This window comes from Roseomonas sp. 18066 (genome assembly GCF_902706185.1).
Taxonomy (GTDB): Bacteria; Pseudomonadota; Alphaproteobacteria; order Acetobacterales; family Acetobacteraceae; genus Pseudoroseomonas.
The window spans coordinates 1-42,883 of the sequence record NZ_CACSJM010000036.1 but is presented as its reverse complement, the minus strand read 5'-3'; the positions used below and the strand labels follow the sequence as shown (position 1 = coordinate 42,883).

Annotated in this window: 36 protein-coding genes; 17 read left to right on the top strand and 19 right to left on the bottom strand. The window is 71.1% G+C overall.

The genetic code is table 11. The features are described 5' to 3' along the window. Positions 1 to 790 (top strand): 5-deoxy-glucuronate isomerase (gene iolB, locus GVN67_RS09905; RefSeq protein WP_255430383.1); only part of this gene is annotated, 790 nt, incomplete at its 5' end. A 166-nt stretch (positions 791 to 956) separates the two neighbouring features. Continuing rightward, on the top strand, positions 957 to 1,841 hold the full coding sequence (locus GVN67_RS09895; RefSeq protein ID WP_159995325.1) for a hypothetical protein: 885 nt from the start codon (positions 957 to 959) through the stop codon (positions 1,839 to 1,841). A gap of 53 nt (positions 1,842 to 1,894) precedes the next feature. Here GVN67_RS09895 and GVN67_RS09890 read toward each other — a convergent pair whose 3' ends face one another. From GVN67_RS09890 to GVN67_RS09880, 3 genes are all read right to left on the bottom strand, one after another. Then, the gene (locus GVN67_RS09890) at positions 1,895 to 2,668 is read right to left on the bottom strand and encodes a hypothetical protein (protein WP_159995323.1); all 774 of its coding nucleotides are present in this window, start codon (positions 2,666 to 2,668) and stop codon (positions 1,895 to 1,897) included. A 132-nt stretch (positions 2,669 to 2,800) separates the two neighbouring features. Continuing rightward, positions 2,801 to 4,147 carry an LLM class flavin-dependent oxidoreductase gene (locus tag GVN67_RS09885; RefSeq protein ID WP_235035218.1) on the bottom strand — a complete coding sequence of 449 codons (1,347 nt, stop codon included), beginning with the start codon at positions 4,145 to 4,147 and terminating at the stop codon, positions 2,801 to 2,803. A gap of 76 nt (positions 4,148 to 4,223) precedes the next feature. Next, positions 4,224 to 5,153 carry a LysR substrate-binding domain-containing protein gene (locus GVN67_RS09880; RefSeq protein ID WP_159995321.1) on the bottom strand — a complete coding sequence of 310 codons (930 nt, stop codon included), beginning with the start codon at positions 5,151 to 5,153 and terminating at the stop codon, positions 4,224 to 4,226. Positions 5,154 to 5,251: 98 nt separating this feature from the next. Between GVN67_RS09880 and GVN67_RS09875 the strand changes: the two genes are divergently transcribed. After that, positions 5,252 to 8,803 carry an ABC transporter ATP-binding protein gene (locus GVN67_RS09875; RefSeq protein WP_159995319.1) on the top strand — a complete coding sequence of 1,184 codons (3,552 nt, stop codon included), beginning with the start codon at positions 5,252 to 5,254 and terminating at the stop codon, positions 8,801 to 8,803. Here GVN67_RS09875 and GVN67_RS09870 read toward each other — a convergent pair. From GVN67_RS09870 to GVN67_RS09860, 3 genes are read right to left on the bottom strand one after another with little or no spacing between them, the layout of a single operon-like run. Then, positions 8,800 to 10,032 carry a Zn-dependent hydrolase gene (locus tag GVN67_RS09870; protein ID WP_159995317.1) on the bottom strand — a complete coding sequence of 411 codons (1,233 nt, stop codon included), beginning with the start codon at positions 10,030 to 10,032 and terminating at the stop codon, positions 8,800 to 8,802. The genes GVN67_RS09875 and GVN67_RS09870 overlap by 4 nt on opposite strands. Next, positions 10,029 to 11,195, bottom strand: coding sequence for an amidohydrolase (locus tag GVN67_RS09865; protein WP_159995315.1), 1,167 nt, complete (start codon positions 11,193 to 11,195; stop codon positions 10,029 to 10,031). The genes GVN67_RS09870 and GVN67_RS09865 overlap by 4 nt, the downstream gene beginning before the upstream one ends. Then, positions 11,192 to 12,229, bottom strand: a complete 1,038-nt coding sequence (locus GVN67_RS09860) for a pyridoxal-phosphate dependent enzyme (protein ID WP_159995313.1) — start codon at positions 12,227 to 12,229, stop codon at positions 11,192 to 11,194. The genes GVN67_RS09865 and GVN67_RS09860 overlap by 4 nt, the downstream gene beginning before the upstream one ends. A gap of 88 nt (positions 12,230 to 12,317) precedes the next feature. Between GVN67_RS09860 and GVN67_RS09855 the strand changes: the two genes are divergently transcribed. Then, complete coding sequence (locus tag GVN67_RS09855; RefSeq protein ID WP_159995333.1) at positions 12,318 to 12,785, top strand: Lrp/AsnC family transcriptional regulator; 468 nt, start codon at positions 12,318 to 12,320, stop codon at positions 12,783 to 12,785. On the opposite strand, the gene GVN67_RS09850 is transcribed toward GVN67_RS09855, so the two are convergent. Next, positions 12,786 to 13,685 (bottom strand): GntR family transcriptional regulator, encoded by a 900-nt coding sequence (locus tag GVN67_RS09850; protein WP_159995311.1) that lies wholly within the window; start codon positions 13,683 to 13,685, stop codon positions 12,786 to 12,788. A gap of 248 nt (positions 13,686 to 13,933) precedes the next feature. Here GVN67_RS09850 and GVN67_RS09845 point away from each other — a divergent pair, with 248 nt between their 5' ends. The 7 genes from GVN67_RS09845 (at position 13,934) to GVN67_RS09815 (ending at position 20,573) form a co-directional block, all read left to right on the top strand. After that, entirely contained in the window at positions 13,934 to 15,073 is a 1,140-nt protein-coding gene (locus GVN67_RS09845; protein ID WP_159995309.1) for a mannitol dehydrogenase family protein, read from the top strand. Next, positions 15,070 to 15,753: an amino acid ABC transporter permease gene (locus GVN67_RS09840; protein WP_159995307.1), complete on the top strand. Its 684-nt coding sequence runs from the start codon at positions 15,070 to 15,072 to the stop codon at positions 15,751 to 15,753. The genes GVN67_RS09845 and GVN67_RS09840 overlap by 4 nt, the downstream gene beginning before the upstream one ends. Positions 15,754 to 15,768: 15 nt before the next feature. Further along, positions 15,769 to 16,422 carry an amino acid ABC transporter permease gene (locus tag GVN67_RS09835; RefSeq protein WP_159995305.1) on the top strand — a complete coding sequence of 218 codons (654 nt, stop codon included), beginning with the start codon at positions 15,769 to 15,771 and terminating at the stop codon, positions 16,420 to 16,422. Beyond that, entirely contained in the window at positions 16,406 to 17,134 is a 729-nt protein-coding gene (locus GVN67_RS09830; RefSeq protein WP_159995304.1) for an amino acid ABC transporter ATP-binding protein, read from the top strand. The genes GVN67_RS09835 and GVN67_RS09830 overlap by 17 nt, the downstream gene beginning before the upstream one ends. 31 nt (positions 17,135 to 17,165) lie before the next feature. Further along, the gene (locus GVN67_RS09825) at positions 17,166 to 17,963 is read left to right on the top strand and encodes a transporter substrate-binding domain-containing protein (protein WP_159995302.1); all 798 of its coding nucleotides are present in this window, start codon (positions 17,166 to 17,168) and stop codon (positions 17,961 to 17,963) included. Positions 17,964 to 18,033: 70 nt separating this feature from the next. After that, a complete protein-coding gene (locus tag GVN67_RS09820; RefSeq protein WP_159995300.1) occupies positions 18,034 to 19,044 on the top strand; it encodes a zinc-binding alcohol dehydrogenase family protein in 1,011 nt (336 codons plus the stop codon). Between the two features lie 5 nt (positions 19,045 to 19,049). Beyond that, positions 19,050 to 20,573 carry a UxaA family hydrolase gene (locus GVN67_RS09815; protein WP_159995298.1) on the top strand — a complete coding sequence of 508 codons (1,524 nt, stop codon included), beginning with the start codon at positions 19,050 to 19,052 and terminating at the stop codon, positions 20,571 to 20,573. Between the two features lie 17 nt (positions 20,574 to 20,590). Here the strand turns inward: GVN67_RS09815 and GVN67_RS09810 are convergent, their stop codons facing one another. From GVN67_RS09810 to GVN67_RS09775, 8 genes are all read right to left on the bottom strand, one after another. Continuing rightward, positions 20,591 to 21,949: a hypothetical protein gene (locus GVN67_RS09810; protein ID WP_159995296.1), complete on the bottom strand. Its 1,359-nt coding sequence runs from the start codon at positions 21,947 to 21,949 to the stop codon at positions 20,591 to 20,593. A gap of 67 nt (positions 21,950 to 22,016) precedes the next feature. Continuing rightward, complete coding sequence (gene glpD, locus GVN67_RS09805; RefSeq protein WP_159995294.1) at positions 22,017 to 23,510, bottom strand: glycerol-3-phosphate dehydrogenase; 1,494 nt, start codon at positions 23,508 to 23,510, stop codon at positions 22,017 to 22,019. Next, positions 23,510 to 24,340 carry a phosphonate ABC transporter, permease protein PhnE gene (gene phnE, locus GVN67_RS09800; protein WP_159995292.1) on the bottom strand — a complete coding sequence of 277 codons (831 nt, stop codon included), beginning with the start codon at positions 24,338 to 24,340 and terminating at the stop codon, positions 23,510 to 23,512. Before phnE (GVN67_RS09800) ends, glpD begins: the two co-directional genes overlap by 1 nt. After that, complete coding sequence (gene phnE / locus GVN67_RS09795) at positions 24,337 to 25,134, bottom strand: phosphonate ABC transporter, permease protein PhnE (protein WP_159995281.1); 798 nt, start codon at positions 25,132 to 25,134, stop codon at positions 24,337 to 24,339. Before phnE (GVN67_RS09795) ends, phnE (GVN67_RS09800) begins: the two co-directional genes overlap by 4 nt. Then, a complete protein-coding gene (gene phnC, locus GVN67_RS09790) occupies positions 25,131 to 25,913 on the bottom strand; it encodes a phosphonate ABC transporter ATP-binding protein (protein WP_408906350.1) in 783 nt (260 codons plus the stop codon). Before phnC ends, phnE (GVN67_RS09795) begins: the two co-directional genes overlap by 4 nt. A 25-nt stretch (positions 25,914 to 25,938) precedes the next feature. Next, positions 25,939 to 27,027 (bottom strand): phosphate/phosphite/phosphonate ABC transporter substrate-binding protein, encoded by a 1,089-nt coding sequence (gene phnD, locus GVN67_RS09785; RefSeq protein WP_159995277.1) that lies wholly within the window; start codon positions 27,025 to 27,027, stop codon positions 25,939 to 25,941. Beyond that, the gene (locus GVN67_RS09780) at positions 27,024 to 27,863 is read right to left on the bottom strand and encodes an HAD family hydrolase (RefSeq protein WP_235035217.1); all 840 of its coding nucleotides are present in this window, start codon (positions 27,861 to 27,863) and stop codon (positions 27,024 to 27,026) included. Before GVN67_RS09780 ends, phnD begins: the two co-directional genes overlap by 4 nt. Positions 27,864 to 27,912: 49 nt before the next feature. Next, positions 27,913 to 28,704 carry a DeoR/GlpR family DNA-binding transcription regulator gene (locus GVN67_RS09775; RefSeq protein WP_159995273.1) on the bottom strand — a complete coding sequence of 264 codons (792 nt, stop codon included), beginning with the start codon at positions 28,702 to 28,704 and terminating at the stop codon, positions 27,913 to 27,915. Between the two features lie 144 nt (positions 28,705 to 28,848). Here GVN67_RS09775 and GVN67_RS09770 point away from each other — a divergent pair, with 144 nt between their 5' ends. Then, entirely contained in the window at positions 28,849 to 29,871 is a 1,023-nt protein-coding gene (locus GVN67_RS09770) for an NAD(P)-dependent oxidoreductase (protein ID WP_235035216.1), read from the top strand. Here the strand turns inward: GVN67_RS09770 and GVN67_RS09765 are convergent. From GVN67_RS09765 to GVN67_RS09750, 4 genes are all read right to left on the bottom strand, one after another. After that, positions 29,868 to 31,946, bottom strand: coding sequence for an HWE histidine kinase domain-containing protein (locus GVN67_RS09765; RefSeq protein ID WP_159995271.1), 2,079 nt, complete (start codon positions 31,944 to 31,946; stop codon positions 29,868 to 29,870). The two genes, GVN67_RS09770 and GVN67_RS09765, sit on opposite strands and share 4 nt — an antisense overlap. Positions 31,947 to 32,121: 175 nt before the next feature. Then, positions 32,122 to 32,850: a pyridoxine 5'-phosphate synthase gene (locus GVN67_RS09760; RefSeq protein ID WP_159995329.1), complete on the bottom strand. Its 729-nt coding sequence runs from the start codon at positions 32,848 to 32,850 to the stop codon at positions 32,122 to 32,124. Between the two features lie 5 nt (positions 32,851 to 32,855). Next, positions 32,856 to 33,845 (bottom strand): 4-hydroxythreonine-4-phosphate dehydrogenase PdxA, encoded by a 990-nt coding sequence (gene pdxA / locus GVN67_RS09755; RefSeq protein ID WP_159995269.1) that lies wholly within the window; start codon positions 33,843 to 33,845, stop codon positions 32,856 to 32,858. Positions 33,846 to 33,926: 81 nt separating this feature from the next. Beyond that, on the bottom strand, positions 33,927 to 34,784 hold the full coding sequence (locus GVN67_RS09750; protein ID WP_159995267.1) for a neutral zinc metallopeptidase: 858 nt from the start codon (positions 34,782 to 34,784) through the stop codon (positions 33,927 to 33,929). A 276-nt stretch (positions 34,785 to 35,060) separates the two neighbouring features. Here GVN67_RS09750 and GVN67_RS09745 point away from each other — a divergent pair, with 276 nt between their 5' ends. From GVN67_RS09745 to GVN67_RS09725, 5 genes are all read left to right on the top strand, one after another. Further along, positions 35,061 to 35,840 carry an IclR family transcriptional regulator gene (locus GVN67_RS09745; RefSeq protein ID WP_159995265.1) on the top strand — a complete coding sequence of 260 codons (780 nt, stop codon included), beginning with the start codon at positions 35,061 to 35,063 and terminating at the stop codon, positions 35,838 to 35,840. A gap of 21 nt (positions 35,841 to 35,861) precedes the next feature. After that, a complete protein-coding gene (locus GVN67_RS09740; RefSeq protein WP_159995263.1) occupies positions 35,862 to 39,707 on the top strand; it encodes a hydantoinase B/oxoprolinase family protein in 3,846 nt (1,281 codons plus the stop codon). Between the two features lie 26 nt (positions 39,708 to 39,733). Next, complete coding sequence (locus tag GVN67_RS09735) at positions 39,734 to 41,293, top strand: ABC transporter substrate-binding protein (protein WP_159995261.1); 1,560 nt, start codon at positions 39,734 to 39,736, stop codon at positions 41,291 to 41,293. A gap of 16 nt (positions 41,294 to 41,309) precedes the next feature. After that, complete coding sequence (locus tag GVN67_RS09730) at positions 41,310 to 42,317, top strand: ABC transporter permease (RefSeq protein WP_159995259.1); 1,008 nt, start codon at positions 41,310 to 41,312, stop codon at positions 42,315 to 42,317. Continuing rightward, positions 42,314 to 42,883 (top strand): ABC transporter permease (locus GVN67_RS09725; protein WP_159995257.1); only part of this gene is annotated, 570 nt, incomplete at its 3' end. The genes GVN67_RS09730 and GVN67_RS09725, both read left to right, overlap by 4 nt.

Here is a 42,883-nt window from a genome sequence, read left to right as displayed (position 1 = left end):
CCTTCTGCGCCACCCCACCGCCCCCGATGCCGAGGGCCGGCTGCACCACATCACGCCGCACAATGCCGGCTGGACCTATGTCGGCTTCGACGTGCACCGCCTGGCGCCGGGGGCCTCGGTCACCCGGCTGGAGACGGCGCGCGAGACCTGCATCGTCGTCCTGACCGGCGTCGTCACCATCACCGTCGGCGACCAGCTTTTCGACAAGATCGGCGGCCGGGCCTCGGTGTTCGAAGGAAACCCCTGGTCGGTCTATGCGCCGCCGCGCCAGAGGCTGGTGGTGACCAGCGCGGCGGGGGCGGAGGTCGCCTTCTGCACCGCGCCCGCCATCGGCCGGCTGCCGGCGCGGCTGATCCCGCCCGATGCGGTGGGCCAGGAGCTGCGCGGCAAGGGCACCAATGTCCGCCACGTCCGCAATATCCTGCCCGATACCGCTGAGGCGGAGAGCCTGCTGGTGGTCGAGGTGGTGACGCCCGGCGGCAACTGGTCGAGCTACCCGCCGCACAAGCACGATGCCGACGACTTCCCCAACGAGACGGCATTGGAAGAAACCTATTACCACCGGCTGGCGCGGCCGGGCGGCTTCGCGGTGCAGCGCGTCTATACCGACGACCGCAGCCTGGACGAGACCATGGCCGTCGGCGACGGCGATGTCGTGCTGGTGCCGCGCGGTTACCACCCGGTGGGCGCGCCGCATGGCTTCGACCTTTGGTACCTCAACGTCATGGCCGGGCCGCGGCGCGCCTGGAAGTTCACCATGGCGCCGGAGCATGCCTGGCTCGGCTGGTGACGGCGGCGGGCAACCCGGCCCGCGCAGGCGGCGTTGCAGCTTCGGACAATCAAGGCCGGAGGAGCCATACCATGGGTCGCGGAATTCTGCTCTGGTTGCTGGGTATCCCCATCCCGGTGATCATCATCCTGATGCTGCTGTTCCGCTAAGGCCGGGAGCACCCGCCATGGCCAGCTCTCCCTCCAGCGGCAGCGCGCTCGGCGCCCGGCTCAGCCTCGGCGAGACCGAGCTGCCGTCTTCCTACCAATCCTCGGTCTCGGCCATTTCCTGGGGCGCGATCTTCGGCGGCGCGGCCGGCGCGGCGGCGGTGTCGCTGATCCTGCTGCTGCTGGGCGTCGGCTTCGGCCTGGCGGTGGCCTCGCCCTGGTCGGGGCCGACGGCCACCACCATCGGCGTCACCGCGGCGGTCTGGCTGATCGTGACGCAGTGGCTCTCGGCCGGCGTCGGCGGCTATATCGCCGGTCGGCTGCGCGCCCATTGGGCCTCGGTGCATGCCGATGAGGTCTTCTTCCGCGACACCGCGCATGGCTTCCTGGCCTGGGCGGTCGCGACGCTGGTGACCGTCGGCCTGCTGGCCTCGGCCACCACCGGTGTGATCGGCGGCGGCGCGCGGGCCCTGGCCTCGGCTGGCGGCGGCGTGGTGCAGGCGGCGGCGAGCACCGCCGGCCCGGCGCTGGCGCGCAGCTATGACCTGGACACCCTGTTCCGCCGCGCGCAGCCGGCGATGCAGGGCGACAATGCCCAGGCGGCGGCCGAGGCCGGGCGCATCATCGCCAGCGGCGTGGCCAATGGCGAGGTGCCGGAAGCCGACCGTGCCTATCTGGCGCAGCAGGTCGCGGCCCGGGCCGAAATCCCGCCGGCCGAGGCGCGCAGCCGCGTCGATGCCGCGGTGACCCGTGCCCAGCAGGCGGCCGAGACCGCCAAGCAGGCTGCGGAGACGGCGCGGAAGTCGGCGGCGACGGCGGCGCTGTTCACCGGCCTGTCGATGCTGATCGGTGCCTTCATCGCGGCCACCGCCGCGGCGCTGGGCGGCCGCTCGCGCGACCTCTGATCTTTAAGGAGGCGTGGTGACCAGGGCCCGGGGGCATTGCCCCCGGGCCTTTTTCAATGGGCGGCGCCGCGGCCCATCGGCGGCGCCATCGGGGCATGCAGCGGCGCCAGGCCGACGAAGCGCTCGCCGCGGGCGGCGATCGGCGCCAGGCGATGTGCCTCGCTGGCCGTGGCGCTGGCCAGGGCCGGCAGGCTGATATTGCGCGACGCCGCGGCCTGCAGCGGCGCCAGGTCGACATGCCGCGCCACCCCGGCGGCCAGCGGCAGCGGCGCCAGGTCAATGAAGCGCGGCACGGCGGGGGCGGCGGCCAGCGGCGCCAGGTCGACATGGCGGGCCGCGGCCGTGGCCGGCAAAGCGAGCGGCGCCAGGTCGAGGAAGCGCGGCTCGGCGGCCGGGCTGGCCAGCGGGGCCAGGGCCAGGCTTTCCGCGCCGGCGGCGCCGGTCACCGGGGCAAGGTCGTCGAAGCGCTCGGCCGGGGCCGCGGGCAGCGGCGCCAGGCCGAGGAAACGGCTGAGGCTGGAGGGCACGCCGACCAGCGGTGCCAGGCCCAGGAAGCGGCGCAGCCCGGTCTGCGGCATGGCCTCGGGCCGGGCGTGGTCGGCCTCCGGCGTCGGTTGCAGGCTGGTGGTGGCCGGCCGGTCGGGGCGCAGCCGGCTGCGAATTTCGTCGGTGGTCAGCGGGGCGGTGGGCTCGCCCGGCTCCTGGCCCAGGCCGAGGAAGCGGCGCAGCCCGTCGCGGGCATGGACCAGGCGGGAGAGGCCGAGGAAGCCGCGCGCGCTGCGCTGGCCGTCCTGCTCGCGCTCGAGCTCGATAGGGCGAAGATGCATGAGAGGCCTCCCGCAGGGGGGTGGGGCGGAGGGAAGCCCCTCCTAGGCCGCCCTTGTTCCGTGCTGGGACAGGTTTTCCCAGGTGCGGGTTGAGATTCGGTAAATGCGCGGCGCCGCGTCAGTCCCCGGCGGTCACTCTCCGGCCGCGCGGTGGTGGTGATGCGCCGGCCGCGCCAGGCCGAGGTTCTCCCGCAGGGTCGTGCCGCGATACTCGGTCTGGAACAGGCCGCGGCGCTGCAGCGCGGGGATCAGCCCGTGGAAGACATCCTCCACCGGGCCGGGATAGAAGGGCGGCAGGATGTTGAAGCCGTCGCAGCCGCGATGCTCGAACCAGTCCTGCATCTCGTCGGCGACCTCCGCCGCGGTGCCGACGATCAGGTGGTGGCCGGAGGCGGCGCGGGCCTGGAACAGCTGGCGGATCGTCAGGCTGCGCCCGTCCAGAAACTTTTGTAATTTGGCATGCTCGCTTTTCAGGGCGTTGCTCTCGGCCAGCAGCGGCGGCAGCGGCCCGTCGACATCATGCCCGCTCAGGTCGCCGAAGCTGGTCGACAGCGCCGCCAGGCCGAGCTCGGGATGGATCAGCGATTGCAGCTGCTCGAACAGGTCGCGCGCCTCCTGCCGGGTGCGGCCGATGATCGGCATCATCCCCGGCATCACCAGCGCGGATTCCGGCGCCCGGCCGAACTGGGCGAACTGGCTTTTGACACGGGCGTAGAAGGCGGCCGCCTCGTCGCGGCTGCGCTGCATGGTGTAGATCACCTCGGCCGTGCGCGCCGCCAGCGCCTGGCCGGGGCCGGAGGCGCCGGCCTGAGCGATCACCGGGTAACCCTGGATCGGCCGCGCCACGTTCAGCGGCCCGCGCACCCGGAAATGTTCTCCGCGATGATGCGGGGTGTGCAGTCGTGCCGGATCGAAATACTGGCCGCTTTCCTTGTCGCGGATGAAGGCGCCGTCGTCGAAGCTGTCCCAGAGGGAGAAAACCAGGTCGACATATTCCTCGGCGCGGCGGTAGCGCGAGCCGTGCTCCATATGGCTGTCGCGGCCGAAATTCAGCGCCTCCTGCTCGCTCCAGGAGGTGACGACATTCCAGCCCACCCGCCCCTCGGTGATATGGTCGAGCGAGGCGAGCTTGCGCGCCATGTTGTAGGGCTCGTTGTAGGTGGTGCTGGCGGTCGCGATGAAGCCCAGCCTCTCGGTCACCGCCGACAGCGCCGCCAGCAGGGTCAGCGGCTCGAAGACATCGATGCGGCTGTCATAGCTGAGCTGCTGCTCGTCGCGGGCATTGCTGCGCACGGCGATGCCATCGGCCCAGAACATGAAGTGGAAGCGGGCGGCCTCGGCGTCGCGGGCCATCTGCTTCCAGAAGCGGATGTCGATGGCGGCATCGGCCTTGGCCTGCGGCATGCGCCAGCCGCCGCCATGCGCGCCGGCCCCCACCAGGTTCAGCCCCAAGACCATCTGCTGCCCGTCATCGCGCATGCCGCCGCTCTCCATCCAGCCGGCGCCTATCGAAGACCCGAAGCCGCCGGCCGCCAAGAGGCCATTTCTGCTGTTTTCAGGCGGGTTCGGAGGATGGCGCGCGCAGGAAATCGCGCAGCTGGCGGACATGCGGGTCGCTGCCCGCCGCCGGGCCCAGCCGCAGGGTGAAGACCCAGCTGCCGGCCAGCGACTCCGGCGCGAACAGCCGCACCAGCCGGCCGGCGGCGAGCTCCGCCGCCAGCAGCGGCGAGCGGCCCAGCGCGATGCCGGCCCCCGCCAGCGCCGCGCCGATCGCCTGGTTGAAGCCGCTGAAGCGGATGATGCGCGGCGCCGGCACCGGCTCCCCCAGATGCTTCAGCCAGTGCCGCCAGTCCTTGTCCGGGCTGTCGGCGCTGTGCTCCTCCTCCAGCAGGCTGAGCCGGGCCAGCGCCGCGCTGCGCCCCAGCCGCGCCACCTCCGCCGCCACGGCCGGGCTGGCCACGGGGAAGATCTTTTCCTCGAACAGCAGGGAATCACCCGGCGGGACCTGGCCGGCGCGGGCGCGCAGGATGGCCAGGTCGATGCCCTCCGAGGCCAGGTCGGGCGACCCGGCCTCGACCGCCCGCATATGCCAGTCGACCGAAGGATGCCGCCCGGCGAATTCGGCCAGAAGCGGCGCCAGCCACAGCGAGGCGACCGAGCCATTGGCGCAGACCACCAGCCGCGCGCGCGGCCGCCCGGCCTCGGCGCGGAGCTCAGCGCAGCTCTCGGCGAGGGTGGTCAGCGCCGCCTCCACCGCCGCCAGCAGTTTTTGACCCGCGGCGGTGGGCGCGGTCTGGCTGTGGCCGGCGCCGTTGCGGGCGCGGGTCAGCAGCGGCGTGCCCAGCTGCGCCTCCAGCCCGCGGATCTGGTGGCTGACGGCGCTGGTGCTGACATGCAGCTGGTCGGCGGCACGGGCGAAGCTGCCGGCCCGCGCCACGGCGGCGAAGGCACGCAGCGCGGCGAGGGGCGGCAGCGGCGGGATCATCGCCGTATCATCTAGCTCAACAGCCGGTGAAAAGCTTGCATTTGCCGCGGCGCCGCACCGGTCGCAGCATCGCCTTCCGATCCCGGAGACCGCCTGCCATGTATTTCGACCTGCGCCTCTGGCGCCTGACCCAGGGGCTGCGCCTCGGCATGCTGGCGGGGGCGCTGCTGGGCTTGGCGGCGCTGGCCGCCGGCATCGCCCGCTTCGCCTGCCTGGGCGTGGCGCTGGCCCGCGTCTTCGCCGGCGGCGGGCTGGCCGAGGCCGCCTGGCCGCTGGCGGGTGCGGCCGCCGCCGTGCTGCTGCGCGGGCTGCTGGAGCAGGCGCGGGCGGGCCTGGCGCATCGCACCGCCGCCGCCGTGCAAACCAGGTTGCGGGCGGCGCTGTTCGACCGCATCGCGGCGCTGGGCCCGGCCTGGTTCGCCGGGCAGCGCACCGGCGGCGTCATGCTGGCCATGGTCGACGGGGTCGAGCAGCTGCAGACCTTCTTCGGCCAATACCTGCCGCAGCTGGCCATCGCCGCCTGCGCGCCGCTGGCGATCTTCCTGTTCATGGCCTGGTGGGACGTGCCGGTGGCCTTCGTGCTGCTGGTCGCGGCGCTGCTGACCCTGGTGCTGCCGGTGCTGGTGCATCGTTCGGACCGCCGCGCCGCGCTCGCCCGCCAGAAAGAGTTCAAGGCCTTCGGCGCCGAGTTCCTGGACGCGGTGCAGGGCCTGCCGACGCTGCAGGCCTTCGGCCAGAGCGCCAGCCATGGCGAGCGCCTGGCCCGCCGCGCCCGCGCCCTGTTCCAGACCACCTTCCGCGTGCTGGCCGTCTCGGTCTCGACCCGCGGCATCACCGATACCGGCATGGCGCTGGGCGCCGCGCTGGCGCTGATCCTGGGCGCGCATCGCGTCGCCGACGGGCAGATGAGCCTGGAGGCCCTGCTGGTCGTGCTGATGGCCGGCACAGAGATCTTCCGGCCGCTGCGCGACCTGCGCAGCGTGCTGCACCAGGGCATGGTCGGGCAATCCGCCGCCGCAGGGCTGCACGAGCTGCTGCAGGCCGAGCCCGCCATCGCGCCCGGTGGTGCTACGCTTGACCTGCGCGGCGCGGCGCCGGGGATCGCGTTCGAGGCCGTGCGCTTCGCCTATCCCGGCGGGCGGTCGCCGGCGCATGACGGGCTTTCTTTCAATATCCGCCCCGGCGAGCGCGTCGGCATCGTCGGGCCCAGCGGCGCGGGAAAGTCCTCGATCCTGCGGCTGCTGCTGCGCCAGCACGACCCGCAGGCCGGCGGCATCCGCATCGGCGGCCAGTTTCTTTCCGATGTGGACCCGGCCTCGATCGCGGCATCCATCGCCATCGTCGCCCAGGATGCCACGCTGTTCCATGGCACGGTCGCCGAGAACCTGCGGCTGGGCCGCCCAGGCGCCAGCCAGGAGCAGCTCGAAGCCGCCTGCCGCGCCGCCAATGCGCATGACTTCATCCTGGGCCTGCCCGGCGGCTACGAGGCGCTGATCGGCGAGCGCGGCGCGCGGCTCTCCGGCGGGCAGCGGCAGCGCATCGCCATCGCCCGCGCCTTGCTGCGCGACGCGCCGATCCTGATCCTGGACGAGGCGCTCTCGGCCGTGGATGCCGAGAACGAGGCGCTGATCCAGCAGGCGCTGGACCGGCTGATGCAGGGCCGCACGACGCTGGTGCTGGCGCATCGCCTGTCCAGCGTCATCGGCGCCGACCGCATTCTTGTCCTTGACCAGGGCCGGGTGGTGGAATCCGGCAGCCATGTCGTGCTGATGGCCGCTGGCGGCACCTATTTCCGCCTGATGGGCGCCCAGGCCGCCGAGCGCGGCGCCGGCGCGCCGCCCGACCGTCTGGACGTTGCCGCCGTGCCCGACGCCGAGCCTGCGGCGGCGCCGATCGACCTGAATGCCGAGGCCGCCGCCATCGGCGGGCGCGAGACCTTTTCCAGCCTGATCCGCTACATCCTGCCCTGGCGCGGCAAGCTGGCGCTGACCGTCGTGCTGGGCATCGGCCGTGTCGCCGCCTTCATCGGTGTCGGCGTCACCGGCGCGCTGCTGACCGCGGCGCTGGGGCGTGGCGAGCCGATCGGCGCGCTGGCGGTGGCCCTGCTGGTCCTGGCGCCGCTGGCCGGCGTGCTGCACTGGCTGGAATCCTGGCTGGCGCATGACATGGCCTATCGCCTGCTGGCCGAGATGCGCATCGACCTCTTCGCGCGCCTCGACGCGCTGGGCCCGGCCTATCTGCTGCGCCGCCGCGCCGGCGACCTGGTCGCGCTGGCCACCACCGATGTCGAGACCGTCGAATATTTCTACGCGCATACCGTGGCCCCGGCGGTGGTGGCGCTGCTGGTGCCGGCCACCGTGCTGCTGGTGCTGGGCTTCTTCGCCTGGCCGCTGGCGCTGGCGCTGTTCCCCTTCCTGCTCTTCGCGGGGCTGTCGCCGCTGCGTGGCCGGGCGCGGATCGACGCGCTGGGCAGCCAGGCGCGCGGCGCGCTGGGCGAGCTCGGCGCCCATGTCACCGAGACCATCCAGGGCCTGGCCGACCTGCTGGCCTTCCAGGCGGTGCCGCTGCGGCGCGCGGGCTTCCTCGAGCGTGTCGCCGCCTATCAGACGCGGCGGCTGGCGCTGCAGCACGACCAGGCCCGCGCCTCGGCCGGGCTGGAGGTCGCGACCGGGTTGGGCGGGCTGGCCGTCGCCGCCGGCGGCGCGCTGCTGGTGGCGCAGGGGCAGCTGGCGGCCGGGCTGCTGCCGATGCTGATCCTGCTGGCCATCGCGGGCTTCCTGCCGGTTTCCGAGATCGCCCAGGTCGGGCGGCAGCTGGCGGACACCATCGCCTCCACCCGGCGGCTGCGGCTGGTGGAGCGCGAGCAGCCGCGCATCCGCCCAGGCACGCTGACGCCGGCGACGCCGCAGGGCGGTTCCGAGATCCGCTTCGACGATGTCTGCTTCAGCTATGATGGCCGCGGCAGCCGTGCGCTGTCGTCGCTGGATCTGGTGCTGCCGGCCGGGCGCACCGCCGCGCTGGTCGGGCCCTCCGGCGCCGGCAAGTCGACGGTGGCCGCGCTGCTGCTGCGCTTCTTCGATCCCGATGCCGGCCGCATCACGCTGGACGGCATGGATCTGCGCGAGCTGACCCTGGATGGGCTGCGCCGCCATGTCGCGCTGGTCGCCCAGGATACTTTTCTGTTCAACGATACATTGGAAGCGAACATCCGGATGGCGCGGCCGGAGGCGAGTGCTGAGGAACTGGCGCGCGCCATCGAGCAGGCCTCGCTTCGGGACTTCGTTGCGAGCCTGCCACAGGGCCTGGACACGCCGGTCGGCGAGCGCGGGCTGCAATTGTCGGGCGGGCAACGGCAGCGCATCGCCATCGCCCGCGCCTTCCTGAAGGACGCGCCGGTGCTGGTGCTGGACGAGGCGACCTCGCATCTCGACGCCATCAGCGAGGCCGAGGTGCGCGCCGCCCTGCAAGGCCTGATGAAAAGCCGCACCGTGCTGGTGATCGCGCATCGCCTGTCCACCATCCGCGAGGCCGACACCATCCTGGTCATGCAGGCCGGCCAGCTGGTCGAGGCCGGCCCGCATGACGCGCTGCTGGCGCAAGGCGGCGCCTATGCCCGCCTGGTCGCCTGGCAGATGGAGGGCGCCGCCTAGCCGGCCAGCGCCGCGACGCTGTCCAGCAGCACCGCGGCGCCGGCGGCGAGCTCCTCCGGCGCGGTGAATTCGCGCGGATTGTGGCTGATGCCGCCGCGGCTGGGGACGAAGATCATCGCCGCCGGGCAGAGCCGCGCCATCATCTGCGCGTCATGCCCGGCACCGGAGGTGATGCGGCGGCAGGTGAGGTTGCGGCTTGCCGCGCTGGCCACGACCTGGGCGACGATGCCGGCATCGAAGATCACCGGCTGGAAGCGGGCGAGGCGGGTGGCCTCGACGGTGACGCCCTCGGCGGTCGCCAGCCTTTGCAGTTCAGCTGCGAATGTCTGTTCCGCCGCGGCGAGGCGGGTGTCGTCGGGATCGCGCAGGTCGAGGGTGAAGCGCGCCGCGCCGGGAATGACATTGATGGCGCCCGGATCGAAGGCGAGGGTGCCCACCGTCGCGAGCGTGCTGCCGCCGCGCGGCGCGATCTTCTCGCGGACAAAGGCGATGGCCTGCGCCGCGACCAGCCCGGCATCGCGGCGCATGGCCATGGGCGTGGTGCCGGCATGGTTGGCCTCGCCGATCACGGTGAAAGACTGCCAGGAAATGCCCTGCAGCCGGTCGACGGCGCCGATGGCGAAGCCTCCATGCTCCAGCACCGGGCCCTGCTCGATATGCAGCTCCAGATAGGCATGCGGGCGCAGGAAGCCGGGTGGCGCGTCGCCGTCATAGCCGATGGCGGTCAGCGCGTCCCGCAGCGTCACGCCGTCGGTGCCGCGGATGGCCAGCGCTTCGTCCAGTGCCATGCCCCCGGCATAGACCAGCGAGCCCAGCATGTCGGGGGCGAAGCGCACGCCTTCCTCGTTGGTGAAGGCGGCCTGCGCGACGGGCCGCGCCAGCCGCGTGCCGGCGGCCTGCAGCGCCTCGATCACCGCGAGCCCAGCCAGCACGCCGTAGCAACCATCATAGATGCCGGCATCGATCACCGTGTCGATATGCGAGCCGAGCATCACCGGCGCCGCATCGGCCGGCGCCGCGCCCTGCCACAGCCCGACGAGATTGCCGATGGCATCGACGGTGACCGCCATGCCGGCGTCGCGCATCCAGCCGGCGACCAGGTCGCGCCCGGCGCGGTCGGCCTCGCTGCCGGCGAGGCGGGTGAGGCGGCCCTCGGTGTCACGGCCGACCTGGCCGAGCTGCTGCAGCCGCGCGAGCAGTTTCGCGTCATCAATGGCAGGCAGGTTCATGCCAACGGCTCCGCATCCGGCGCCAGGCGCTGGCGCGCGATGGCGGTGAAGAAGCCGACGCCATGCGGGATGGCATCGTCGGCGAAATCATAGCGAGGGTTGTGCAGCGGCGCGGACTCAACGCCATTGCCGAGGAAGGCGAAGCAGCCCGGCCGCAGCGCCAGGAAGCGCGCGAAATCTTCGGAGGCGGTGATCGGCTCGGCCATTTCCTCGGCATTGGTGGCGCCCAGCGTGGCGCGGGCGGCGGCCAGGGCGGCGGCGGTCGCGCCGGGGTGGTTCAACGTCGGGATGAATTCGCGCGTGTAATCGAGCTCGGCGGTGCAGCCATGCGCGATGGCGACACCCTCCGCGATCCGCCGCATCTCTTTTTCAATCGTCGCGCTGATGATGGGCAGAAAGCTGCGCGCGTCGCCTTGGAGGCGGGCCTGGCCGGGCAGCACGTTGCGCGCGCCATCGGTGGTCAGCTCGGTCACCGAGACCACCGCCGCGGCCGAGGGCGGCAGGCGCCGGCTGACAATGGCCTGCAGCTCCACCACCAGCGCGCAGGCCGCCAGCATCACCTCGCGCCCTGCCTGCGGCTGCGAGGCATGGCCGCCTTTGCCGGTCAGGCGGATGTCGAAGATGTCCTCCGCCGCCATGATCGGGCCGGCGCGGGTGCCGAATTTTCCCACGGCCAGACCGGGGGCGTTGTGCAGCCCGTAGATCTCGTCGAAGGGAAAGCGGTCGAGCAGCCCGGCATCGAGCATGGCTTGCGCGCCGCGGCCCCATTCCTCGGCGGGCTGGAACAGGAAGTGGAGGGTGCCGCTGAAGCCGCCCTCCGTGGCCAGCCGTTCGGCGGCGCCGAGCAGCATGGTGACATGCCCGTCATGGCCGCAGCCATGCATCATCCCGGGCGCGGTGGAGCGCCATTCCGGCGTCCCCTGCTCGGTGATGCGCAGCGCATCCATGTCGGCGCGCAGCGCGAGGCTGCGCGCGCCATTGCCGCGCCGCAGCGTGCCGACCACGCCGGTGCCGCCGACGCCTTCGGTGACGTCAAGCCCGAAGCCGCGCAGCCTTTCCGCGACCAGCCGCGCGGTGCGATGCTCCTCGAAGCCGAATTCAGGATGGCGGTGGAAATCCCGCCGCCATTCGACCAGCTTCTGCCAGAAAGCGGCGTCGCTCACGCCAGCGCCCTTTCGCTGATCACCAGCACGACGCGCGCCTCGGCGCCCGGGTGGCGGCCATCGGCGATGTCCTGCAGCAGCCCGGAAAAACCCGTGGCGCCGGAGGGCGTGCTGGCCGGGCCGCCGAATTCCTTCAGCAGCCGCGGCGCCTCGACCAGACGTTCCTCGGGCACCGCGACGGCGCGCGGCGCGCGCGGCTGCAGCAGCGCGAGCGCCGGCCCGCTGGCCTCGCCGCAGGACAGCATTTCCGCCACCGAATGCAAGGCGCCCGGCAGGCGCAGCACCTTTCCCGCGGCGAGCGCGGCACCGACCGACGCCGCCGCGGCAGGCTCGACCACCGCCATCGCCGCGGGTGCCGCCAGAAAGCCATCCAGCCCCGCAACCATCGCCGCCGCCAGCCCGCCGACGCCGGCCTGGACATAGAGATGCGTCGGGAACGGCGCTGTCGCCTGATCGCGAATTTCCGAGGCGATGACGCCGTAGCCCGCCATGACATCGCCCACGACGGGATCGTTCGAATTGAGAGAAGTGTCCGCCACCAGCAGCCCGTCGCCCTGCTCGGCGGCCAGCACCGCGGCATCGACGGCGTCGTCATAGGTGCCCTGGACCCAGAGGATCGCCGCACCCATCGCGGTGATGCGTGCGGCGCGGGCCTGCGGCACGCTGGAATGCAGATAGACCGTGCAGGGCGCGCCCGCCGCCCGCGCCGCCGCAGCCACCGCCAGGCCATGATTGCCGTCGCTGGCGCAAAGCAGCGCGGGCAGCTCCTGCGGCCGCGTCGCCGCGTCCAGCAGCACTTCCGGCGCCACCCCGACATGGCGGGCGAGGGCGCGCAGCCCGGCATAGGTGCCGCCCAGCGACTTGAAGCTGCCCAGGCTGCGGGCGCCCTCGTCCTTCACCCAGAGCGCCGCGATGCCAAGCTTTTTTGCCAATTCCGGCAGGCTGCGCAACGGCGTCGGCGCATAGGCCGGGTCGAGCCGGCCGAGCAGGGCCGAGATGTCGCGGGGGGAGGGGAGGGTGTCGTGCTGTGCCATGCTAGCAGACTAGTTCAGCCCACCTGCCTGTTGCCGCCGTTTTCCGGCCACGCTACGCCTGAATCCGGCGTGGCGCGGGGTGACGACGATGAAAACCGGCATCGACCTGGATGACTTCGACCGCGCTTTGCTGGCCGAGGTGCAGCGCGACAACCAGACGCCGGCGCGAATCCTGGCCGAACGCGTCGGCCTGTCGGAAAGCGCCGTGCTGCGCCGGCTGCGGCGGCTGCGCCGGGCGGGGGTGATTCAGGCCGATGTCGCGGTGGTGCATCCGGCGGTGCTGGGCCGGCCGCTGACCCTGCATGTGCTGGTCTCGCTGGAGCGCGAGGGCTCGGCCCTGCTCGACGCCTTCACCCGCAAGCTGCGCGGGCGGGAGGAGGTGCGCCACGCCTGGTATGTCACCGGTGAGGCGGACTTCGTGCTGCTGCTGAACCTGGCCAGCATGGAGGCCTATGAGGCCTTCACCCGCGAGGTCTTCATGGACGACCCCAATGTGCGCGGCTTCCGCACTATCGTCGCGATGCGCGAGGTGGTCGGCCCCGCGCATCGCCGCTGATCAGCCGAGCGGCCCGACCTCGATCGAGCGCAGCAGCGTCGCGCGCGCTGTGCGCAGATGCGTGCGGCAGGTGCTGTCGATCGCCCGCCAGTCGCGCGAGCGCAGCGCGGCGATATAGGCGAGATGCTCGTGGATGGCGACGATGTTGCGTTCCTTCTCATCCGCCTTGTTCCACTGGTAGTGGTAGTGGAAGATCATGGCGATGAGCTGGTAGAAATCCTGGATGAAGCGGTTGCAGGACGCGCCATGGATCAGCCGGTGCAGCCATTCATCCAATTGAGAAAAATCGCTGAAGCGGCCATCGATCTCGCCAAGCAGCGCGTGGTGCTGCTGCTCGATCTCGGCGAGCTCCGACCAGGGCAGCGCTTCCGGCGGCAGCTCGGCGAAGCGTCGGGCCGAGCGCAGCTCGAAGATTTCTCTGATCTCGTAGATCTCGGCGGCGAAGTCGCGGGTGATGCCCTTGAAGATCCAGCGGCTGTTCGGCCGGCGCTCCAGCAGCCCGTAATGGCGGAAATGCGTGAGATACTCACGGATCGCCGTGGTCGAGGTGCCGAATTGCCGCGCCAGCTCCGAGGCGTTGATCGACTGCCCCGGCCGGCAATCCCCCACCAGCACCCAGTTCAGGAACTTTCTTTCCACGGCATCGGCGACGGCTTCCGTCTGCGGCTCGGGGAAGAATTCGTCGGCGGTCGGATGGCGCAGCAGGCAGCGCTTAGCACCTTCCTGCGCCAGGATGCCGGATGACTGCAGCGCGACCAGCACGGCGCGCACGGTGGTGCGGCTGACCGCCAGCGTCTGCGCCAGCTCCGCTTCCGATCCGAGACATTTCCCCAATTCGCGCTGCCGCAGCAGCACCAGGCAGCGGTTATGCGCCCGCTTGTAGACGGTGTTGGCCTTCATTCGTCGCTCGTTCTTGGCCTGCGCATGAAACATGGCCGCGGCCATGCCGTCCACCCGCCCCGACTGGCCGACTGGTATGGTGGTTTTTTGCACATTAAATACGGGTTGACACTGTCCCGGCGATCGGTTTTTTAAGCTCAATCAACAGGAACCAATAAGCCTGGAGAGGATGTGTCCCCCAATTTCCCCCGTCGCCGGGTGACCGGCTCGTGCCTGCGCGCCATCCCGCCTTCGTTGTGCGGTGCAGCATGAGCGCGCGCCTCATCATCCAGTTCGGCACCAGCCGTTTCCTGCAGGCCCATGCGGCGCTGTTCCTGCACGAGGCGCGGGAGCAGGGGCAGGTGGCCGGCCCGATCGTCGTGGTGCAGACCTCCGGCGCCGCCGACCGCGCCGGGCGCGTCGCCGCCTTCGGCCGGCCCGAGGGCTATCCGGTCATCATCCGCGGCATGCAGGATGGGGTGGCGATCGATCGCCAGATCCAGGTGACCAGCGTTGCCCGCGGCCTTTCCGCTGCGGCCGACTGGGAAGAATTGCGCGGCCTTTTCGTTGCTGATGCAGCCTACGTGATTTCCAACACAGGCGATGCCGGCTATGCGGTCGCCGAATCGGACCGTAGCTCGTCGCTGCTGCAGGGCGATGTGCCCGCCAGCTTTCCCGGCAAGATGACCGCGCTGCTGCATCATCGCTGGCTGCAGGGCGCCACGCCGATCACCGTGCTGCCTTGCGAGCTGCTGAACCGCAACGGTGCCGTGCTGCAGGGGCTGGTCATCGAACTGGCGCAGCAGGCCGGCGCCGAGACCGGTTTCGTAGCGTGGCTGCAGGCGACGGTGATCTGGGCCGACACGCTGGTCGACCGTATCGTCTCCGCCCCGCTGGAGCCGATCGGCGCCGTGGCTGAGCCCTATGCGCTCTGGGCCGTCGAGCGCCGCCCCGGCCTGGTGCTGCCTTTCGAACATCCCAGCCTGCAGCTGGCCGATTCGCTTGAGCCCTTCGAGCGGCTGAAGCTGCATATCCTGAACCTGGGGCACACCTTCCTGGCGGAAATCTTCCAGCGCGAAGGCCTCGCGGCCAACACTACCGTCAAGGACATGCTGGCGGATGCCGCAATCGCGGCGCGGCTCGACGCGCTCTATGCGGAAGAAGTGCTGCCCGGCTTCGCGGCGCATGGCATGGGCGACGAGGCCCGCGCCTATGTCGCCACCACGCTGGACCGCTTCAGGAATCCCTTCCTCGAGCATCGCGTCGCCGATATCGCGCAGAACCACGCGCTGAAGGTGGAGCGGCGCATCGCCGCCTTCATCGACTGGGTGGCCGAACGCGATGCGGCGCTGCCGATGCCCGTGCTGCGCGACCTGGTCGCGCGTCACGCCGTGCGGGAGCAGGCATGACCTATCAGTTCGATTTCTCCTCGTTGCTGCCCTATTGGCGGGAGTTTGCCGAAGGGTTGTGGCTGACGCTGCAGCTTTCCGCGCTCTCCACCGTGCTGGGCTTCGTCGGCGGCGCGCTTTGCGCCATCGCCCGCGCCGATGGGCCGCCCTGGCTGCAGCGCGCCGTCGGCGCCTATGTCGAGGTGATCCGCAACACGCCGCTGCTGGTCCAGGTCTTCCTGGTCTATTTCGGCATCGCCAGCTTCGGGCTGATCGTCGACGCCAACCTGGCGGCGGTGATCGCGCTGGTCATCAACGTCGTCGCCTATACCTGCGAGATCATGCGCGCCGGCATCGAGAGCGTGCACAAGGCGCAGGTCGAGGCCGCCGAATGCCTCGGCCTCAACCGCCGCCAGACCTATTGGCACGTCATCCTGCGGCCGGCGATCGAGCGCGTCTATCCGTCGCTGGTCAGCCAGTATGTGCTGCTGATGCTGGCCTCCTCGATCACCTCGCAGATCTCGGCGGAAGAGCTGACGGCGGTGGCCAACCGCATCCAGTCCGACACCTTCCGCAGCTTCGAGACCTATATCGTCGTCGGCCTGCTCTATCTCGCGCTTTCCTTTGTCGTGCGCTGGGCTTTCTGGGGCTTCGGCATGCTGATCTTCACCCGCCGCCGCAAGCTCGGCACGGCGCTGTAAGGGAGGGACGACACCATGCCGAGCTTTGGCTTCGTCCATGTCGAGTTCCTCGCCATCGCCGCGCTGTGGACGATTGGCCTGTCGGCCATCGCCTTCATCGGCGGCGGGATGCTGGGCTTCGTCATCGCGCTGATGCGCGTCTCGCCCAGCCCGTGGGTGCGCGGCATCGCCACGGCCTATGTGCAGGTGGTGCAGGGCACGCCGCTGCTGATCCTGCTGTTCCTGATCTATTTCGGCCTGGCCATCATCGGCTTCGACCAGCTGCCCGCGGTCATCGCCGCCGGCGCCGGCCTGACCATCTATTCCTCGGGCTTCCTCGGCGAGATCTGGCGCGGCTGCATCGAGAGCGTGCCGAAGACGCAGTGGGAGGCGGCGGAATGCCTCGCCATGACGCGCTGGCAGCGGATGACGCGCGTCATCCTGCCGCAGGCGCTGCGCATCGCGACCGCGCCCACCGTCGGCTTCCTGGTGCAGATCGTCAAGAACACCTCGCTCGCCTCGGTCGTTGGCTTCGTCGAGCTCGCCCAGGCCGGCAAGCTGATCAACAACTCGATCTTCCAGCCCTTCGTGGTCTTCGTCACGGTGGCCTGCTTCTACTTCATCATCTGCTATCCGCTGTCGGCCTGGAGCCGCGGGCTGGAAAGGAGGCTCAATGTCGGTCGTCGTTAAGCTCTCCAACGTCCATAAGAGCTTCGGTCCGCTGAAGGTCCTGGATGGCGTCTCCTTCGAGGTGGCGCGCGGCGAGGTCGTCGCGGTGATCGGCCAGTCCGGTTCCGGCAAGTCGACCGCGCTGCGCTGCATCAACGCGCTGGAGACCATCCAGCAGGGCAGCATCGAGGTCTGCGGTCATGCCGTGCATGACGAGAAGCTCGACAAGCGCGCGCTGCGCCTCGATGTCGGCATCGTCTTCCAGAGCTACAACCTCTTCCCGCATCTGACGGCCGAGCAGAACATCATGCTGGCGCCGACCTGCGTGAAGTCGCTGGGCAAGAAGGCGGCGCGCGAGATCGCCCGCGACTGCCTGGCGCGCGTCGGCCTGTCGGAGAAGGCGGATCACTATCCGGAGCAGCTTTCCGGCGGCCAGCAGCAGCGCGTCGCCATCGCCCGCTCGCTCGCCATGCAGCCCAAGGTCATGCTGTTCGACGAGGTGACCTCGGCGCTCGATCCGCAGCTGACGGGCGAGGTGCTGAAGGTCATGGAGGATCTCGCGCGCGGCGGCATGACCATGATCCTGGTCACGCATGAGATGGCCTTCGCCCGCAAGGTGGCGAGCCAGGTCGTCTACATGAACAAGGGCCGCGTCTGGGAAGCCGGGCCCGGCAGCATGCTCGACGCGCCGACCACGCCGGAGCTGCGCGATTTCGTCGGCAGCGGTCTCTGACCGCGCCTTATCTTTGCTGGAGGAACCAAGAATGAACCGTCGTACCCTGCTCGCCGCCGGCGCCGGCGCCGGCGCTGGCCTGGCCCTCGCCCCGCTGGCCCGCCCGGCTCTCGCCGACGCGCTGGACAATATCCGCGCCCGCAAGAAGCTGCTGGTGGCCATCGATCTCGGCAACCCGCCCTTCGGCCAGTCCGATGCGCAGATGCAGCCCAGCGGCTCGGATGTCGACACCGGCCGGCTGCTCGCCGCCGATTGGGGCATGCCGATGGAGCTGGTCCAGGTGACCGGCCCGAACCGGGTGCCTTTCCTGCTGACCGGCAAGGCCGACATGGTCATCGCCTCCTTCAGCGTGACGCCGGAGCGCGAGCGCGTCATCGACTTCTCCGCCCCCTACGGCGTCATCCAGATCGTCGTCGCCGGCAAGAAGGGCGTGGAGATCAAGGATCTCGCGAGCTTGGCCGGCAAGCGCGTCGGCACCACCCGCGGCAGCTCCAACGACAAGGAGTTCACCGACCGCAACACCGGCGCGCAGATCGTCCGCTTCGACGATGACGCGACGCTGATCACCGCGCTGGTCTCCGGCCAGGTGGATATCACCGCGACCTCGCCGCAGGTGATGCAGGCGGCCAACCAGCGCCATCCGCAGTCGCCCTTCGAGGTGAAGATCACGCTGAAGACCAACAACTACGCCATCGGCATCCGCAAGGGCGAGAGCGCCCTCCAGGCCGAGCTGAACACCTGGATCAGCGCCAATCTGAAGAACGGCAAGCTGAACGAGATCTACAAGAAGTTCCACGGCGTCGGCCTGCCCGCCGAAATGCTGGCCTGAGCTCGACGCGGCGCCCGGCGTGACATGCCGGGCGCCTTCCATATTCTGCTGACCCTGGAAAGAGATTCCGATGAAGGCCTTGATCTGCGACGAGCCCGGCAAGCTGTCGATCATCAGCCGCCCCGAGCCGAAGCCGGCCGCCGGCGAGGTGCTGGTGCGCATCCGCCGCGTCGGCATCTGCGGCACGGATTTCCACATCTTCCAGGGCAAGCACCCCTTCCTCGAATATCCGCGGGTGATGGGGCATGAGCTGTCCGGCACGGTCGAGAGCGCGCCGGCCGAGAGCAGGCTGAAGGCCGGGCAGAACGTCTATATCGTGCCCTACCTGTCCTGCGGGAAGTGCGTCGGCTGCCGCAAGGGCGTGACCAATGCCTGCCAGAACATCCGCGTGCTCGGCGTGCATTGCGATGGCGGCATGGCGGAATACCTGTCGGTGCCGGCGCAGAATGTCATCCCGGTCGGCGAGACCTCGCTCGACGACGCGGCGATGATCGAGTTCCTGGCGATCGGCGCGCATGGCGTGAAGCGCGGCGGCATCACGGCGCAGGACCGCGTGCTGGTGGTGGGCTCGGGCCCGATCGGCATGTCGGCCATCATCTTCGCCAAGGCGCGCGGCGCCCATGTCACCGTCATGGACATGCGCGAGGACCGGCTGGCCTTCACCCGCGAGCAGCTCTCGGCCGATGCGCTGCTGCTGGCCGATGCCGATGCCGAGAAGAAGGCCGCCCGCCTGACCGACGGCGATTTCTACGACGTGGTGATCGACGCCACCGGCAATCGCGGCGCCATGCAGCGCGGCTTCGGCTTCGTCGCCCATGGCGGCCGCTATGTGCTGGTCAGCGTCGTGCGGGAAGACATCACCTTCAGCGATCCCGAGTTCCACAAGCGCGAGACCACGCTCTTCGCCAGCCGCAACGCGCAGCCGGATGATTTCGCCGAGGTCGTCAAGCAGATGCAGGCCGGCAAGGTGCCGACCCGCGCGCTGAACACGCATCGCGGCTCGCTGGACGATGCGCCCAAGCTGTTCCAGGACTGGCTGCGTCCGGAGGCCGGCGTCATCAAGGCGATCCTGGAAGTCTGACGCGCATGACCGAGCCCCGCACCCTCCGCCTGCATGCGGCGGACAATGTCGTCATCGCCATCGACGCGCTGGCCGACGGCATGCAGGCCGCCGGCGGGGTTCTTGTCCATGGCCGCGTGCCCAAAGGCCACAAGCTGGCGGTGGAGAGCATCGCCGAAGGCGCGCCTGTCAGGAAATTCGGGCAGATCATCGGCTTCGCGGCGAAGCCCATCGCGGCGGGCGACTGGGTGCATGAGCACAACGTCGTCATCCAGGAGTTCGAGCGCGACTACGCCTTCGCCACCGAGGCGAAGCCCGACGAAGGGCTGCGTCCCGGCGAGGCGCCCGCCACCTTCCAGGGTTTTCTCCGTCCCGGCGGGCGGGTGGGCACGCGCAACTATATCGGCATCCTGAGCTCGGTGAACTGCTCGGCGACCGTCGTCGACTTCATCGCCGAGGAGATCCAGCGTTCCGGCATCCTCGCCGATTATCCCAACATCGACGGCGTGGTGCCCTTCACCCATGGCACCGGCTGCGGCATGGCGTCGAAGGGCGAGGAATTCGACCTGCTGGCGCGCACCCAATGGGGCTATGCCAGCCACCCGAATTTTTCCGCCATCCTGATGATCGGGCTCGGCTGCGAGGTTTTTCAAATTCCGCGCCTGAAGGCTACTTATGGCATCGAGGACGGGACGCATTTTCAGAGCCTGGTGATCCAGGAAAGCGGCGGCACGCGCAAATCCATCGAGGCGGGCGTCGCCAAGATCAAGGAGATGCTGCCGCTGGCCAATCGCTCGGTGCGGCAGACGGTGCCGGCCTCGACGCTCAGCCTGGCGCTGCAATGCGGCGGCTCGGATGGCTATTCGGGGCTGACCGCCAATCCGGCGCTGGGGGCCGCCGTCGACCTGCTGGTGCGGCATGGCGGCACGGCGATCCTGTCGGAGACGCCGGAGATCTTCGGCGCCGAGCATCTGCTGACGCGCCGCGCGGAAAGCCGCGAGGTCGGCCAGAAGATCGTCGACCTGATCGCGTGGTGGAAGGACTATGCCGCACGCGCCGGCGGCGAGCTCAACAACAACCCCTCGCCGGGCAACAAGGCGGGCGGGCTGACCACCATCCTGGAAAAGTCGCTGGGGGCGGCGGCGAAGGGCGGCACCTCGACGCTCCGCGGCGTCTATCGCTATGCCGAGCGGATCGACCGGCACGGCTTCGTCTATATGGACACGCCGGGCTATGACCCGGTGGCCGCGACGGGCCAGGTGGCGGGCGGCGCCAATGTGCTGTGCTTCACCACCGGCCGCGGCTCGGCCTATGGCTGCAAGCCGACGCCCTCGATCAAGCTGGCGACCAATTCCGACCTCTATCGCCGGATGGAGGAGGATATGGACATCGATTGCGGCGATATCCTCGAGGGCGTCTCGATCGAGGAGAAGGGCCGCCAGATTTTCGAGCACATCCTGGCGGTCGCCTCGGGGCAGCGCAGCAAGTCGGAATTGTTGGGCTATGGGCGCAATGAATTCGTGCCCTGGCAGATCGGCGCGGTGATGTGAGGCCGTCGCCCGGGGGGTCAGCCCCCGGGCGGCTGCGCCACCAGCGTGACGAAGGCCGAGAGCAGTGGCGGCATGTCGGCCGCCGGCACCGGCAGCTGGTCGGCCTCGATGCGCAGCTCGTCGAGGAAATTGCCGCTCTCGGTATAGAGCGCCAGGCGCAGCGCGTCGTCTTCCACCTGCGGCACGCAGACGACATTCTCGCCGCGCGATTCTTCCCTGGCGACGGCGACGAAGTTGCGGATCTCCTCGATGCCTTCGCTGCGGGCGCCGGCCTCGGTCAGGAAATCGGCGATCTCGGCGCCGGTCTCCGACGCCGCCACCAGGCCGAGCGGCACGCAGCCGCCGCTGCTCTCGAAGACCCCGGCGCGCCAGCGGTCGAAGAGCTGCATGCGGGCATGCTGCTCCGGCGTCAGCTCCGGCTCCTCGCCTTCGGCGGGTTCTTCCGGCGCCTCGGGCAGGCCGTTCAGCACGACCTCCTCCCAGACCGGAATGTCCCAGTCGATCTGCAGGCCGAGCAGCATGGCGAAGTCCTGGCCCTGCAGCGAGCCTTCGGGGGCCGGCGGCAGGTCGGCGGGGGCGCGGCCTTCGAGCAGGTCGAGCAGCACGCGGCGCAGCGCGATGGGCGACAGGCTGGCCAGCCGCTCCGGCGCGCGCCATTCCGGCAGGAAGCGCACTTCCAGCGCTTCCTCCAGCAGGGCGGCGCCGATCATGCTGGCGCCGATCGCCTCGGCATCCGGCAGCGGCCCGGGCTGCAGCGCCACCGGCAGGGCGACGAGCGAGGCCCAGCCGGAGGGGCCCATCTCGGCGCCTTCGGCCAGGACCAGCAGGCTGGCGGAGAAATCCTCGGCGGCTTCGTCGCCGAAGCGGTCGGCAACCTTGCGGCGGGCGACGTCCAGCACGCCGTCGCGGCCGGCCAGCAGCAGCTCCAGCGCCAGGTCGTCGAATTCCGGCCCGCCGCCTTCGCCGAAGGCGCGCATCAGCCGGTCGGCCGGGCTGCCGGTGATCTTGGCGGCGCTCAGGCGGGGCTTGGCCAGCGTGGGGTCGAGGCCGAGGACGCGCAGCGCGGTCTCGCCCTGCAGCAGGCGCTCGCGGTCGCGCCAGGCCAGGCGGTTGGCCTGGGTATCGGCGCGGCCATCCATGTAGCGGCGGAAGGCGCCGCGGTCGGCGCGCTGGACGAAGACCTGGACACCGTGGCGGGCCAGCACCTCGGCGGCGGCGCGGTTGGCGGCATTGACCGCGTCGATGTCGGTCTGCCCCGGCCGCAGCGTGTCGAGGCTGTCGGCATCGGCGTAGTGGGTGAAGAGGATGGCACCCAGGTCGGGGGCGAATTCCTCGGCCAGGGCGGCGGCCTGCGCCGCGGCATCGTGATCGGCCATAGGGGTGTGTCCTGCGCTTTGGCCGAACCTATGGCCCCCCGGGCAGCGATGCAACCGCGGCCCCCGCTCAGGCCGCGATCCGCAAGGCCCCGAAGGCGGCAGCGAAGTTCTGGCGCTCCTCGGCCGACATGTGCAGCCCCCGCTTGGTCCGCCGCCACAGCGCATCCTCGGCCGAGCGCACCCATTCATGCGCCACCATCCAGTCGAGCTCCCGCTCGGTGATGCCGCCGCCGAGGTCGCGGCCGAGGTCCTCCGCCTGGCGCGCGGTGCCGAGCACCGCCGGCAGGTCGCTGCCATAGCAGCGGAACAGCCGCTGCAGCAGGGCGCCGTCGAGGAAGGGATAGCGCGCGGCCAGGTCGGACAGCAGGCCGGTGGCATCGCGCCCGCCGAAATCGCCGCCGGGCAGGGGCGGGCCGCTGGTCCAGGCCGGGCGCGGCTGGCCCAGGGCCTGGCAGAGCTGCGTCGTCGCATCCTCGGCCAGGCGGCGGAAGGTGGTGATCTTGCCGCCGAAGACCGAGAGCAGCGGCGCGCCGTCATGGTCCAGCTTCAGCACGTAGTCGCGGGTGACGGCGGAGGGGTTCTCGGCGCCGTCGTCATGCAGCGGCCGCACGCCGGAATAGGTCCAGACGATATCGGCCCGGGTGACGGGCTTGCGGAACTGCCGCGACACCGCGCGGCACAGATAGTCCTGCTCGTCCTCCGTGCAGCGCGGCGGGCCGGAGGCCGGGTCGTGCGGCACGTCCGTCGTGCCGATCAGCGAGAAGCGGCCCTCATAGGGGATGACGAAGACGACGCGGCGGTCGTCATTCTGCAGGATATAGGCCTGGTCGCCGTCATGCAGGGCGGGGACGACGATGTGGCTGCCGCGCACCAGGCGGATGCGGTCGGGGGCGGGCACGCCGGCCGCGCCGAGGGCCTGCATCACCCAGGGGCCGGCCGCATTGGCGATGGCCCGGGCCCGGACCTGCCGCTCGGTCCCGTCGGCGTCGCGCAGCCGCGCGGTCCAGCCCGCGGCGTCGCGGCTGGCGCCGAGGAACTCGGTGCCCACCATGATCCGGGCGCCCCGCGCCGCGGCGTCGCGGGCGTTCAGCACCACCAGGCGGGAATCCTCGACCCAGGCGTCCGAATAGGCGAAGCCGTGCCGGGCGTCGTCGTTCAGCGGCGCGCCCCAGGTGTGCTTCCTGAAATCCAGCGACTGGCTGGCGGGGAGCGTCACCCGCTTCGCCAGGTGATCGTACAAGAAGAGACCGGCGCGCAGCATCCAGCGCGGGCGCATCTCCGGCGCATGCGGCAGGACGAAGCGCATCGGCCAGGCGATATGCGGCGCGAGGCGCAGCAGCACCTCGCGCTCCGCCAGGGCCTCGCGCACCAGGCGGAACTCGTGGTGCTCCAGATAGCGCAAGCCGCCATGGATCAGCTTGGAGGAGGCCGAGGAGGTGGCGCCGCCCAGGTCGCCGCGCTCGACCAGCGCCACCGACAGGCCGCGCCCCGCCGCGTCGCGGGCGATGCCGGCGCCGTTGATGCCGCCGCCCACCACCAGCAGGTCGAAGGCGTCGCGCATCAGAGCAGCCTCGCGCGGATGCGGGTGACGATGACCTCGGCCAGCAGCACCACGGCCAGGATGGCCAGCAGCACGGTGGCCACCCGCTCCCACTGGAAGAAGTTGATGGCATCGTCCAGCACCAGGCCGATGCCGCCGGCGCCGACCAGGCCCAGCACGGCGCTCTCGCGCACATTGATGTCCCAGCGGAACAGCGCGATGCCCCAGAAGGCCGGCTGCACCTGCGGCCAGACGCCCTTCAGCATCTCGCCACCCCAGCTGGCGCCGGCGGCGCGCAGCGCCTCGCGCGGGCCGTGGTCGGTCTCCTCCAGCGCTTCCGACAGCAGCTTGCCGACGAAGCCCACCGAGCGGAAGGCGATGGCGAAGACGCCGGCCGCGGCGCCGGGGCCGAAGATGGCGACGAAAAGCAGCGCCCAGACCAGCGAGTTGACCGAGCGCGACGCCACCAGCCCGAGCTGCGCCAGGGTGTTCAGCGGCCGGATCGGGCAGATGTTGCGCGCCGCCATCAGCGCCAGCGGCACCGCCAGGGTGAAGCAGAAGACGGTGCCCAGCGTCGCGATATGCAGCGTCTCGATCAGCGCGTCATGCACCGCCGGATAGTAATGCGCGATGTCGGGCGGCCACATCCGCACCAGCAGGTCGGCCATCTGCTCCGGCGCGTCCTCGAGGAACTCCGGGATGATGTCGATGCTGCGCACCGCCCAGGCGACGGCGGCGACGATGACCAGCCAGACCAGCCAGCGGCTGATGCGCTGGGCGGCGGTCAGCCGGGTCCATTCGCGCCGCAGCGGCGCCACGGGATCGTGCTTGGCAGCAGGGATGGCGTTCATCGCAGGGCGGCCCGGACGCGGCCGGAGATGATCTCGGCCAGGAAGATGAGGGCGATGATGGACAGCAGGATGGCGGCGACGAAGTCGTAGTCGAAGCGCTTGAAGGCGGCGAAGAGCGTGCCGCCGATGCCGCCGGCGCCGACGATGCCGACCAGCGTCGAGTTCCGCAGGTTGCTGTCCAGCTGGTAGAGGCAGAAGCCGATGAAGCGCGACGCCACCTGCGGCAGCACCGCATAGGCGATGACCTTCAGCGCGCTGGCGCCGGTCGCGCGGATGGCTTCCACCTGCTTCATCGAGATTTCCTCGATGGCCTCGGCGAAGAGCTTGGCGATGAAGCCGATCGAGGCCACCACCAGCGCCGCCGTCCCCGCCAGCGCGCCGAAGCCGATCGCCTTGACGAAGAGGATGGCGACGATGACGTAGTGCAGCGAGCGGCAGACGGCGATCACCGCGCGCACCGGCCCGGCCACGAACCAGGGCGACAGGTTTCTCGCGGCAAGAAGCCCCAGCGGCAGCGACAGAAGAATGCCGATGGCCGAGGCCAGCACGGCGATCTGCAGGGATTCCAGCAGGCCTTCCAGCAGCAGCGACCAGCGCTCGAAATTCGGCGGCACCATGCGGGCCAGCAGCTTGCCGCCCTCGCCCATGCCATGCGCGACGCGGTCCCAGGTCAGGCCCAGCCGGCTGGAGGCCCAGACCGTGTAGGCGAGCAGCAGCAGCAGCGCGATGCGCATCGGCCAGTTCGGCGCGAAGGCGACGCGCCGGGTCGGGGAGGGGGAGGTGGTGGCGCTCACATCCAGTCCTCGCCGCCATAGATGGCGCGCAGATGATGCGTCTCCAGCTGCTCCGGCGGGCCGTCGAAGATGACGCTGCCGCCCGACATGCCGACGATGCGCCGGGCATAGCGCTTGGCCAGATCGACGTTGTGGATGTTGATGATGACGGGCACGCCCTCGGCGGCCGTCAGCCTGGTCAGCAGCTCCAGCACCTCTACCGCCGTGCGCGGGTCGAGCGAGGAGGTCGGCTCGTCGGCCAGCAGGATGTCGGGGCGCTGCATCAGCGCGCGGGCGATGCCGACGCGCTGGCGCTGGCCGCCGGAGAGCGCATCGGCGCGGCGCGTCGCATGCTCCGGCAAGCCCACGGCATCGAGCAGCATGAAGGCGCGCTCGATATCGGCGGCGGGGTATTTGCGCAGCCAGGCGCGCCACAGCGGCACATAGCCGAGCCGGCCGCTGAGCACGTTCTCCATGACCGACAGCCGCTCGACCAGGTTGTATTCCTGGAAGACCATGCCGATGCGCCGGCGGGCCAGGCGCAGCCCGCGCCCGCTGAGCCCGGTCAGCTCCTCGCCATGCAGCTTGATCGAGCCGCGCGTCGGCTCGACCAGGCGGTTGATGCAGCGGATCAGGGTCGACTTGCCGGTGCCGGAGGGGCCGATGATGGCGGTGATGCCCTCGGCCGGCACCGCCAGGTCGACGCCCCGCAGCACCGGCTTGCCGGCGACGTACTCCTTGACGAGGCCCCGGATTTCCAGGGCGCTCGCCAGACCGGCAGCCGGTGCCGAAGCGGTCATGCTAGCAGACATCTTCTTCCCGAACTTACGGCTTGGGGGTCGCGGGGGCAGCGCCGGTCGGCGCCACATGGGTGGGCGCCGCCGGCTGCTGGCTCTGGGCGCGCTTGCGGGCCTCGGCCTCCAGCTCGCGGCGGCTCTCGGCATCGAAGGCGGCGCGGTTGTAGGGGGCGTTCACCGCATCGGCGACGGCGCGGACCGGGGCCCATTGCTCGGCATAGGTCGCCGGCCAGAAGCGGTCATTGCCGCCCAGGTCGCGTGCCATCTGCTCGGGGAAGCGGTATTCCAGGAAGCATTGGCGGATCTTCTCCGCCAGCTCCGGGCGCAGGTCATGGGCCAGGGCGAAGCCGCTGGTCGGGAAGGGCTCGCTCTCCCACAGCACGCGGAAATTCTCGCGCTTCACCTGGCCGCGCGCGACCATGCGGGTCCAGACGTCGGAGGCCACCGGCGCCGCGTCGTAGTCGCCGGCATTGACGCCCATCACGCTGCGGTCATGGCCGCCGGAATAGAGCACCTGGTAGTCCTGCTCGGGCCTCAGCCCGAGGCCGGGGAAGAAGGCGCGCGGCGCCAGGTTGCCGGAATTCGAGGTGGCCGAGGTATGGGCGACGCGCTTGCCGCGCAGGTCGGCGAGCGTCTGGTACGGGCTGTCGGCGCGCACCAGCATGACCACCTTGTAGCTCTCGTAGCCGGTGGCATCGCCCTTGACCGCGAAGGGGATGGCGCCGGCCAGGTTCACCGCGAAGGCGGTCGGGCCGGTGGAGAAGCCCGCGACATGCAGCCGGCCGGAGCGCATCGCCTCGACCTGCGCCGCGTTCGAGGTCACCTGGAAATACACCGCGCGCTTGCCGGTGCATTTGGTCAGGTGGTCGAGGAAGGGGCGGAACTGGCTGGCATAGAGCGCCGGATCCTCGACGGGCGTGTAGGTGAAGACGATGGTCGAGGGGTCGCGCAGCTTCGACGGTTCGGTCGGCGCATCGGCCACCATGTCGCGGTTGGCGTCGCAGAAGGCCTCGTCGAGCGCGCCGCGGAAGGCGCAGGCCTGCTGCGCCGCGGCCGGCGCGGCGGAAAGGCCGAGGCAGAGCGCCAGGGCTGAGCTGGCGAGCAGGATGGTCTTCATGCGGCGGTTTCCTCCAGGACGGCGCCGCGCGCCTTAAGCAGCGCGTCGGCGAATTCGGCGAAGCCCGCGCCGCCTTCGGCACGGGTGACATAGGCCGGCGGCGTGGTCATGCCGGCCAGGAAGGGGGCGACATTGGCGACGCCCACCGAGCAGGGCACGGCGGCGAAGAGCGGCGCGTCGTTCAGGCTGTCGCCGATAAAGGCCACGCGCGACGCCAGCTGCGCGAATTCGCCGAAGCGGGCGGCGAAGAAGGCCTCGATCCCGGCGCGCTTGTCCCAGGCGCCGATCCAGGCATTGACGTGGATCGAGGAGACCTTGGCCTCCGCGCCCCCGGCGCGGAAGACGCGGGCGATGGCCTCGGCGGCGTCGAGCCCGAGCGGCCCGGCATCCTCGCAGAAGTCGATGGCCATGTCGAAGAGACGGAAGGGCTGGTCGGCGGCGATGGCGGCGCCCGGCACGGCGGCGAGCGCGGCCTGGGCCAGCGCCTCCAGCCCGGCGCGGCGCAGCCGGCGCTCGGCCTCGGGCTGCGCCTGCCAGCGCAGCATCCGCCGCGCGTCGCGGTCCAGCGCGTACCACAGCGCGCCATTCTCGCCGACCACGCCGGCCACCGGCCAGTGGCGGGCGATGGCGTCGCACCAGCCGGCCGGGCGGCCGGTCACCGGCACCACGGCGATGCCGGCGGCGTCCAGCGCTTCCAGCGCGGCATAGGCGGCGGCGGGCAGCCTGCCGTCGCTGGTCAGCGTGTCGTCGATATCGGTCAGCACCCAGCGGAGCCCGGCGAGCTCAGCCTGGGGGGCGACGGCGAGGGGCCGCGGCCGGGCGGATTCTTGTGTCATATACATGTTGCACTTGCCACTATCCGATGTGGCAGGTCAAACATGTTTTTTACAGTTCTGTGGCAATCGTCAGCCGCAGCCCGCGCTGCCCCAAAGCGGCGGCCAGCGGCACCGGCGGATCGGCCTCGGTGACCAGGTCGGTGATCTCGGCGGCAGGGCAGACGCGCTCCAGGAAGACCCGGCCGAATTTCGAGCTGTCGACCAGCAGCACCCGCCGCTCGCCGCGTTCCAGCATGGCGCGCTTGACCCAGGCGGCGCGGCTTTCCGCCTCGGTCGGGCCTTCCTCGGCCAGACCCGAGGCGCCGATCACCGCGAGGTCGACATTGAAGCGGCGCAGGAAGGCATGGGTCTCGGCGCCATAGAGGCCGCGCTCCACCAGGCTGAGCTCGCCGGGGGCCACCAGCACGCGCAAGGCCTCGCTGGCGCCGGCGGCCAGCGCCGCGTCCAGGCTGTTGGTCAGCAGCGTCGCCCGCACGCCGCGGGCGGCGAGAGCCCGGGCGAAATGCGTCGTGGTGCTGCCGGCATCGAGCATCACCACGGCGCCATCCTCGACCAGGGCGGCGGCGGCGCGGCCGATGCGGGCGCGCTCGGCCACCAGCACCTGCTCGCGCTGGCTGAGCTCCGGCTGGATGGCGGAATGCGAGGCCGAGGCGCCGCCATAGGTCCGCCGCACCATGCCGCGGGCCGAAAGGTCCTCGATGTCGCGCCGCACCGTCTCGGTCGAGACCGCGAATTTTTCCGCCAGCGTGCTGATGCGGACCAGGGGGTCGGTGGACAGCGCCTCCAGGATCGCGGCGTGGCGGGCGGGCTTGCCGAGGGCATGGGTGTTGCGAGGGGCCATGGGTTGCAAACTGCCACATTCTTCCGCCGCTTCCCAGCCATGGATGTGGGACTTCGCAGATCCGGCGCCGGTTCCCAGCCTGCCCCGCCTCCGATAAGCTCGGCGCCGCAACAAAGCCCCCTCAAGGGGCGCGCAGGAGGAAGCATGCCCCAGAAACCCGCGGCCGAGCCCACGGCGCGCGCGATGCGCGTCTTCCTCACCCATACCGAGGCCGAGTTCGACGGTTATTACGGCGACCGCGCCCTGGCGGCGCTGTCGCGCCATGCCCAGGTGGTGCGCAACACCTCCGGCCGGGTGCTGGCCGGGGCCGAGCTCGCCGCCGCCGCCGCCGGCTGCCAGGCCATCGTCGCCGGCCGCGCCACCCCCGGCACCGCCGAGACCTTCGCCGCCGCGCCCGGGCTGCAGGCCTTCCTGCGGGTGGCCGTGGACATCAGCACCATCGACGTCGCCGCCGCCTCGGCCGCGGGCGTGCTGGTGACGCGGGCGACGCCGGGCTTCGTCGACGCGGTGGCCGAGCTGGGCTTGGGCATGATGCTCGACCTGGCGCGCGGCACCTCGCGCTACGCGGCGGCCTTCCATGCCGGGCAGCAGCCGAAGCCCTTCCTCGGCCGGCAGCTGGGCGGCAGCACGCTGGGGCTGATCAGCCATGGCCGCATCGCGCGCCGGCTGGCGGTGCTGGCGCGGGCGGTGGGGATGCATGTGCTGGTGCATGACCCGGTGCCGCAGCCGGATGTCAGCGTCATGCGCCTGGAGCCGCTGCTGGCCGAATCCGATTTCGTCGTCTGCCTGGCGCCCTCGACGCCCGAGACCTACGAGCTGATGAACGCCGAGCGCTTCGCCTGCATGCGTCCCGGCAGCTTCTTCCTCAATCTCGCCCGGGGCGAGCTGGTGGAGGACGCGGCGCTGCTCGCCGCGCTGGAAAGCGGGCGGCTGGCCGGCGCCGCGCTGGATGTCGGCCGCGCGCCGGACCAGATGCCGGCGCTGGCCTTGGCGCGGCATCCGCGGGTGGTGGCGACGCCGCATATCGGCGGCCTGACCCGCGCCGCCACCGAGCACCAGGCGATGGACACCGTCCAGCAGATCGCGGCCCTGGCCGAAGGGCGGCTGCCGGAAGGCGCGGTGAATGCGGAAGCCGCGTTCCGCCTGAAGCAGACCGAAAAGAACTAGCGCAGCCCGGCGAGGTTGCGGTCGAGATCGGCCGGCGCCTCGCCGCGCAGCACCCGGCCGGCGGCGATGCGCAGCCGGCAGATCAGCCCGTCCGGCTGCCATTGCAGCTCGACGCTGCCGCCCAGCTGGCGGGTGACCGTGTTCTCCACCACGCGCAGCCCGAAGCCGCGCCGCGCCGGGGGGGTGACCGTGGGGCCGTGATGCTCGTGCCAGGACAGGCTGAGCACGCCGCCCTGCACCAGCCAGGACAGCACCACCTGGCCCTGGCCGCGCGACAGCGCGCCATGCTGCGCCGCATTGGTCGCCAGCTCGTGCAGCACCATCGACAGCGGCTGCACCGCATGCGGCGCCAGATCGACGGCCTGGCCGCGCAGCAGGACATGGCCGCTCTCGACATGGCCGCCCAGCGTCTCGCGGGCCAGCGCGAAAAGCTCGCTGCCATCCCAGCGTTCCCGCGCCAGCAGCGTGTGCGCCCGGGCCAGCGCCGCGACGCGGCCCTGCACGGCGGCGGCGAAATGCGCGGGGTCGTCGGCGCGGCTCATCTTCAGCAGCGACTGCACCACGGTCAGCACGTTGCGCGCGCGGTGGTCGACCTCGGAGACCAGCAGCTTCTCGCGCTCCATCGCGGCTTGCGCGTCGGTCACGTCCATCACCACGCCGGACAGGCGCAGCGGCTCGCCGCTCGGGCTGCGCTCCATCACCGCGCCCTGGGATTGCAGCCAGCGGATGCGGCCATCCGGCCAGACGGCGCGGCAGGCCACCTCGAAGACGCCGCTGCCGGCCGGATCCAGCCCGCCATGCATCGCCTGGGCCAGGCGGTCGCGATCCTCCGGATGGGTCGCCGCCAGCAGGCTGGGCAGGTCGCGCAGGGTGCCGGCGGGATGGCCATACAGCGCCTCCCGCCCGCGCGATCCGGTCAGGCTGTCGGTCGCCGCCTCCCATTCCCAGGTGGCGATGCGCGCCGCCTTCAGGGCGCGGGCCAGCCGCGCCTCGCTCTCGGCCAGCGCCCGCTCGCGCGCGCGCAGGGTGATGCTGGCCGCCGCCATGGCGGTGCCGACGGCGTGCAGCTCCTCGATCGGCGCCTGCGGCGTCACCACCGGGTCGCCGCGGCCGAGCGCATGCGCGGCCTGGGCCAGCGCCCGCACCGGCCGCGCGATGCCGCGGGCGAAGAGCACGGCCAGCCCCGCCGCCAGCGCCACCAGCCCGGCCGCGGCCAGCCCCAGCAGCAGCAGAGATTGCTGCAGCGCGCCCTCGCTCTGCGCCAGCGGCACCAGCACGCTGGCGCGCCAGCCGGTGGCCTGCAGCATGACATAGGCCAGCATCACCTGCTGGCCATCCAGCGCCTCCGTCATCCAGACGCCGCTCGGCCCCGGATTGTGCCGCTGCGCCTCGAAGGGCGTCGGCCGGCCGAGGAATTCGTCATGCCGGAAGCTGCGGGCGACGACGGTGCCGCCGGCATCGACCAGGTTGCCGATCCAGCCGCGCGGCAGCGGCACGCCGGCCAGGGTCTGGCGGAACGACTCCGGCCGCATCAGCAGCCACAGCAGCCCGCGCAGCTCGTTCTGGTTCAGCGCGTTGGGGCGCAGCACCGGCACCGCCAGCAGCACCGCCTGCCCCTCGTCGCCGGGCAGCGGCAGCAGCGCGGAAATCGCCGGCTGGTGGTCGCGCAGCACGCGCTGCTCGACCGCGGCGATGCCGGTCGCGACGGCGGCGGGCAGGGTGTCGCCGGCGCCGCCGCGCGGCGGCTGCAGGGTGACGCTGCCGCCCAGCAGCCGCGCCACCGCGTCCAGCTGCGGCGCGATGGCCTCGGCATCGGGCGGGTCCAGCGCCGGCGCCTCGGCCAGCACCTGCAGCGCGGCGATGCGGCGCGCCATGGTCTGCTCGACGCGGCCGGCGATGATGCGCGCCTGCTCCTGCGCCTGGCGGCGCTGCATGTCGCGCTCGGCATCGACATAGGCATGGGTCAGCGCGGCGGCGAGGATGACGATGGGCGCCAGCAGCACGAAGCTGAGCAGGGCCAGGTGGGAGGCCAGCGGCGTCCTGCCGCGACCGCGCGCCAGGGCCCGGAGCGGCATGGGTTAGGGTTCGTCCCAGGGAACGGCGGGGCGACCGGGCCCTGCCGCGTGGCTCTTGGACGTCACCGCGCCTCCTTCCGCCGGTGGCCCGCCGGAGATCGGCCAGGCCCTTCGCTGTCTGCAACAGACTGCACTGTTGCGATATCGATACGCAATGCCCGTGAAAGCCGTGTTTTTAGACGATCTGCGCACGACCTTCGGCGATGGCGCCGCGCATCCGCGCGATGGCGCCCGGCAAACCCTCGAAAATCGCAGCGCCGATCAGGAAATGGCCGATGCTGACCTCGACGATCTGCGGGATGGCTGCGATGCCGATCACGCTAACGTAATCCAGCCCGTGGCCGGCGTGACAGGACAAACCGGCGGCCTCGGCCGCGCGCGCGCCCGCGGCCAGCCGCGCCAGCAGCGGGCCGCGCGCCTCCGGCGCCGCATCGGCATAGGTGCCGGTGTGCAGCTCCACCGCCTGGGCGCCGAGCCGGGCGCAGGCCTCGATCTGCGCCGCATCCGGCTCGACGAAGATCGAGACCTCGACGCCTTCGCCCGCCAGCCGGCGGATCGCCTCGCCGAGCCCAGGGCCCGCGCGCAGCACGTCGAGCCCGCCTTCCGTGGTCAGCTCCTGCCGCTTCTCCGGCACGATGCAGCAGGCCGCCGGGCGCAGCGCGGCGCAGAGCCCGACCATCTCGTCGGTCGCCGCCATCTCGAAATTCAGCCGCAGGCCGGGCTCGGCATGGATGCGCCGCAGATCCTCGTCGCGGATATGGCGGCGATCCTCGCGCAGATGCAGCGTCACCCCGTCGGCGCCGGCCGCCAGGCTGGTGCGCGCCGCCTGCAGCGGGCAGGGGAAGCGGCCGCCGCGCGCGTTGCGCAGGGTGGCGACGTGATCGACATTGACCGAGAGGCGCAGCGGCTTCACGCGGGCTTCCTTTCCAGGCGATGCGCGGCGAGCTCGGCCGCGAGGCGAAGGGCGGCGACCAGGCTGCCGGCATCGGCACGGCCCTGGCCGGCGATGTCCAGCGCCGTGCCATGGTCCGGGCTGGTGCGCACCACGCCGAGATTGAGCGTCACATTGACCCCGCCCGCCATGTCCAGCGTCTTCACCGGGATCAGCGCCTGGTCGTGATACATGCCCAGCGCCACGTCGTAGCCGGCGCGGGCATGCGGGGTGAACAGCGTGTCGGCCGGGAAGGGGCCGCGCGCATCGATGCCCTCCGCGCGCAGCCGGGCGATGGCGGGGGCGATGATGTCGCGGTCCTCGAGCCCCATGGTGCCGGCCTCGCCGGCATGCGGGTTGAGGCCGCACAGCGCGAGGCGCGGGCTGGCGATGCCGAAGTCGCGCGACAGCCCCGCCGCCGTCGCCCGCGCCACCGCGATGATCTTTTCCGGCGTCAGGCTGTCGATGGCGCTGCGCAGGGACTGGTGGATGGTCACCGGCACGGCGCGCAGCCCGGCAGCGGCCAGCAGCATCACCGGCGGGCCGTCGCCCGGGGCCAGGGCGGCGAGGAACTCGGTATGGCCCGGATAGGCGAAGCCGGTGCCGGTCAGCACCGATTTCTGGATCGGGTTGGTCACCACCGCCGCGGCCGCGCCGGATTGCGCCAAAGCGACAGCGCGCTCGATGGAGGCGATGACCGCGGGCGCGTTGCGCGGGTCGAGCTGTCCGGGCACCGCCGGCACCGCCAATGGCAGCGGCAGCACCGGGATGGCGTCGGGAAAGATCGCGGCGGCCTCGGCCGGATCGGCGATCTCCCGCCAGGGCGCGTCGCCCAGCAGCGCCGGATCGCCGATGTACAGAAAGAAAGGCCCGTCCTGCCGGAGAGCCTTCCAGGCACCGAAGGAAATCTCGGCGCCGATGCCGGCGGGCTCGCCCATGGTCAGGGCGAGGGGCGATGTCAGCGGCATGGCAGGACCCGATCCAGGCGAGGCGACCCGCCCATGGGCGGCCCGGCGGCCGCTTTCGTCAAGCCGCGGCGTCCGGAAAAATCAGGGCAGGCCGGAAAATGTGTCGCAGGCGGCGAAGTCGCCCCGCTGCATTCCGGTGCGGAACCACTGCGCCCGTTCGGCGGCGGTCAGCGGCGCCGGCGCCTGGGGCACCACCGCCGCCGAGGCCGGCTCGGTCGCATTGGTCGCGGCCGGCGGCGATGCGGGCCGGGCGGCATCCTCGCGCATGGCGGCGAAGGCGGCCTCCTGCGCCGCGGTGTCGGCCAGGCCCGTGACCAGCGTGCTGCTCTTGGCCCAGAGCCCGGCGAAGCAATCGGCCTGCAGCTCGACCCGGCGGCGCAGATTGTCGGCGCCGGCGGCATCGGGCGAGCGCGCCTGCAGCCCGCGCACCAGGTCGAGCATGCCCAGCTGCTGCTGCACATGGTGGCCGACCGCATGCGCCAGCAGCAGCGCCACCGTCATGCCGCCGCCATCGCCGCCCTGCGACAGCTTGGCCTGGCGGTCGAGGTCGACATAGATCCGCGCATCGGCCGTGCAATAGAACAGGCCGGAGGGCGCCGGGGCGTTGTCGCAGGCGGTCGGCGCGATGCCATTGGCGAAGATCGGCGCGGCGGGCTGGAAGGTCCGGCCCAGGCTGCGGAACTGCGCCGTCCAGCCGCGGGTGGTGTCCTCCAGCAGGCGGGTGGCGAAGTCCTGCTCCAGCGCGCCGCCGCGGGCCGGGGGCGCGGCGGGCGCTGCCGCCTGCGGCGCGGGGGCGGCGCCGCCGCGGAACAGGCCGACGATGCCCCAGACGGCGAGGACGGGCAGCGCCAGCACCAGGATCAGCAGAAGGATCTGCACCGGCAGGCGCAGGCTGTACCAGATATCCACACCCCGGCGTAACGCGCCATCCAGCCGCATCGGTCATCCCCGTCTTGGTCATAGACTGGGGTCGACCCCCGCGTCCCAGGCCATGGCGGCCCGCAGGGCAGGGGTCAAGGTGCTTTCGCAACCCTCGTCGTGCTGCGCTGCACGCAAAGCAGGCAGGGTTGCGGCGATGTGCCGTGTTGCGGTGCATCAAGGGCCGGAATGCCGCATTTCAAAGCGGCAAGGTGCCACCTGGAGGCTTGCGGCCGGCGCGGCCTCTGCGTAGCGTTTCACTTACAGGAACCGTTGTTCCATTTTTCGGAACCGCCCATGACGACCTTGTCCACGGCCGGCCAGGTGCTGCGCTGCTTCTCCGCCCGGCGGCAGGAACTGACCGTGACCGAGGTCGCGGAGCTGCTGTCGCTGCCCAAGAGCAACGTCTCCCGCCTGCTGCGGGCGATGCGCGAGGCCGGCTTCCTCGAAGGCATCCCCGACAGCCGCGGCTACCGCCCCGGCATCCTGATGTTCGAGCTGGGCCACAGCTATCGCCGCGATTCGGCGCTGGTGGCCCGCGCCCATGCCGCGGTCGGCCGGGTCAGCCGGCAATTCGGCCATAGCGGCTATGTCAGCATCCGCGACGGCGCCGATGTCATCGGCCTGACCTTCCACGAGGGCAGCCGCATGCTGCGCGTCGGCACGCCCGTGGGCCAGCGGCTGCCGGCCTTCGCCGCCGCCTCCGGCCGCTCGCTGCTGGCGCGCCTGCCGGACGAGGAGGTGCGGCGGCTGCATCCCGCCCCCCTGGCGCCGCCCAGCGGCACCGCGCCGCAGGACATGGCCGAGCTGCTGGCGCGGCTCGAGGCGGTGCGGCGCGAGGGCTTCGCCATCGCCACCGACGAGAGCAATCCCGGCGTCGGCAGCATCGCCGTCGCCGTGGCGGGGCGGCAGCCGGGCGAGGATGCCTGCCTCTGCCTCGTCTATCCGCTGAGCCTGGTCGATGCCACCGAGCGCGAGCGCATGATCGCCGCCCTGCTGGCCGAGGCCCGCGAGATCCATGCCAGGCCCGGCGCCGCTGTGCCGGAACGCGCTGGCCTGCGCAGCGCCGCCGCCTGAAGACGATCGAGGAACCTTCCGATGAGCACGATCCCTGCCACCTCTCCCCTGGGCCATCGCTGGCGCATCGGCTTCGACATCGGCGGCACCTTCACCGACTTCATCCTCTATGACGCGGCCGAGGGCAGCGTCCGGCTGCACAAGCGCCTGACCACGCCGCACGACCCCTCGGCCGCCGCCCTGCTCGGGCTGGAGGAGCTGGTGGAGATGGCGGGCCTGCGCCTCGGCGACGTCGGCGAGATCCTGCACGGCACCACGCTGGTCACCAATGCGGTGATCGAGCGCAAGGGGGCAAAGCTCGGCCTGATCACCACCGCCGGCTTCCGCGACATCCTGGAGATGGGCACCGAGCAGCGCTACGACATCTACGATCTTTTCCTGGGCTTCCCGGAGCCGCTGGTGTCGCGGGAGCTGCGCCGCGACGTGCCGGAGCGGATGGACCGCGACGGCAACGTGGTCGATGCGTTGGACGAGGATGCCGTCCGCGTCGCGTTGAAGGAAATGCTGGCCGCCGGCGTCGAGGCGGTCGCGGTCTGCTTCATCAACGCCTATCGCAACCCCGCCCATGAGGCGCGGGTGGGAGAAATCGTCCGCGCCGAATTCCCCGAGCTCGCCGTCTCGCTTTCCGCCGAGGTGGTGGCGGAAATGTGGGAATACCAGCGCTGCGTCACCACCTGCGCCAATGCCTATGTGCAGCCGCTGATGGACCGCTACCTGAAGAAGCTGGAGCGTGAGCTCGCCGCGCGCGGCTTCACCGGCGCGCTGCGGCTGATGCATTCGGCGGGTGGGCTGGTCTCGCCGGCGACCGCCCGGGCCTTCCCGATCCGGCTGCTGGAATCCGGCCCCGCCGGCGGCGGCCTGGCCACCGCCCTGTTCGGCGCGCTGGCCGGCAAGAAGGACGTGATCTCCTTCGACATGGGCGGCACCACCGCCAAGGCCTGCATGGTCGAGGATGGCCGCGTCGAGATCGCGCCGATGCTGGAGGCGGGCCGCGTGCACCGCTTCAGCAAGGGCTCCGGCCTGCCGATCAAGGCGCCGGTGATCGACATGATCGAGATCGGCGCCGGCGGCGGCTCGATCGCGCAGATCGACGCGGTCGGGCTGCTGAAGGTCGGGCCGCATTCCGCCGGCTCCGACCCGGGCCCGGCCTGCTACGGCATGGGCGGCGTGAAGCCCACCGTCACCGACGCCAACCTGGTGCTCGGCTACTACGATCCCGGCTTCTTCCTCGGCGGCCGCATGGCGCTGGACCGCGACGCGGCGCTGCGCGCGGTGGAGACGGTGGCCACGCCGCTGAAGCTCGAGGTGATGGAAGCCGCCTGGGGCATCCACAAGGTCGTGGTCGAGAGCATGGCCGCCGCCGCCCGCGTCCACCTGGTGGAGAAGGGCAAGGACCCGCGCAGCTACGCCATGGTGGGCTTCGGCGGCGCCGGACCCGCGCATGCGGCCGATGTGGCCCGCGCGCTCGGCGTGCGCGAGGTGATCATCCCGCCGGCCTCCGGCGCCGCCTCGGCGCTGGGCTTCCTGGCCGCGCCGCTGTCCTTTGAATTGGCCCGCTCGCTGCCGGTGGAGTTTTCCGACGGCTTCGACGCGGCGCTGGTCAATGGCGTGCTGGACGCCATGGCCGGCGAAGGCCGCGCCCGGCTGCTGGAGGCCGGCGTCGACCCCGCCGCCATCACCATCGAGCGCAGCGCCGACATGCGGCTGGTCGGGCAGATGCACGACATCAACGTGCCGCTGCCGGGCGGCGTGGTCGATGCCGGCAGCCTGGGCGCGATCCGCGCCGGCTTCGCCGCCACCTATGCCGCGCGCTACACCTCGGTCTATGAGGGCGCCCGCCTCGAGGCGATCAATTTCCGCGTCCGCTGCGTGGGTCCCGAGCCGGTGCTGTCGCTGACCGGCGCCGTCGGCGGCGGCGATTCCGCCGAGCGCGTCAAGGGCATGCGCCGCGCCTGGTTCGAGGCCGGCTGGCACGACGCCACCGTCTATGACCGCTACGCCCTGGTCGCCGGCGACCGCATCGCCGGGCCGGCGATCATCGAGGAGCGCGAATCCACCACCATCGTGCCGCCGGGCGACCTGGTCGATGTCGATGCCGGGCTGAACCTGCGCATCACCATCGCCGCCAGCGCCCAGGGCAGCGCGCTGGTGACGCCGGACATGCCGCTGGAAGAGGCCTGCGCCCGCATCGAGGCCGATCCGATCGCGCTCGAGATCATGTGGTCCCGCCTGGTGACGGTCGTCGAGGAGATGTGGCTGACGGTCTGCCGCACCGCCTTCTCGCTGGTCATCTCGGAGAGCCAGGACTTCGCCTGCGAGCTGCTCGACCCCGAGGGCGAGACGCTGGCGCATTCGCCGCGCGCCATGCCGGTGTTCAACCTGACCCTGCCGCGCGCGGTGAAGGCGCTGCTGGCGAAATACCCGGCCGAGACGCTGCAGCCGGGCGACGTGCTGATCACCAACGATCCCTGGCTCTGCGCCGGGCATCTGTTCGACATTGCCATCGTCACGCCGGTCTTCGCCGAGGGCAAGGTGGTCGGGCTGATGGGCACCGTCGGCCATGTCTCCGACATCGGCGGAACCAAGGATTCGCTGCGGGCGCGGGAGATCTTCGAGGAAGGCCTGCAGATCCCGCCGATGAAGCTGTTCGAGGCGGGGCGGCCGAGCGACGCGCTGTTCACGCTGATCCGCGAGAATGTCCGCAACCCTGACCAGGTGCTGGGCGACATCCATTCCTTCGTCGCCGCCAACCGCCTGGGCGCCGAGCGGCTGCTGGCCTTCATGGGCGATTACGGCATGCGCGACCTGCGCGCGCTGGCCACCGTGGTGCAGGGCCGTTCCGAGCGCGCCATGCGCGACGCCATCGCGGCGCTGGCCGACGGCGTCTACGAGGCCGAGATCCGCAACAACCCGCTGGGCACGGTGCTGCGCTATCCGCTGAAGCTGACGGTGGCAGGGGAGGAGATCCACCTGGACTTCGCCGGCGCGCCGCCGCAGCTGCCGCAGGGCGGGCTGAACTGCACGATGAACTACACGGCGGCGCATGCGACCTATCCGCTGAAATGCATGCTGACGCCCGGCGTGCGCGGCAATGCCGGCTGCTACCGCCCGTTCAGCGTCGAGGCGCCGGAAGGCTCGGTGCTCAATGCGCGGCGGCCGGCGGCGGTCAATCTGCGCACCCGCACCGGCTGGTACCTGGCGCCGAATATTTTTCGCGCGCTCGCGGAAGCCGCGCCGGACAAGGTGCAGGCCAATACCGGCCTGCCGATGGCGGCCTATGTCTATGGCCAGGACGCCGAGGGCCGCACCTATTCCGACATGCTGTTCATCGGCGGCGGGCAGGGCGCTTCCTCGGCGCGCGACGGCAAGTCCGGCCTGCTCTGGCCGACCAGCGCGTCCAACACGTCGATTGAGTTGTTCGAAGCGCGGGTGCCCGTCATCGTGCTGGAAAAAACGTATCTGGCGGATAGCGGTGGCCCGGGCGAGCATCGCGGCGGCCTCGGCCAGCGGGTGCGGCTGCGCAAGCTGCGCGAGGACGGGCTGGTCAGCTTCGTCTCGGTCTATCCCGAGGGCGTCGGCAATCCGATCGACGGGCTGTTCGGCGGCCAGGCCGGGCGCGGCGCGCTGGGCCGCGTGGTGGACGCCGCCGGCGCGGTGCTGGAAGATTGCGGCACCGGCCGGCTGGTGCAGGTGCAGGGCCCGGCGCAGATCGTCGAGATCTGCATCAGCGGCGGCAGCGGCTATGGCGACCCGGGCAAGCGCGCGCCCGAGGCCCTGGCGCGCGACCGCCGCCTGGGGCTGGTGAGCGACGAAGGGGCCGCGCGGGATTACGGCGTGGTGGTGGGGCAGCAGGCGGTGCCGGCGTGAACCGGCCCGCAACGGGGGATCTGAGCATGACGGAAATGACGAGGCGCGGCATCCTGGCCGGCAGCGCGGCCGCTGCGGCCCTGCTGCTGGGCGGCACCGGCGCGATGGCGCAGTCGCGCCGCATCCTGGTGCTGACGAGCAACCAGGACATCCCGAATTTCGACCCGCATCTGGCCTCCGGCTATTCCACGGCCTGGATGATGCGCAATGTTTATGACTCGCTGGTGCGCGTCGAAGGCAATCCGCCGAAGCCGGCGCCGCATCTGGCGAGCTCCTGGACCATCTCGCCCGACGGCACCGAATACGTCTTCAAGCTCAATCCTGCCGCGAAGTTCAACGACGGCTCGCCGGTCGATGCCGCCGCCGTGGTCTATTCCTTCGAGCGTCTGCTGCGGCTGAACCGCGGCAATGTCTGGATGATCGCCGGCATCGTGAAGCCCGGCAGCATCGAGGCGGTCGACGCGCAGACCGTGCGCTTCCGTCTGGCCACCGCCTTCGTGCCCTTCCTGCAGGTGCTGCCCTGGATCTGGATCGTCAATCCGAAGCAGGTCGAGGCCAACAAGGCCGAGGATGATGGCCAGGCCTGGCTGCGCGCCAATGTCGCAGGCTCCGGCGCCTTCGCCGTGCGCCGCGCCGAGCCCGGCAACCTCTATGAGCTGGAGCGCGTCGCCGGTAACTGGCGCCAGGGCGGCGGCAATCTCACCGGCGCCATCTGGAAGATCACGCGCGAGACGGCGACGCAGCGGCTGATGATCCAGCGCGGCGAATCGCAGATCGCCCTCGACCTGACCAGCGAGGACATGGACACGCTGAAGAACCGGCCCGGCGTCGACCTGGTGATCGAGCCGGAATACCGCACCTTCCAGATCAAGATGAACACGCGGCACGGCGCCACCATGGACGTCAATCTGCGCCGCGCGATTTCCTGCGCCTTCAACTACCAGGCGATGCTGGATGTCGCCGGCTATGCCGACCTGATGACCGGCCCGCTGCCCGAGAGCATCGACGGCTTCGACAAGACGCTGCAGCCCTGGCGCACGGATCTGGCGCGGGCCAAGGAATTCCTGGCCAAGTCGGCGCATCCGAATGGCGGGATCAAGCTGACCATCACCCATGTCTCGGGCCTCGAGCAGCAGCGGCGCTGGGCGCTGGTGCTGCTGGACAGCCTGCGCGCGCTGAACATCGAGCTGGAGATCCGCTCGGCGATCTGGCCGGATCTGGTGGCCTCCTGCCGCTCGCCGGAGACGCTGTCCGACTTCTTCCCGGTCTATCAGACGGCGAATTACGGCGATGCCGACAACCTGGCCTATGCCGGCTATCACTCGTCGCGCAACGGCAACTGGCAGAACCCGGTCTATCGCAACGAGAAGGTCGATGCGCTGATCACCAGCGCCCGCGCCGAGGCCGATCCGGAGAAGCGCCGCGCCCTCTACGCCGAGTTCCAGCGCATCGTCATGGAAGACGCCTGCGACATCTTCGGCGTGCTGGAGCGGCGCAAGCTGGCGCTGCGCAACACGGTGAAGGGCTTCGCCTTCACCCCCGTCGCGTCCAACGCGCCGGAGCTCTTCCCGCTGTCGCTCGGCTGATCGCGGGGGCCGCCGCATGATCCGCTATATCCTGCGGCGGCTGCTGCTGCTGGTGCCGGTGCTGGTCGGGCTGTCGATGCTGGTCTTCGCCATCGCCCGCCTGCTGCCCGGCGATCCGGTGCGGCTGGCGGCCGGGCCGAACGCCACGCCCGCCGACATCGCCTCGGTGGCCAGGGAGTTCGGCCTCGATCGGCCGCTGCTGGTGCAGTACTGGGACTATGCCAGCGGGCTGCTGCGCGGCGACTGGGGCGTCTCGATCTTCAGCCGCCGCCCGGTGCTGGAGGATCTTTCGACCTATCTGCCCGCGACGCTGGAGCTGGTGCTGGCGGCGATGCTTCTTGCTGTCGCCATCGGCATTCCGGCCGGGCTGATGGCGGCGGTCTATCGCGACCGCTGGCCGGATTTCCTGTCGCGGGCGGTGTCGCTCGGCGCCATTTCCATGCCACGCTTCTTCCTCGGCCTGCTGTTCCAGCTGGGCTTCGCCATGTGGCTGGGCTGGCTGCCGCTGTCGGGCCGCTTTCCGCTGACCGAGGACCCGCCGGCGGCCATCACCGGGCTGCTCACCATCGATGCGCTGCTGACCGGCAACTTCGCCGCGCTCGGCATCGCCTTGCAGCACCTGGCGCTGCCGGCCATCGCCATGTCGCTGTCGCCGCTGGCCACCATCACGCGGATGATGCGCGCCTCGACCATCGAGGTGCTGCAGCAGGACTATGTCACCACCGAACGGGCGCTGGGCCTGTCGCGGGGGAAGATCCTGTTCAAGTATGTGCTGAAGAACGCGGTCTCGGCGACGCTGACCGTGATCGGGCTGTATTTCGGCTGGCTGCTGGGCGGCACGGTGCTGGTGGAGACGGTCTTCGACTGGCCCGGCCTCGGCCTCTACGCCACCCAGGCGGTGCTGACCCAGGATTTCATGCCGATCATCGGCGTCACGCTCTGCATCGGAACGCTTTTCGTGCTGGTCAATCTGCTGGTCGACCTGGTCTATGGCCTGCTGAACCCGCGGGTGCGGCTGCGATGAGCGAGCGCCTGCGCCGCGGTCTCTACCGCTTCCGCCGCAGCTGGGTTTCTGTCCTCGGCCTCGGCATTGTCTTGCTGCTGCTGGTCATCGCGGTGCTGGGGCCGGCGATCGTGCCGCATCCCGAGCATGTCGCCGGGCTGGTGCAGACCGGCACGCGCTTCCAGCCGCCATCCTCCGCCTGGTGGTTCGGCACCAACGAGGTCGGCCAGGACGTCTTCTCCCTGACGCTGGCGGGGACGCGGGTGTCGCTGCTGGCGGGGATGGCGGTGGTCATCGTCGGCGCCGGCATCGGCATCTTCGTCGGCGCCATCGCCGGCTTCTTCGGCGGCTGGCTGGATGAGGGGCTGATGCGCCTCTCCGACCTGATGCTGACCGTGCCCAGCCTGATCCTGGCCATGGCCGTCGCCGCCGCGCTCGGCCCGGGGACGGGCAACATGATCTTCGCCATCGCGCTGTCCTGGTGGCCCGGCTACGCCCGCCTCGTCCGCGGCGAGGTCATGGCCAAGAAGGAAGAGCAGTTCGTGACGGCGGCGACGGCCATGGCCAGGATCAGGCTGGGAACGGTC

What these genes read in the sequence shown, in the direction of transcription:
- GVN67_RS09740 (WP_159995263.1), top strand. Translation starts at nt 35,862, where the DNA reads ATGAGCACGATCCCTGCCACCTCTCCCCTGGGCCATCGCTGGCGCATC.
- GVN67_RS09735 (WP_159995261.1), top strand. Translation starts at nt 39,734, where the DNA reads ATGACGGAAATGACGAGGCGCGGCATCCTGGCCGGCAGCGCGGCCGCT.
- GVN67_RS09820 (WP_159995300.1), top strand. Translation starts at nt 18,034, where the DNA reads ATGAAGGCCTTGATCTGCGACGAGCCCGGCAAGCTGTCGATCATCAGC.
- GVN67_RS09895 (WP_159995325.1), top strand. Translation starts at nt 957, where the DNA reads ATGGCCAGCTCTCCCTCCAGCGGCAGCGCGCTCGGCGCCCGGCTCAGC.
- GVN67_RS09770 (WP_235035216.1), top strand. Translation starts at nt 28,849, where the DNA reads ATGCCCCAGAAACCCGCGGCCGAGCCCACGGCGCGCGCGATGCGCGTC.
- phnC (WP_408906350.1), bottom strand. Translation starts at nt 25,913, where the DNA reads ATGACCGCTTCGGCACCGGCTGCCGGTCTGGCGAGCGCCCTGGAAATC.
- GVN67_RS09830 (WP_159995304.1), top strand. Translation starts at nt 16,406, where the DNA reads ATGTCGGTCGTCGTTAAGCTCTCCAACGTCCATAAGAGCTTCGGTCCG.
- GVN67_RS09885 (WP_235035218.1), bottom strand. Translation starts at nt 4,147, where the DNA reads ATGCGCGATGACGGGCAGCAGATGGTCTTGGGGCTGAACCTGGTGGGG.
- GVN67_RS09730 (WP_159995259.1), top strand. Translation starts at nt 41,310, where the DNA reads ATGATCCGCTATATCCTGCGGCGGCTGCTGCTGCTGGTGCCGGTGCTG.
- GVN67_RS09780 (WP_235035217.1), bottom strand. Translation starts at nt 27,863, where the DNA reads ATGACACAAGAATCCGCCCGGCCGCGGCCCCTCGCCGTCGCCCCCCAG.
- GVN67_RS09825 (WP_159995302.1), top strand. Translation starts at nt 17,166, where the DNA reads ATGAACCGTCGTACCCTGCTCGCCGCCGGCGCCGGCGCCGGCGCTGGC.
- phnE (WP_159995292.1), bottom strand. Translation starts at nt 24,340, where the DNA reads ATGAACGCCATCCCTGCTGCCAAGCACGATCCCGTGGCGCCGCTGCGG.
- GVN67_RS09855 (WP_159995333.1), top strand. Translation starts at nt 12,318, where the DNA reads ATGAAAACCGGCATCGACCTGGATGACTTCGACCGCGCTTTGCTGGCC.
- GVN67_RS09745 (WP_159995265.1), top strand. Translation starts at nt 35,061, where the DNA reads ATGACGACCTTGTCCACGGCCGGCCAGGTGCTGCGCTGCTTCTCCGCC.
- GVN67_RS09810 (WP_159995296.1), bottom strand. Translation starts at nt 21,949, where the DNA reads ATGGCCGATCACGATGCCGCGGCGCAGGCCGCCGCCCTGGCCGAGGAA.
- GVN67_RS09890 (WP_159995323.1), bottom strand. Translation starts at nt 2,668, where the DNA reads ATGCATCTTCGCCCTATCGAGCTCGAGCGCGAGCAGGACGGCCAGCGC.
- GVN67_RS09845 (WP_159995309.1), top strand. Translation starts at nt 13,934, where the DNA reads ATGAGCGCGCGCCTCATCATCCAGTTCGGCACCAGCCGTTTCCTGCAG.
- GVN67_RS09880 (WP_159995321.1), bottom strand. Translation starts at nt 5,153, where the DNA reads ATGATCCCGCCGCTGCCGCCCCTCGCCGCGCTGCGTGCCTTCGCCGCC.
- GVN67_RS09765 (WP_159995271.1), bottom strand. Translation starts at nt 31,946, where the DNA reads ATGCCGCTCCGGGCCCTGGCGCGCGGTCGCGGCAGGACGCCGCTGGCC.
- GVN67_RS09840 (WP_159995307.1), top strand. Translation starts at nt 15,070, where the DNA reads ATGACCTATCAGTTCGATTTCTCCTCGTTGCTGCCCTATTGGCGGGAG.
- GVN67_RS09815 (WP_159995298.1), top strand. Translation starts at nt 19,050, where the DNA reads ATGACCGAGCCCCGCACCCTCCGCCTGCATGCGGCGGACAATGTCGTC.
- GVN67_RS09835 (WP_159995305.1), top strand. Translation starts at nt 15,769, where the DNA reads ATGCCGAGCTTTGGCTTCGTCCATGTCGAGTTCCTCGCCATCGCCGCG.
- GVN67_RS09860 (WP_159995313.1), bottom strand. Translation starts at nt 12,229, where the DNA reads ATGGCACAGCACGACACCCTCCCCTCCCCCCGCGACATCTCGGCCCTG.
- GVN67_RS09870 (WP_159995317.1), bottom strand. Translation starts at nt 10,032, where the DNA reads ATGAACCTGCCTGCCATTGATGACGCGAAACTGCTCGCGCGGCTGCAG.
- GVN67_RS09775 (WP_159995273.1), bottom strand. Translation starts at nt 28,704, where the DNA reads ATGGCCCCTCGCAACACCCATGCCCTCGGCAAGCCCGCCCGCCACGCC.
- pdxA (WP_159995269.1), bottom strand. Translation starts at nt 33,845, where the DNA reads ATGCCGCTGACATCGCCCCTCGCCCTGACCATGGGCGAGCCCGCCGGC.
- GVN67_RS09750 (WP_159995267.1), bottom strand. Translation starts at nt 34,784, where the DNA reads ATGCGGCTGGATGGCGCGTTACGCCGGGGTGTGGATATCTGGTACAGC.
- phnD (WP_159995277.1), bottom strand. Translation starts at nt 27,027, where the DNA reads ATGAAGACCATCCTGCTCGCCAGCTCAGCCCTGGCGCTCTGCCTCGGC.
- GVN67_RS09850 (WP_159995311.1), bottom strand. Translation starts at nt 13,685, where the DNA reads ATGAAGGCCAACACCGTCTACAAGCGGGCGCATAACCGCTGCCTGGTG.
- glpD (WP_159995294.1), bottom strand. Translation starts at nt 23,510, where the DNA reads ATGCGCGACGCCTTCGACCTGCTGGTGGTGGGCGGCGGCATCAACGGC.
- GVN67_RS09875 (WP_159995319.1), top strand. Translation starts at nt 5,252, where the DNA reads ATGTATTTCGACCTGCGCCTCTGGCGCCTGACCCAGGGGCTGCGCCTC.